At 34.9% G+C, this 57671-nt stretch carries 54 protein-coding genes and 4 pseudogenes (2 of these 58 cut by a window edge); 27 read left to right on the top strand and 31 right to left on the bottom strand.

Annotation, left to right across the window (positions count from 1 at the left end):
* The 7 genes from AAGD74_RS05255 to AAGD74_RS05225 all read left to right on the top strand — a co-directional run.
* Positions 1–149 carry the final stretch of an MFS transporter gene (locus tag AAGD74_RS05255; protein ID WP_341810590.1) on the top strand. The gene continues 1039 nt to the left of window position 1, outside the view, so the window shows 149 of its 1188 coding nt (coding positions 1040–1188); the start codon falls outside the window, past its left edge; it ends in the stop codon at positions 147–149.
* Positions 150–209: 60 nt separating this feature from the next.
* Positions 210–515, top strand: a complete 306-nt coding sequence (locus tag AAGD74_RS05250) for an integration host factor subunit alpha (RefSeq protein ID WP_006279881.1) — start codon at positions 210–212, stop codon at positions 513–515.
* A complete protein-coding gene (locus AAGD74_RS05245) occupies positions 515–841 on the top strand; it encodes a MerR family transcriptional regulator (protein WP_006279880.1) in 327 nt (108 codons plus the stop codon). The genes AAGD74_RS05250 and AAGD74_RS05245 overlap by 1 nt, the downstream gene beginning before the upstream one ends.
* A gap of 45 nt (positions 842–886) precedes the next feature.
* Positions 887–1483: a murein hydrolase activator EnvC family protein gene (locus AAGD74_RS05240; RefSeq protein WP_006279879.1), complete on the top strand. Its 597-nt coding sequence runs from the start codon at positions 887–889 to the stop codon at positions 1481–1483.
* A gap of 12 nt (positions 1484–1495) precedes the next feature.
* Positions 1496–4012: a leucine--tRNA ligase gene (leuS, locus tag AAGD74_RS05235; protein WP_077188483.1), complete on the top strand. Its 2517-nt coding sequence runs from the start codon at positions 1496–1498 to the stop codon at positions 4010–4012.
* 128 nt (positions 4013–4140) lie between these two features.
* Positions 4141–4776: a hypothetical protein gene (locus AAGD74_RS05230; protein WP_338482699.1), complete on the top strand. Its 636-nt coding sequence runs from the start codon at positions 4141–4143 to the stop codon at positions 4774–4776.
* Positions 4777–5388: 612 nt separating this feature from the next.
* A complete protein-coding gene (locus AAGD74_RS05225) occupies positions 5389–6357 on the top strand; it encodes an IS481 family transposase (RefSeq protein WP_341810589.1) in 969 nt (322 codons plus the stop codon).
* 368 nt (positions 6358–6725) lie between these two features.
* Here AAGD74_RS05225 and AAGD74_RS05220 read toward each other — a convergent pair whose 3' ends face one another.
* The 3 genes from AAGD74_RS05220 to AAGD74_RS05210 form a co-directional block, all read right to left on the bottom strand.
* Positions 6726–7304, bottom strand: a complete 579-nt coding sequence (locus AAGD74_RS05220) for an RlmE family RNA methyltransferase (RefSeq protein WP_338482718.1) — start codon at positions 7302–7304, stop codon at positions 6726–6728.
* A 76-nt stretch (positions 7305–7380) separates the two neighbouring features.
* A complete protein-coding gene (locus AAGD74_RS05215; protein ID WP_010082598.1) occupies positions 7381–7956 on the bottom strand; it encodes a PopZ family protein in 576 nt (191 codons plus the stop codon).
* Between the two features lie 19 nt (positions 7957–7975).
* Complete coding sequence (locus AAGD74_RS05210) at positions 7976–9199, bottom strand: TolC family protein (RefSeq protein WP_341810588.1); 1224 nt, start codon at positions 9197–9199, stop codon at positions 7976–7978.
* 129 nt (positions 9200–9328) lie between these two features.
* Between AAGD74_RS05210 and rplM the strand changes: the two genes are divergently transcribed.
* The 3 genes from rplM to AAGD74_RS05195 all read left to right on the top strand — a co-directional run bounded on the left by rplM (position 9329) and on the right by AAGD74_RS05195 (position 10713).
* A complete protein-coding gene (gene rplM, locus AAGD74_RS05205; protein WP_010082596.1) occupies positions 9329–9787 on the top strand; it encodes a 50S ribosomal protein L13 in 459 nt (152 codons plus the stop codon).
* 10 nt (positions 9788–9797) lie between these two features.
* The gene (rpsI, locus tag AAGD74_RS05200; protein WP_006279875.1) at positions 9798–10253 is read left to right on the top strand and encodes a 30S ribosomal protein S9; all 456 of its coding nucleotides are present in this window, start codon (positions 9798–9800) and stop codon (positions 10251–10253) included.
* A 148-nt stretch (positions 10254–10401) separates the two neighbouring features.
* On the top strand, positions 10402–10713 hold the full coding sequence (locus tag AAGD74_RS05195; RefSeq protein ID WP_006279876.1) for an HU family DNA-binding protein: 312 nt from the start codon (positions 10402–10404) through the stop codon (positions 10711–10713).
* On the opposite strand, the gene AAGD74_RS05190 is transcribed toward AAGD74_RS05195, so the two are convergent.
* Positions 10706–11413 carry a pyridoxine 5'-phosphate synthase gene (locus tag AAGD74_RS05190; protein WP_006279877.1) on the bottom strand — a complete coding sequence of 236 codons (708 nt, stop codon included), beginning with the start codon at positions 11411–11413 and terminating at the stop codon, positions 10706–10708. The genes AAGD74_RS05195 and AAGD74_RS05190 overlap by 8 nt on opposite strands.
* 136 nt (positions 11414–11549) lie before the next feature.
* Here AAGD74_RS05190 and AAGD74_RS05185 point away from each other — a divergent pair, with 136 nt between their 5' ends.
* The 4 genes from AAGD74_RS05185 to AAGD74_RS05170 are packed head-to-tail and all read left to right on the top strand — an operon-like array spanning position 11550 to position 12609.
* Positions 11550–11813 carry a transposase gene (locus AAGD74_RS05185; protein ID WP_338482282.1) on the top strand — a complete coding sequence of 88 codons (264 nt, stop codon included), beginning with the start codon at positions 11550–11552 and terminating at the stop codon, positions 11811–11813.
* A 51-nt stretch (positions 11814–11864) separates the two neighbouring features.
* Positions 11865–12287 (top strand): IS3 family transposase, encoded by a 423-nt coding sequence (locus tag AAGD74_RS07320; protein WP_182282499.1) that lies wholly within the window; start codon positions 11865–11867, stop codon positions 12285–12287.
* Between the two features lie 3 nt (positions 12288–12290).
* On the top strand, positions 12291–12452 hold the full coding sequence (locus tag AAGD74_RS05175; protein WP_010082071.1) for a DDE-type integrase/transposase/recombinase: 162 nt from the start codon (positions 12291–12293) through the stop codon (positions 12450–12452).
* Positions 12445–12609 (top strand): IS3 family transposase, encoded by a 165-nt coding sequence (locus AAGD74_RS05170; protein ID WP_010082072.1) that lies wholly within the window; start codon positions 12445–12447, stop codon positions 12607–12609. Before AAGD74_RS05175 ends, AAGD74_RS05170 begins: the two co-directional genes overlap by 8 nt.
* A 403-nt stretch (positions 12610–13012) precedes the next feature.
* Here AAGD74_RS05170 and AAGD74_RS05165 read toward each other — a convergent pair whose 3' ends face one another.
* The 3 genes from AAGD74_RS05165 to AAGD74_RS05155 form a co-directional block, all read right to left on the bottom strand.
* Complete coding sequence (locus AAGD74_RS05165) at positions 13013–13798, bottom strand: hypothetical protein (RefSeq protein WP_338482724.1); 786 nt, start codon at positions 13796–13798, stop codon at positions 13013–13015.
* Between the two features lie 65 nt (positions 13799–13863).
* Positions 13864–14253, bottom strand: a complete 390-nt coding sequence (locus AAGD74_RS05160; RefSeq protein ID WP_006279869.1) for a phage tail tube protein — start codon at positions 14251–14253, stop codon at positions 13864–13866.
* Positions 14228–14638, bottom strand: coding sequence for a DUF3168 domain-containing protein (locus AAGD74_RS05155; RefSeq protein ID WP_006279870.1), 411 nt, complete (start codon positions 14636–14638; stop codon positions 14228–14230). The genes AAGD74_RS05160 and AAGD74_RS05155 overlap by 26 nt, the downstream gene beginning before the upstream one ends.
* A gap of 37 nt (positions 14639–14675) precedes the next feature.
* Here AAGD74_RS05155 and AAGD74_RS05150 point away from each other — a divergent pair, with 37 nt between their 5' ends.
* Positions 14676–14822 (top strand): hypothetical protein, encoded by a 147-nt coding sequence (locus tag AAGD74_RS05150; RefSeq protein WP_341810587.1) that lies wholly within the window; start codon positions 14676–14678, stop codon positions 14820–14822.
* Here the strand turns inward: AAGD74_RS05150 and AAGD74_RS05145 are convergent.
* The 6 genes from AAGD74_RS05145 to AAGD74_RS05120 form a co-directional block, all read right to left on the bottom strand.
* The gene (locus tag AAGD74_RS05145; protein WP_341810585.1) at positions 14795–16765 is read right to left on the bottom strand and encodes an ankyrin repeat domain-containing protein; all 1971 of its coding nucleotides are present in this window, start codon (positions 16763–16765) and stop codon (positions 14795–14797) included. The two genes, AAGD74_RS05150 and AAGD74_RS05145, sit on opposite strands and share 28 nt — an antisense overlap.
* A gap of 303 nt (positions 16766–17068) precedes the next feature.
* Positions 17069–18019, bottom strand: a complete 951-nt coding sequence (locus tag AAGD74_RS05140; protein WP_338482200.1) for an IS481 family transposase — start codon at positions 18017–18019, stop codon at positions 17069–17071.
* Positions 17941–19764, bottom strand: a complete 1824-nt coding sequence (locus AAGD74_RS05135; protein WP_341810584.1) for an NB-ARC domain-containing protein — start codon at positions 19762–19764, stop codon at positions 17941–17943. Before AAGD74_RS05135 ends, AAGD74_RS05140 begins: the two co-directional genes overlap by 79 nt.
* Before the next feature lies 1 nt (position 19765).
* Entirely contained in the window at positions 19766–21187 is a 1422-nt protein-coding gene (gene gatB / locus AAGD74_RS05130) for an Asp-tRNA(Asn)/Glu-tRNA(Gln) amidotransferase subunit GatB (RefSeq protein WP_077188500.1), read from the bottom strand.
* Positions 21188–21911: 724 nt separating this feature from the next.
* The gene (locus tag AAGD74_RS05125; protein ID WP_338482200.1) at positions 21912–22862 is read right to left on the bottom strand and encodes an IS481 family transposase; all 951 of its coding nucleotides are present in this window, start codon (positions 22860–22862) and stop codon (positions 21912–21914) included.
* A complete protein-coding gene (locus AAGD74_RS05120) occupies positions 22784–25693 on the bottom strand; it encodes a J domain-containing protein (RefSeq protein WP_341810583.1) in 2910 nt (969 codons plus the stop codon). The genes AAGD74_RS05125 and AAGD74_RS05120 overlap by 79 nt, the downstream gene beginning before the upstream one ends.
* A 321-nt stretch (positions 25694–26014) precedes the next feature.
* Between AAGD74_RS05120 and AAGD74_RS05115 the strand changes: the two genes are divergently transcribed.
* Complete coding sequence (locus tag AAGD74_RS05115; protein ID WP_341810582.1) at positions 26015–26590, top strand: hypothetical protein; 576 nt, start codon at positions 26015–26017, stop codon at positions 26588–26590.
* Positions 26591–27310: 720 nt separating this feature from the next.
* Positions 27311–28882, top strand: a complete 1572-nt coding sequence (locus tag AAGD74_RS05110) for a hypothetical protein (RefSeq protein ID WP_341810581.1) — start codon at positions 27311–27313, stop codon at positions 28880–28882.
* A 64-nt stretch (positions 28883–28946) separates the two neighbouring features.
* Here the strand turns inward: AAGD74_RS05110 and AAGD74_RS05105 are convergent, their stop codons facing one another.
* The 3 genes and pseudogenes from AAGD74_RS05105 to AAGD74_RS05095 all read right to left on the bottom strand — a co-directional run bounded on the left by AAGD74_RS05105 (position 28947) and on the right by AAGD74_RS05095 (position 31170).
* A complete protein-coding gene (locus tag AAGD74_RS05105; protein WP_338482377.1) occupies positions 28947–29993 on the bottom strand; it encodes a hypothetical protein in 1047 nt (348 codons plus the stop codon).
* A gap of 65 nt (positions 29994–30058) precedes the next feature.
* Positions 30059–30229, bottom strand: a pseudogene (locus AAGD74_RS05100) (recombinase family protein); the annotation flags it as partial.
* A complete protein-coding gene (locus tag AAGD74_RS05095) occupies positions 30220–31170 on the bottom strand; it encodes an IS481 family transposase (RefSeq protein WP_338482200.1) in 951 nt (316 codons plus the stop codon). The gene AAGD74_RS05095 and the pseudogene AAGD74_RS05100, both read right to left, overlap by 10 nt.
* A 56-nt stretch (positions 31171–31226) precedes the next feature.
* On the opposite strand from AAGD74_RS05095, the pseudogene AAGD74_RS05090 reads away from it, so the two are divergent.
* From AAGD74_RS05090 to AAGD74_RS05080, 3 genes and pseudogenes are all read left to right on the top strand, one after another.
* A pseudogene (locus AAGD74_RS05090) lies at positions 31227–31475 on the top strand (ankyrin repeat domain-containing protein); the annotation flags it as partial.
* A 4-nt stretch (positions 31476–31479) separates the two neighbouring features.
* Positions 31480–31911 (top strand): DUF2924 domain-containing protein, encoded by a 432-nt coding sequence (locus AAGD74_RS05085; RefSeq protein ID WP_338482363.1) that lies wholly within the window; start codon positions 31480–31482, stop codon positions 31909–31911.
* A 2-nt stretch (positions 31912–31913) separates the two neighbouring features.
* Positions 31914–33398 (top strand): recombinase family protein, encoded by a 1485-nt coding sequence (locus AAGD74_RS05080; RefSeq protein ID WP_341810580.1) that lies wholly within the window; start codon positions 31914–31916, stop codon positions 33396–33398.
* Positions 33399–33679: 281 nt separating this feature from the next.
* Here AAGD74_RS05080 and AAGD74_RS05075 read toward each other — a convergent pair whose 3' ends face one another.
* Complete coding sequence (locus AAGD74_RS05075; protein WP_341810579.1) at positions 33680–34981, bottom strand: hypothetical protein; 1302 nt, start codon at positions 34979–34981, stop codon at positions 33680–33682.
* A 378-nt stretch (positions 34982–35359) separates the two neighbouring features.
* The gene (locus tag AAGD74_RS05070) at positions 35360–35593 is read right to left on the bottom strand and encodes a hypothetical protein (protein WP_338482359.1); all 234 of its coding nucleotides are present in this window, start codon (positions 35591–35593) and stop codon (positions 35360–35362) included.
* Positions 35594–35680: 87 nt separating this feature from the next.
* On the opposite strand from AAGD74_RS05070, the gene AAGD74_RS05065 reads away from it, so the two are divergent.
* Complete coding sequence (locus AAGD74_RS05065; RefSeq protein ID WP_341810562.1) at positions 35681–36682, top strand: IS481 family transposase; 1002 nt, start codon at positions 35681–35683, stop codon at positions 36680–36682.
* 324 nt (positions 36683–37006) lie between these two features.
* Here AAGD74_RS05065 and bioB read toward each other — a convergent pair whose 3' ends face one another.
* Complete coding sequence (gene bioB, locus AAGD74_RS05060; RefSeq protein WP_353285964.1) at positions 37007–37957, bottom strand: biotin synthase BioB; 951 nt, start codon at positions 37955–37957, stop codon at positions 37007–37009.
* A 12-nt stretch (positions 37958–37969) separates the two neighbouring features.
* Here bioB and AAGD74_RS05055 point away from each other — a divergent pair, with 12 nt between their 5' ends.
* Genes AAGD74_RS05055 through bioA form a run of 5 tightly spaced genes read left to right on the top strand, consistent with a single transcriptional unit; the run spans position 37970 to position 42368 of the window.
* Positions 37970–39112, top strand: a complete 1143-nt coding sequence (locus AAGD74_RS05055; protein WP_341810563.1) for an 8-amino-7-oxononanoate synthase — start codon at positions 37970–37972, stop codon at positions 39110–39112.
* Positions 39109–39765 (top strand): hypothetical protein, encoded by a 657-nt coding sequence (locus AAGD74_RS05050; RefSeq protein WP_338482355.1) that lies wholly within the window; start codon positions 39109–39111, stop codon positions 39763–39765. The genes AAGD74_RS05055 and AAGD74_RS05050 overlap by 4 nt, the downstream gene beginning before the upstream one ends.
* A complete protein-coding gene (locus tag AAGD74_RS05045; RefSeq protein WP_338482354.1) occupies positions 39734–40492 on the top strand; it encodes a methyltransferase domain-containing protein in 759 nt (252 codons plus the stop codon). Before AAGD74_RS05050 ends, AAGD74_RS05045 begins: the two co-directional genes overlap by 32 nt.
* On the top strand, positions 40477–41088 hold the full coding sequence (bioD, locus tag AAGD74_RS05040) for a dethiobiotin synthase (RefSeq protein ID WP_338482353.1): 612 nt from the start codon (positions 40477–40479) through the stop codon (positions 41086–41088). Before AAGD74_RS05045 ends, bioD begins: the two co-directional genes overlap by 16 nt.
* Positions 41085–42368 carry an adenosylmethionine--8-amino-7-oxononanoate transaminase gene (gene bioA / locus AAGD74_RS05035; protein WP_341810564.1) on the top strand — a complete coding sequence of 428 codons (1284 nt, stop codon included), beginning with the start codon at positions 41085–41087 and terminating at the stop codon, positions 42366–42368. Before bioD ends, bioA begins: the two co-directional genes overlap by 4 nt.
* A 348-nt stretch (positions 42369–42716) precedes the next feature.
* Here bioA and AAGD74_RS05030 read toward each other — a convergent pair.
* The 9 genes and pseudogenes from AAGD74_RS05030 to AAGD74_RS04990 all read right to left on the bottom strand — a co-directional run bounded on the left by AAGD74_RS05030 (position 42717) and on the right by AAGD74_RS04990 (position 54118).
* Positions 42717–43549, bottom strand: a pseudogene (locus AAGD74_RS05030) (IS5 family transposase).
* A 341-nt stretch (positions 43550–43890) separates the two neighbouring features.
* On the bottom strand, positions 43891–44109 hold the full coding sequence (locus AAGD74_RS05025) for a hypothetical protein (protein ID WP_338482374.1): 219 nt from the start codon (positions 44107–44109) through the stop codon (positions 43891–43893).
* Positions 44110–44244: 135 nt separating this feature from the next.
* Complete coding sequence (locus AAGD74_RS05020; protein WP_341810578.1) at positions 44245–46161, bottom strand: hypothetical protein; 1917 nt, start codon at positions 46159–46161, stop codon at positions 44245–44247.
* 567 nt (positions 46162–46728) lie between these two features.
* Positions 46729–48873 carry a hypothetical protein gene (locus AAGD74_RS05015; protein ID WP_341810577.1) on the bottom strand — a complete coding sequence of 715 codons (2145 nt, stop codon included), beginning with the start codon at positions 48871–48873 and terminating at the stop codon, positions 46729–46731.
* Positions 48873–50843, bottom strand: a complete 1971-nt coding sequence (locus tag AAGD74_RS05010; protein WP_341810576.1) for a hypothetical protein — start codon at positions 50841–50843, stop codon at positions 48873–48875. The genes AAGD74_RS05015 and AAGD74_RS05010 overlap by 1 nt, the downstream gene beginning before the upstream one ends.
* A 141-nt stretch (positions 50844–50984) precedes the next feature.
* Positions 50985–52469: a recombinase family protein gene (locus AAGD74_RS05005; protein WP_338976678.1), complete on the bottom strand. Its 1485-nt coding sequence runs from the start codon at positions 52467–52469 to the stop codon at positions 50985–50987.
* A 2-nt stretch (positions 52470–52471) separates the two neighbouring features.
* Complete coding sequence (locus tag AAGD74_RS05000; protein ID WP_338482363.1) at positions 52472–52903, bottom strand: DUF2924 domain-containing protein; 432 nt, start codon at positions 52901–52903, stop codon at positions 52472–52474.
* Positions 52904–52907: 4 nt separating this feature from the next.
* Complete coding sequence (locus AAGD74_RS04995) at positions 52908–53369, bottom strand: ankyrin repeat domain-containing protein (RefSeq protein ID WP_341810575.1); 462 nt, start codon at positions 53367–53369, stop codon at positions 52908–52910.
* A 38-nt stretch (positions 53370–53407) separates the two neighbouring features.
* Positions 53408–54118 (bottom strand): ankyrin repeat domain-containing protein, encoded by a 711-nt coding sequence (locus tag AAGD74_RS04990; protein ID WP_236515047.1) that lies wholly within the window; start codon positions 54116–54118, stop codon positions 53408–53410.
* A 142-nt stretch (positions 54119–54260) separates the two neighbouring features.
* Here AAGD74_RS04990 and AAGD74_RS04985 point away from each other — a divergent pair.
* Positions 54261–55093 (top strand): IS5-like element ISWpi1 family transposase gene (locus AAGD74_RS04985; protein WP_338482219.1). Its coding sequence is split into 2 segments (ribosomal slippage): positions 54261–54630 and positions 54630–55093, totalling 834 coding nucleotides; the frame shifts between segments, so codons are not numbered across the junction.
* A gap of 112 nt (positions 55094–55205) precedes the next feature.
* On the opposite strand, the gene AAGD74_RS04980 is transcribed toward AAGD74_RS04985, so the two are convergent.
* From AAGD74_RS04980 to AAGD74_RS04970, 3 genes and pseudogenes are all read right to left on the bottom strand, one after another.
* A complete protein-coding gene (locus AAGD74_RS04980) occupies positions 55206–56366 on the bottom strand; it encodes a phage tail protein (protein ID WP_338482366.1) in 1161 nt (386 codons plus the stop codon).
* Positions 56366–56626: pseudogene (locus AAGD74_RS04975) on the bottom strand (baseplate assembly protein J); the annotation flags it as partial. The gene AAGD74_RS04980 and the pseudogene AAGD74_RS04975, both read right to left, overlap by 1 nt.
* Positions 56627–56647: 21 nt before the next feature.
* On the bottom strand, positions 56648–57671 hold the 3' portion of the coding sequence (locus AAGD74_RS04970; protein ID WP_341810574.1) for an IS66-like element ISWen3 family transposase. It continues 359 nt past the right edge of the window; the window shows 1024 of its 1383 coding nt (coding positions 360–1383); its start codon lies beyond the right edge, outside the window; the stop codon is at positions 56648–56650.

Here is a 57671-nt window from a genome sequence, read left to right as displayed (position 1 = left end):
ATGGATTTATGTTTATTGGCAGTGGAGTTATAGTGTCAATGTTAGCACTTTTTACAGATCATAAAATGGCACTTTTTGCAATATTTGCGATATTGATAGTTGCCGGTATTTTAAATTATGCAACAAAAGAGACATACTCTAAAAAATAAAGTAGCTGAATCTCGAGTCGATTGCTATATTATATTTACGTATTGTAATATTTATCAATAATGGATCACGTTACAACAAAAGACACAACAGTAACTAAGGCAACGATAGCTGGAGATATAAACCAAGAAATAGGATTATCAAAGGAAGACTCTGTTTCGATAATAGATGATATATTGGACGAAATAAAGACAAGCTTGGTAAAGGATGGAATAGTAAAAATATCGTCATTTGGAACATTCTTGGTTAAGAAAAAGAAGGAAAGACCAGGAAATATACCAAATACATCGGAGAAAGTGATGATTCAGGCAAGAAATTCAGTTTCTTTTAGGCCTTCAAAAATTATAAAAAAATCAATCAATAATTAATGAACAAGGAAAAATTATTTTATACGATTGGGGAAGTAGCTGAAGAGCTACATTTGGAACAGCATGTTTTGAGATTTTGGGAAGGTCAATTTCATCAAATTAAGCCTACAAAGCGTAAAGGAAGAAGGCTATATGATCGCAAGTGTATAGAGGCCATAAAGAAAGTAAAATACATGCTATATGATAAAGGATATACAATAAAAGGAGTGCAAAAAGAATTTGGTAATGATATAAAAGTCACAAAGAATTTGTTGCAAGAACTCACCGATTTGAGGGACTATTTAACTAGTAAAATAAATAACGAGGAAAGTAACAAGCAGGCGTGAAACACTACGTCTCGCTAAAATTTTGGAGTTTTGTGAGAGTTTAAAATGTGGCATATAGCCTCATTTCTTATGTTATTAGCAATATTAATAGGCTGTGGCCTGCAAAAACCTGCACCTGTGCTGCTTAAAGGCGAAGAATTTTACGGAAAAAGAGATCTGGAATATACAAGAGAGTACCATTTAATTAGGGAGCCTTCAGTGCAAAAAGAAAGTAGAAAAGCCATCATAAATAGGATATACAAAGATAACAATAATACACAAAATGTGGGGGTAAATTGTAAATTTGTAATGCCAGTTAAAGGTTCAGCTACCTCTTCTGATGAAATGTGTAAGGATGGCATAAAAATTGCTGCTCAAAATGGAACGAACGTAGTTTCCTCTGCACCAGGCAAAGTGATATATGTAGGCAAAGGGCTGAGATGGTATGGGAATTTAATTATAGTGGAACACAAAGATAATTACATGACTGTGTACTCCTATTTAAAAAACATACATGTTGAAATTGGCGATAAAGTAAAGCAAGGTCAAGTAATTGGATCTGCAGGTAAATCAAGCACACAAGATAAAGATCCACAGATGTGTTTCACAATACGACATAATGGCCAAGCGGTTGATCCTTTGATGCATATGAACTGTAATTGAATTTGGATTTATATGAAATATGATTTTAAAAGTGTTGAAAAATTTTATCAAGATAAATGGGATTTTTCTGTAAGCAAGAGTGGTAAACAAGAAAAGTGTTACGTGTTGGAAATGTTTCCATATCCATCTGGTAAAATTCATATGGGACACTTACGTAACTATGCAATAGGGGATGTGATAGCGCGTTACAAGAGAGCTAATGGATTTGAGGTTTTGCATCCAATTGGCTGGGATGCGTTTGGATTACCAGCTGAGAATGCAGCAAGGGATAACAATATTAGCCCCGAAACATGGACAAAAGAGAATATAGATAATATGCGTACACAGTTGAAATCTATAGGTCTTTCTTATAATTGGGAGCGTGAACTCTCCACATGTGAGCCTGATTATTACAAACACGAACAAAAATTTTTCCTGGATTTTTTAAAGCATGGGCTTGCCTATCGAAAAGAATCATGGGTTAACTGGGATCCAGTGGACCAAACAGTGCTTGCAAATGAACAGGTGGTTGATGGAAAAGGATGGCGATCAGGTGCAGTTGTTGAAAAACGTAAGTTGTCCCAATGGTTTTTAAAGATTACTGATTTCGCTGAAGATTTACTCAAGTGCCTGCAAAGTTTGAAAAATTGGCCAGAAAAAGTCAAAACAATGCAGGAGCGTTGGATAGGAAAATCTGAAGGAGCAACTATAGAGTTTGAAGTAGTTGGCCTGAATAAGAAATTAAAAGTTTTTACAACTTATCCTCATACTTTGTTTGGGGCTTCTTTTTGTGCAGTGGCAGCAGAGCATCCTATTGTGCAGGATTTAAAGAATGGTTCTTCTGTTGTCATCCCAGTGCTTGACACTGGGATCCAGGAAATAAAATCGAAAAGAGAGAACGATGAAAAAATAGGAGTTTACACCGGATTAAACGTCAAACATCCATTTCTTGATAAGGAATTGCCGCTTTACATAGCGAATTTTGTGTTGATGGAATATGGGGAAGGCGCGATTTTTGGTTGCCCTGCACATGATCAGCGTGACTTTGAATTTGCACAGAAATATAATTTGCCGATAATTCCCGTTATTTCTTCAGCCCACTTAGGTGTCATTCCAGCGCGTGACCAGAATTCTTACAATGGATCCCAGTGTCAAGCTACTCAGATGACAAAGGAGGCGTATACTGGAGACGGGACAATGTTTAACTCCGAATTCTTAAACGGATTAATGGTTAGTGAAGCAAAGGAAGCCATAGTTAAAAAATTTGAAGAAAAAAAAATAGGCAAAAAAACAATAAACTATCGTTTGCACGATTGGGGAGTTTCAAGGCAGCGTTATTGGGGATGCCCTATACCTATCATATATTGCAAAGATTGCGGAACTGTTCCAGTGCCAGAAAAAGACCTTCCTGTAGTTCTACCAATAGATGTAGAATTTACAAGTGGTGGCAATCCGCTGGATAAGCACCCAACTTGGAAATTTGTTGATTGTCCAAAGTGCGGAAAGCAAGCAGAGCGTGAAACTGATACATTCGACACCTTTTTTGAATCTTCCTGGTATTTTGCTGCATTCTGTAGTGAAGATAAATCAATAGACAAAGATGCATGTAATCGTTTTATGCCTGTTGATTATTATATAGGTGGGATAGAACATGCAATTCTGCATTTGCTTTATTCAAGATTTTTCTGCCGTGCTTTAACCAAATGTGGCTATTTTGATATTAAAGAGCCTTTCTCTACTTTAATCACTCAAGGAATGGTCTGCCATGCAACTTATAAAGACGAAAATGGTAAGTGGCTATTTCCCGCAGAAGCAAAAGAGTTGATTGCACAAGGAGCTAAGGTTCAAGTTGGAAAAGTCGAGAAAATGAGCAAATCGAAAAAGAACACAGTTGATCCAAATTTTATCATAGAAAAGTATGGTGCTGATACTGCCCGCTTGTTTGTGTTGTCCGACACTCCTCCGGAGAAAGATATGGAATGGTCCGATGATGGCGTGGAAGGTTGTTCTCGTTATGTAAATAAATTGTGGCGTATGGTCATGCAGCTAAGACCTGTAAATATACACTATGATAATGAAAATGTTACGGGTGGACTTCTAGAGTACAGAAAAAAAATTCATAAACTCTTACACGGACTTACAGATGACTTGGAAAACTGCAGATTAAACTGTGTAGTGGCAAAATTTCGTGAGATGACGAATTTAATAGCTGAAATAGACGTAAAAACTGGAAAATCTCTTATTGATGAAGGTATATGTATATTAATCAGAGTAATCGAACCATTCATACCACATCTAGCTGAAAGCCTATGGCAAGAAATAGGAGGTCAACCTTGGCCAAAAGCTGATGAATCATTATTAGTTGACGATACGGTAACTATAGCAGTGCAAATCAATGGAAAATTACGTACAACAATCAAGGTGGCAATTAACTTACCTCAAGAAGAATTGAAGAAAATAGCGATAGACTCTGTGTCCAGTAAGATCGATCAAAGCAAAGTTCGCACTGTATATGCTGTACCAAATAAGATAGTAAATATAGTTATATAAAAGACCTGAGTAGTACGTTTTATATAATCTGATTTTATGGCTATACTTTTTTTGACATGTAGTTATATCTTTTTTAATATAAAGGATATATACTTATGCATTATATATTTTTTTGTATGAGGAGTTATATGAAAATAAAGAGATTGTGCGTTTTGGCTGTGTTGCTTACTTCATCTCTAGCAGGTGCAGCTAGTAATAGTGCAAGTAAGTCAGAAGATAAGTACTATGCAGGTTTAAACTTTGGTGCTGGTTGGGGTGGTGGCTTTAAAATGAAACCTGGTGTTGTTCTTGGTTACCATTATGACCAAAACTCTAAATTTGAACTTGAGGTTCTCAGTAATATTAAGTCATTAAAGAGCATAGGAGCTAGCTTATTGGCAAACTACCGCTTCTATCCTGACCTTGATATTGATCCCGTTAAACTATATGTCAGCGGAGGTTTAGGAGGATATCTCCAAATAACACCTTTTGGCTTTGGTGTTAGTGATACAGTTGATGGTGGTGACAATAGTTCACAAGAAGAAAAAGAAAAGGAAGAAGAAACACAAGGTGCTCCAGAATCAGGTGGTGAAGCTGCTGGTTCATCTGTAGTAGATAAAATACTGAGTTCTATTTCCTATAAACTAAAGTTAGGTGTTGATTATGAAATTACTCCGCAGATAATTGGTGCAGTTGGTATGAACGTGGGTGGGCAACTAAGTGGTATAAAAGCAAAACAAATACCAGATGCAACTCTAGAGATAGGGGTACGTTATAATTTTTAATGCTGCTACTTAGTTCATAAAGGTAGAGACGATGTTGAGGATGAAATAAACAGCATTAAAAAAAATCCGAAAACGTATTTTCGAATATGGTTTTGAACGCTAGCTATAGATTAGAAAAATAACAAGAAAAAGGGTAAACATACTGTAATTGCTGTTGAATGATGGAGTCCATTATTTTAGCACGAAGTAACGAATTCAGTAGAATAAGTTCTTCAAAAATAATTTAAACTTTTATTAGTAGGAGCAGTCTCATGGAATATTATAGCGATCTCACTAAAAGAAACTTTTATAAGTATCGTTGATGAGAAAGGAAAAATTGTTAAGGAAGAAGTTGTTGCAAGAGAAAGTAAGGCAATAGCTGAATTTTTTCTTGGTCAAGGCAAAAAATATGAATCCATGGGAATAGAAAGTGGACAGTTATCAATTGACCTTACCCAGAAAAAGTGGAGAGAAAGTTTGGAATGTTTTTTACAAAAAGAATGGTGCATCAAATTGTTCTGGAATGCAATAGTTAGAGGTTGTCCACAAACCAGTAAATCAAGCATATTCCCTACTTAGATGTATGGTCCCAGAGAGTGATGGTATACTATCATCATCATTTAAGGAGTCATTATGGGACAGATATTACATGGGTGCGCCAAAACAACACAGACGATTCGTAGAGCAATACAAAATAGAAAAGAGAGCATAGCAAAACTCTCCAAGCATTATAACCTTAATCCAAAAACTATTATTAAGTGGAGAAAACGTTCATTTACGAAAGATGCTGATATGGGTCCAAAGCATCCAAGATCAACTGTTTTAACGCTAGAAGAGGAAGCTATAATAGTTACATTTCGCAAGTATACACTACTGCCACTAGATGATTGCCTTTACGCTCTGCAGTCTACAATTCCGCATTTGACTCGCTCTAGCTTGCATCGTTGTTTACAAAGACACAACATTAGCAGATTACCAACTGTTGATGGAGAAGTTAAGTCAAAAAAGAAATTCAAACAATATCCTATCGGTTACTTTCATATTGATATTGCTGAAGTTAGAACTGAGGAGGGCAAATTACATTTGTTTGTTGCTATTGATAGGACATCCAAATTTACCTATGTTGAGTTGTGTAACAGTGCTACAAAACCCATAGCTGCTGAGTTCTTACGTAATTTGATTAGAATTTTACCGTATAAAATCCATACTATTTTGACAGATAACGGTATACAATTTACAAACCAGAAGCGTCATAAGTATGCTTTCCAACATATATTTGATAGAGTTTGCGAAGAGAATGTTATTGAACATCGTTTGACAAAAGTTAGCCATCCTTGGACGAATGGGCAAGTCGAGCGTATGAATAAAACTTTAAAGGATGCTACAGTTAAGAAGTATTACTATCAATCGCACCAGCAACTTAAAGAACACCTTTATAACTTTGTTATGGCTTATAATTATGCAAAGAGACTCAAAACTCTTAAGGGTCTTACTCCTTATGAATTTATATGTTATCAGTGGACACAGTCTCCAGAATTATTTATACTAAATCCACACCATCACACTCTGGGACCATACAGTTTTTTTATTCTAAACGCTTAATAACCGCGATTTAGTTGCTTTTAAGCCGCAACTAATCTAAATTATAAACATTAAGAAATTTACTAAACAGAAAAAAAGGCAAAAGAAACCCTAGGGTAGCTAGTTATTCACTATCCATTTTTTAAATCGGCGTTTTTTGATGTTTTAAATAGCGCATTTCAGCTTATATTAGGTAAAAACCTAGAAATTTTATAAAGACATAAGGTGCACATAGTGCAAAAAATTAAACATGGGACGCCAGATACGTGAGTTTTTTTGTCATTTAATCTGTACAGAGAAGATAAATAAATAGCTTCAGTTTCATGATAAGGGGGCTGGCGGAGTTTGTCAAGTAAGTTTTTTGTTTCTGCGGGCTACCTGGATTAATATTATATAGAAGGTTTGCTGCCAATAAAGCCTAAACTTACCAAATACATTTCTGTAGATTCAGATCTACTTGACTTTGGTTTAAAGTATTTTACTGTTTTAAACATTTTTTTTAGCTCGTTACAAAAATCTTTATCAGATTCTCCTTGGAAAATTTTTACTACAAACGTGCCACCATGACTCAAGAAATGCTTTGCAAAATTGAGCGCTGCTTCGCATAAAAGCATAATTCTGATATGATCCAACGATTTTAAACCACAAGATTCGGGGGCCATATCAGATAAAATTACATCAAATTTTTGATCCTTGAATTTTTCTCTTAAAATTTCAAGCTCATTGATAATATCGCATTGTATAAACTCTACTCCATTAATTGCATTCATTGGTTTTACGTCAAGAGCAACTACATTTGCATCTTTCTGAGATGCAACTTGTGACCATCCACCAGGAGAAGCACCAAGATCAATAATTTTTTCCCCTTCTTGGAATAATTTAAATTTGTTATCCATTTCTACCAGCTTATATGCTGAGCGTGACCTATAACCATCCTTGCTAGTTTTTTGCACATACTGATCATTCAAATGACGATGTAGCCACCTTGTTGAAGATAGTTTTCTGCCTCTAGCCGTCTTTACTCTAGTTTTTATTGCTAATACCCTACTTATTATTGATTATATCTTTAAGCTCTTTTTCAACTACTTCTTTTACCAGTGCATGTAGATATTTATTCAGCCATTCTGAGAGCTGAGGTTTTAAAAGAGATGTAACTAATTCTTCAACAGTAAGGTTCGCTTTTTTTTGTTGTTTATGCTGTAATTCGTTTTGCATTTTTCCAAGCAACGCTTTGATCTCTTCCATATTCTCTTTTAAAATTAGATGATCGTTATTTTGCGCTTGTAAGCCGCTATTACTCGCTTTGTTATTACTCATTTGGATATTATCGTACAAATAAATATCTTTTTTTTCTTCTGAATTGTAGCTATGGCCATTAAATTGGTTATTGTTGCAAGCCATTTCCTCACTTTGGTCATCATTATCAATGTCCTCTTTTTCATTATTTTCTTTTTTGCCATCTTCTTCTATTTCTTCTGGATACTCTTCCTCAAGGTATAGCACATCATCATTTTCATCCTTTATTTCTGCTTTATCGTTACTCGCGTTTTTACCCGATATAGCTTTTTTTATATCTTCTAGGATATCTTTTACAGATTGATTGCCTTGTTCATCATGCATAGTGCTAATACCATTAAATTTAGAGGTCTATACTATTTATCATAAAAAGCAAGTTGTAAACACTAATCACATAATTGCTTTTTGCTTCAACTAAGTCTGAACGTGCTTTAAATAATGCATCTTCAGTGTCCAAAAGGTCAGATGTACTCTTTAAATTTAAGTTTACTTCTTGCTCAACTCCTTCCAATGCTAGAGCTGCTGCTTTTTCCGCTTCTTGACTTGCTTTGATAATGGCCTTTGCTGTCAACACATTATTCCAAGCATTTACAACTGCTTGTTCTATATTTTTTACCGTTTCATAATAATCGTAGGTAGATTTTTTTGCATCCATTTTAGCTTTACTGACACCAAAAGCATTAACTCCTCTCTTAAAGATCGGAACATCAAGAGTAAAAACTACATGAACATTTTCTAATAGTTTGTCTACCTTCATACCATCCTCCCCAAAATTTTTGCTTGCACTTAGATTTAAAGAAGGAAGCCACTTGGAGCTTTCAGCAATCACTTCCATTCCGGCTGCTCTTTTTTGATAAACTGCTGCTTTTAGAGATAAATTATTGGTTTTTGCTAACTGTAAACATTCATTTAGCTCTGGAACAGAAGGTAGTTTATCATTAGCTTCAGAAAGGTCATCAGCATCTTCGCCAATCAAATGATAATAAGCAATATTTACCAACTTTAATTTACCTTCAGCATCAACTCTTTCGGATATAGAAGACGAAAATTTTGCTTTTGCTAACAAAACTTCAGCATTGGTTACCTCTCCAAGGGAAAAGCGTTTTTTCATAGCTGACAAATGTTCCAAAGAAACGCGTTCTTTATGTTCTCTGAGCTTTAATATTTCTGTCTTTTGTAAAACATTAACATATGCTTTCACAGCATTAAGTGCAAGCTCTTGTTTTAATTGCTGAAATCGCATCTTTTCTGCTTTGAGAAGATGGCTTGATCGACTGAATGTGGCAAAGGTACCACCGCCATCGATTAATTTCTGGCGCAATGTAAGTTTTTTTTCAGATGTATCAAGATTAAAGTTACTATCGAAATTGTATTGCAAATTAATGTCAGGTAAAAATCCAGCTAACCCAGAAGATTTATGGTGTTTTTCTGCGCTTTTATATTGGTAAAATTGAGACTTTATTTTTGAGCTATTTTTGATGGCTTTGCTTATCACTTCTCCCACATCGGTTGCATAGCAACTTATAGTATTAAAAATGATCGCAAGTGTGATAATCAATCGAAACATTCTAATTCCTATGCATATTGGTTGCGCAGCTCAATTACTAACATAAATTACTTTAATAATCAATAACTAATATTGTTGACACTATTGAGAAATTAAGTATATCATAGCTTACTATTGTTGGATCAAATAATGAAGACTTTTTTCTTAAAGGAGAAACAAATCAATAAAAAGTGGTTTGTCATAGATGCAGAAGGATTAGTGGTAGGGAGGCTTGCAGCATTTGTAGCGACACTATTACGTGGAAAGCATAAACCTGAGTATACACCTCATATGGATTGTGGCGATAATGTAATTATTATCAACGCAGAAAAGGTGCATTTCACCGGAAAGAAGCTTAAAGATAAAATTTACTATAAGCATACAGGTTATTCTGGTGGTTTGAAGAAAACTACTCCAGATAATATTTTAAATGGCAAATTTCCTGAGCGTGTAATAGAAATGGCAGTGAAAAGGATGCTTGATGATGGGCCTATGGCACGTAGACGCTTTGAAAATTTGTATGTTTATTCTGGTTCAGAGCATAAGCATCAAGGACAGCAACCTGAAAAGATAGATTTTGCCTCTTTGAATCGTAAAAATAAAAAGTAATGGAGTAAAAATGAAGAGTTCTACAATAAATAACAATGATTGGTCAGAAAAGACAATTAAATCAGCAGTTGATTCGCTTGGTCGTTTATATGCTACAGGCCGAAGAAAAGAATCTGTGGCAAGAGTATGGATAAAGCCGGGGAGTGGAAAATTTAGTGTTAACAAAAAAGGCGATCTAATTTCTTATTTTAAAAGAGAGTCAGTGTGCCAAATAGTAAAAATGCCATTTGTTGCAACTTCCACATTGGATAAATACGATGTATTTGCAACTGTAAAAGGTGGAGGGCTATCTGGTCAAGCAGGTGCTCTAGCTCATGGAATAAGCAGAGCTTTAAGTAGTGTAAGCCAAGATTTGCATTCTATACTACGTAATGGTGAGTTCTTAACTAGAGATTCACGTGTTGTTGAACGTAAGAAATATGGTCAACATAAAGCTCGGAAAAAGTGTCAATTTTCTAAGAGATAGTTATTTTATAGGGGTGTTTTTTTTTGTAAGTATTATACAAATATTTGCAAAAATGTATGATATCCTCTATTTTTGTGATGAATTTAGTTGACTATCGGTGTCAACATAATATGCTATTTATGTGATTTTTTCAATATTAAGGTAATTTATGAGTAAAGAAGATATAATAAAACAATTAAAGGAAGATTGTTCTAGTCAGAATATAGATATAACAAAATCTGATTTGAGCAAGATTCATGATGCGTTTATTAAAATAATAAAGAATGAGCTGCATGGGAAAGGTGAAATACGTTTGCATGGAATAGGAACATTTTCTACTGCTATCAGTCAGGAAAAACAATGTCGTAACCCCCAAAGTGGTGAGATCATGACTGTTCCTAAAAAGACAAGGGTAAAATTTAAAGCAAGCCAAACTCTTTTAAGTATTTTAAATGAGAAGGAAAAAGCAGCAGTTAGTTAGACATTGTCATTTTCATTGTTTTTACTACGCTGTGTAAGCCGTAAAATACAGCTTCGCTAATTAAATAGTGGCCTATGTTAAGAGCTGAGATGTGAGGTATTCTTGTCATCTTCTTAGCGTGTTTATAAGTTATGCCATGTCCTGCGTGGCATTCTATTCCTAATTTATTGACGTACTCTGCAGCATTAGTAATTAACTGTAACTTTTTTTCTGATGGATTATCACAGTAATCCCCTGTGTGAATTTCTATTATGTCAGGTTTTGTCCCTAGCTTTTCAAGATATTTTAGTTGATCAATATTTGGATCGATAAACAGTGAGACTTTTATGCTAGAGCTATGCATTTCCTCTATTATACTAGAAAGTTTACTGTGCATATTCACGATATCCAGGCCACCTTCGGTTGTTAATTCTTCTCTTTTTTCTGGTACTATACTAATCGAATAGGGTTTTACCTTTTTTGCTATTTCAAGCATTTCTTCCGTGGCTGCAATTTCAAGATTTAGCTCAGTGCTAATGCTTTTTTTTAGGTTAAATACGTCTTCATCTCTAATATGCCTTCTATCTTCTCGTAAGTGTACAGTAATAAAGTCTGCTCCAGCGTCAATGGCTATTTCTGCTGCTTTCAATGGATCTGGATAAGAAGTTCCGCGTGCGTTGCGGAGGGTTGCAACGTGATCGATATTAACACCTAGTTTCACAATCTACCTCAGAAATTATTTATAGATTATACATGTTATTAGGTTTTTTGCATAGTCATTGTTTGACCTTATCCAGAAAAAGTGGAGAGAAAGAAAAGAGTTTTTTTGGGTAAAATAAAATTTTGGAGGATTAGAAATGGTAAGAGAATATACGGCAGAATTCAAATTGGAAGCTGTTAAGCTGGCAAATGAACAAAGAAAGGTAGGTCAACCAGTTGCAAAAGTAGCAAGAGATCTAGGAATAAGAGATAGTGTATTAGGAAAATGGATGAAGAAATATAACGAAAAAAAGTCAGCGGCAAATGCATTTCCAGGTAGAGGTAACATGGCTCCTTACAACAAAGAGAGGTTTGATTTACAAAGAGAGTTAGCAAGAGTAACAAGGGAAAGAGACATTTAAAAAAAAGCCCTGGCCAGTCAAAAAGAGTAAAATATTTTTTTATAAAAGAGCATAGTAACTGCTATAAAGTACAGGAATTATGTAGGATTTTCTGCTAGTGGCTACTATAAGTGGACCACAAGAAAAATAAGCAGTAGAGAATCAGCAAATAAAGAGCTACTCGAAGCTATTCAAAAAATATATCAAGTTTCTAAATGTAGATATGGAGCTCCTAAAATTCATGCTGAATTGAAGGCTTTGGGTAAAAGTTGCAATTTGAAAACGGTGCAAAGTATTATGCAGAAAAATGACATCAGGGCTATACTGAGAAGAAAGTTTAAAATTAAAAAACAACAAACAGATAATAGAGCTGTAGCTCCCAATATACTAGATCAAAACTTTATTGTTGATCAACCAAATAAAGTATGGGATTACTTACATCAAAACCAAGGAGGGATGGCTATATTTGGCAGCAATAATTCTCACGTATGGTAGTTAATGAGTAGTGCAATAAATAAACAATTGGTTATGAACTCTTTATTAATGGCCATTAATAGGCGTAAACCTGTTAAAAATCTACTGCTGCACAGTGACCAAGGTTCACAATATACTGCGCAAGGGTATCAATATCTCTTAGCTGTAAAGAATATAGATGAGTAATAAAGGCTGTTGTTACGACAATTCTGTTGCAGAAAGCTTCTTTAGCTCATTGAAAAGAGAAATACTTATTGATACTTCACAACACTCTGCTCAACAAACTAGAACTGCAATATTTGAATACATAGAAATTTTTTATAACAAACAACGTCACTATTAACTATTGCATTCCAGAACAATTTGATGCATCATTCTTTTTGTAAAAAACATTCCACACTTTCTCTCCACTTTTTCTGGGTAAGGTCAGTTGGATTTTCACCAATTGTATTCTAAACGCTTACTTGGCGCACCCATAACAAAAATGCCTGAAAAACGTTAATAATTATATACTATTATTAATAATTATTCAACCATATTTTAAGCTTACAATTTTGAGCTTAACTGACGCTTATGGATAGGGGCAACTCTATCACCCTGTGTTATGTTTATTTTCTAACGGACGCTGATTTTTGTATCGTAATTTCTTGCTATAAATTGGTTATATAAGAGCTGGCTTCTAAAATTTTATAACCCTAATTTGAATTAACAGACAGTAGAATCGAAAGATTATTACAAGGAGAAATCTACACAGATCGACCCTTTTGTGAATCTGCGTTTCTGCTTTCTTCAACTTGTTTTGCAAAAGATGTTTCCGGTTTCTGAAGTGGCTTAGCAATTTCACGCACAACGGCAATAACTGCTGTTAAAAACGTTTTTAACAATGCACCTAAAGCTCCACCAACTGCTTCCCTGCCATATATATGAGCTTGCTTTTCGTTACCGTCAGCAGTTTCCCCTGCCCTCCTTCTTGGATCCATCCTATGAGCAATCACCGAAAACAACACTCCCCTGATTGAAGACTTCACTTTTTCCTTTGCTTCGTGGACATCCCCATCTTTTGCTGTTTCATGTCCATGACTTAAGTGTTTAGCGTTCATTAGCTCCTTTTGTTGCTGGGCAAACATGCTACTTAATACTTCTTCTATCACTGGCTTTCTTCTCTTCTCTCTAACTCTTTTCATAGATTCTGATTTATCGCGAGTGTGTTTGGTAGTTTCAAATTCTGCATCAATATCTTCGGACGCAGCCTGACTATATAAAGTCTCTATGAGCCTGTCTATGCTTCGCTTTATTTGCATAGTCCTTTCGTAACTATCTAAATTATCAATTCCTTCGTCGATCTGATTTAGAATATCCTCAAAAACTTTCAAATAGTCTTGAATATATTGTATTATGTATTGCTTATCTTCCTCTTTGTGTTGTTCTTCTTGATTTTGCTGATTTTCATTTTCTAAACTTTTCTCTCTTTTATCATCGTTATTTTCTTCAATATCATCACCGTCTTCCTCGAAAAGGTCTTTGTCGTTCATGATTTTTTTTAATTTAGTTAAAATTCTCACCAGTTACTATTGTATATGAAAAAATTAAATTAACATTAATGAAAAGCGTTTACAACTTCAGCACTGACTAAAACGACAGTAAAGCTGTCAAAAGTAACAGGATCATAACACCTCTCATACAATTCAACTGAACACCTAAGCCTTATCTTTTCCTTAGCATTAAAACTAATTTCATAATCATTATTAGAGTTTAGCATAGCAGAATTACGTAATAATTCATCAGCTAATACAGAGTCTAAAATTCCATTAATTTTTATCGTAATGTGTCTGCTTCCAGCAGAATCCAATACTTTTCTCCAGCCAAAAGAAGAAATATCTTTCACCTCTTCTCTGTTATTACGCAAAGTAAACCTTAGGTTTCGTATATTATTTAACACAATAAAATTATTGTCATGATCTTTAATTTTTAGCTGTAATTTGCTCATTATCACCTCCTTTTATTAAAATATCAAAATTAATTGTTGAATGTAAAATTTCATCGTGTTGATCCATAGCACAATTACTTTCTAAAATGGCCTCATTATTAAAACCTTCAATGCTCTTAAGTATCAAGTTAATATGCCTTATAATGGCAAACATACTGCCTATATGATGGGTATATATGTCGCATGAAAATCTTGCCTTTGTAGCAAAATTGGACAGCATATGCAGGTTATTATAATTCACTACGCGCAATCTTAGGTAAGGAATGGTGACCTGTTTAGGTAAGTAGTCATAAATGTTAGTAACATATTTTCTTAAATCAGAATTTGCCTTTAGTGCTGCATAAATGCTATTGTACAACTCATTTATAGCTTGAATTTTTTCCATAATTAACCCTCACAGACACGGCTATTGCAATTTGCAGGTGGCAGATGGTGTCATTCCAGTGCTTGACACTGGAATGACATCATCCTTTTTTGGGATTCCAGTGCAGCTACTTGCATCTGCAAATTGCAATGTTCGTACAACTGTGGGTGCTAAGTTTTACAAACACCGTTGTGCTGAACCTTGAATATCCACTTCTTTCAATTCAGTGTCAGGAGCGATGGGTTTTGATATTGTGTATGTAATGCCACCAGCTATCAATGCAGATACCACAGAAGCTGCAACTATTAATAGAGCAGACAATCCGGAAGCAATACTAAGAGCAGCACCTACTGCTAACATAGCTGCAAGGCTCGCGTAGGCAACTTTTGGGGAAAATTGTCTTTTTCCTACTTTTTCTAGTGACACTTCATTTGTTTTAGTTTTGCCCAGTTCACCCTCAAGTGGTGTGTTTTCATTCTCCAGACTTCTTATTTTTTGTGTTAGTGATTCATTCTCTTTATTGAATTGTTTCAACTTAGTCTCATGTCTAGCTATACAACTTTTTGATTCTGCTAGTTCCTTTTGCGCTTTTTCTAACAACACTTTTGTTTTAGAATGCTTATTTTCGTTTTCTTCTAATTCGCTATTAAGCGTTGTATTTTTACTTTCTAGATCTTGTATTTTTTGTTCTAGTGATTCATTCTCTTCATTGAGTTTCTCCAGTACTTCCAATTTAGTCTCATGTTCAGTGACACAATTTCTCAATTCTGTTAGTTCCTTTTGCGCTTTTCCTAGTCCACCCTCAAGTGTTGTGTTTTTACTTTCTAGATCTTGTATTTTTTGTTTTAGCAATTCATTCTTTTTCTGCTCATCCTTTAGCTGAGTACGTAATTCTTTTAACTTAGCTTTACGTTTTTCAACCTTTTCTGCTTTTTCTGGAGTTTCCGTTGCGTTGTGTGTTTTGGAATGAGAAAAGGTACTAGGTACAACCTCAGATGGCTGATCACACATACTGTTTAGTCTATCCATTAGGTCTTCATCCTTTATCAATGAGCGATCTGCTCCATATTTTATCAAAAGTTTTGCTAATTCTTTATTGTCATTTGCAACAGCAAAATATAAAGGGGTATGTCCATCTTTATCTTGTGCATTAATGTCTTCTCCATCTTCTAATATAGATTGGTCTAAAGCTTCAGATTCATCTGCATCAAAATATATTCCACTATCGCCACTATTACTTTTATTTAAAAAGATCTGTTCCCCATTATATGTAGTATACTGCTCTGGATGTTGACTGTGCAAGTCATTATGTTCTATGCGCTTCTGATTATTGGCAAGTCTTTGTTCTGCCTCTTGCAACTTTTGCGCCATAGCATCTCTTTCTCTTATAGCCTGTTCTTTTTCTAATGTATCATCTACTTTGTCTGTATTGTTTTCATTAACGATTGAGTTTGAAGAAGTCTGTTCATCCTCATCTTGTACATAGATTTTTCTGTTGTTTGGTGTAGTTCCGTTGTTCTCTTCCTGATCTCTTGCATTACATGCTTGCACTGCAGCAGTTGCGTTATTTCCGTTCACAGCTAAATTTCCTGGAGTTTTATTATTAGGCTGCGGTAAAGTGCCTTGTCTATTTTGTCTTCTCGTAGCTCCTGCCTCAGCATAACGTTGTTCTCCTTCCTCTAACATTTCTATTATAGCCTTTTTACCTTTTACATCACCGACAATATCCCTTGGAGTTCGGCCTTGACTATCTTTTAGTAAAGGATTTGCGTCATTATTCAATAAAAGCTGAACTATCTCTTGATGACCATGCAAAGCAGCAATGTGCAAAGCAGTTAGCTTAGACTTAGCTTCATCAAGTTCATATATTGGTTCATTAACTTTTGCTTCCTTTGCTAGTAGGAGTTTTACTATTGGTACACTGTTACATTCCACAGCAAGATGTACCAACATATAATTTACAATTTTGTCTGAATCTAATATACTGAACATCTTATCTATCTTCAAATTGTTATAAGTGCTATATACTATTGAGTCTGCATCTTTTAGCTCACTTCCTATTCTTTCAAGTAAATTATTCTCATTTAAACCTTCACTCTTGCTTACCTCATTTATTATTTCAAAAAACTTTTCCTTTTTTATTGCCATAACCTTTCCTCTCAATTTATTTATTATTGCTGAACAGTCTCACAAAAAAGTTAAGTTTGTCGAAATTCCATGTTTGATCTAAAAATTAGTCATAAACATTTTCTTGTCTGTCATCCAAGTAGCTGACACTGGTTCACTCTATAATGGTGTCACAGCAGTCCTACATCATGCCACCGCGAACCGTCATACCGCGATTCATTCGCGGTATCTCAGCCGCTAACTGTTCTCCCTCATCATACCGTCACGGTATCTCCAGATCCCGCTAACACGTAGCGGGATGACGAGTTACTTAACCGTCATACCTTAGATGTATGGTCCCAGAGTGTGATGGTGTGGATTTAGTATAAATAATTCTGGAGACTGTGTCCACTGATAACATATAAATTCATAAGGAGTAAGACCCTTAAGAGTTTTGAGTCTCTTTGCATAATTATAAGCCATAACAAAGTTATAAAGGTGTTCTTTAAGTTGCTGGTGCGATTGATAGTAATACTTCTTAACTGTAGCATCCTTTAAAGTTTTATTCATACGCTCGACTTGCCCATTCGTCCAAGGATGGCTAACTTTTGTCAAACGATGTTCAATAACATTCTCTTCGCAAACTCTATCAAATATATGTTGGAAAGCATACTTATGACGCTTCTGGTTTGTAAATTGTATACCGTTATCTGTCAAAATAGTATGGATTTTATACGGTAAAATTCTAATCAAATTACGTAAGAACTCAGCAGCTATGGGTTTTGTAGCACTGTTACACAACTCAACATAGGTAAATTTGGATGTCCTATCAATAGCAACAAACAAATGTAATTTGCCCTCCTCAGTTCTAACTTCAGCAATATCAATATGAAAGTAACCGATAGGATATTGTTTGAATTTCTTTTTTGACTTAACTTCTCCATCAACAGTTGGTAATCTGCTAATGTTGTGTCTTTGTAAACAACGATGCAAGCTAGAGCGAGTCAAATGCGGAATTGTAGACTGCAGAGCGTAAAGGCAATCATCTAGTGGCAGTAGTGTATACTTGCGAAATGTAACTATTATAGCTTCCTCTTCTAGCGTTAAAACAGTTGATCTTGGATGCTTTGGACCCATATCAGCATCTTTCGTAAATGAACGTTTTCTCCACTTAATAATAGTTTTTGGATTAAGGTTATAATGCTTGGAGAGTTTTGCTATGCTCTCTTTTCTATTTTGTATTGCTCTACGAATCGTCTGTGTTGTTTTGGCGCACCCATGTAATATCTGTCCCATAATGACTCCTTAAATGATGATGATAGTATACCATCACTCTCTGGGACCATACATCTAACACTAATTTTTTTCTTACTTCTACGACTTAGTACAATATTGCTTTCGTTTATATATTTTACTGCTTGCCCCAAAGCTAATGGAAAATACTGCAATTCTTTTGTTAGTTTTTTTATTTCTTCATCTTGTAAATTATTTCTTATATTCAAAGCCTTCTTCACAAACCTCAAAGCTTCTGTTTCAGTAAACTCATCTAATTGTATTACTTGTATCTTACCTTCCTCTTCTCCTACTTTCCAATCTTTACTACGAGAAGTAATTAATACGCAAGGCTTGTTATAGTCCTGGCCTAAAGAGAATGGCAAAAACTTACTAATATCCTCATATCCCTCAGCATTATCAAAAATGAACAGGCTTTTCCTTCCCCTTCTTGCAAAGAAAGCATATATTTCTTTAACAATAGTTTCTATCGTCTTGTCATTTCCGTACTTATCCTGGGGGGGAATACCTAGTTTATCATCCTCAGCTAACTTCAGAAAAGAATTCTTCATAATTCCAAAGTTTTCAGCGTTTACCCATACAACATTGCCATCATAATCTTTTCTATATTCATAAGCGTATTTCCTAGCTAACTCACTTTTTCCTATTCCTCCAAGACCACCGATAACAACCATTTGTGATATTGCCGTTAGTTTGCCAGTACTTTCATGCAATTTACCATATATTTCTTGCAATTCGCTGTCCCTCCCAACAAACATCTCAACTGGATATACCATATTAAACTGAATAGGCTTCTCTATCTGCTTGTTATTCTGTGTTGTTGCAACTGCATGTATTTTATGCAGTGTTTTACTATCCTTACGCTGTTGTTTTGCTATTTTACCTATTTCTTTATTCCCTTTCTCTACTTCTTGTCTTATCTCACTTAAAGTACTAGCACACATCTCTACTTTTCGGAAAAGCTCTTCGCCTTCTTTATGTGAAAGGAAACGTCCTTCTCTATCCTTCATCCAACTCCACATTTTCATAAAAAGCGCGTTGTAAGCAGTTTCGTCATTACCAAAGTAGTTGAACTTTTCGATCAATTTGTTACTTATCTCATTTTTGATTAATCCTTCCAGTTCAGCATGGTTAGGTAAATTAACTGCAAGCACCAATTTATCTGGAAATTCCTCTATTTTCTTATTTATTTCTCCATCGCTAACTTGTCCACCTACCTCACCCTTTATAAAATCCATATTCTCTTGCAAGTGTGAGATAATACTATTATCAAATTTATATCTTACACTACTGCCTATATTCAGAAACTCATCTTCTGTGTTCATTCTTGTAAATGAAATTCCCTTATCTGCTAGACTTTCAAAGTCAAAACCGACATTTGTGGCAATAAAAAAATCCTTTATTTCACCCTCAAACTCTCCACTACTTTTGATCTTTAAATAAGCAATGAGATATTTTATTAAGCCAAACGCACCATTCTTTCCCGGTGTTAATAAGTCACCTATGCTGATCTTTTTGTGCCTACCCTGCCTGTGCTTGACTTGTATGAATCTATGTACTATTTTCCCATCTTGTTCATACCGAAGAACAATATCATCAAAATCCTTAGCTGATTTTTTCTCTGTGAATAGGCGGAAAGAATACTCTCTATCTACTGCATGTTTAGGAAACAGCATTAGCCATCTCGCTTGATACATAATACCATGAAAGGTGCGCTTAACTTCCGAGCAGGATAATCTTACAGGCACCTCACTCTAATCTCTCACTCAAAATTGAATTCACCACATCAGGGCTGGCTTTTCCTTTGGTAAGTTTCATAACTTCGCCGACAAAGAATCCGTATAACTTTGTTTTACCGCTTTTGTATTCTTGAACTTTATCTTGGTTGTTATTGACGATTGTGTCGATAACTCCTGATATTTGACCTCTATCGGTTATTTGTTTTAGGTCTTGCTCTTCTATAATTAAAGATGCAGGTTTGCCAGTTTCAAACATACTATCGAATACCTGCTTGCCAAGTTTAGCAGAGATTGTTCCATCAACGATAAAATCTAAGAGTTCGGACAAAGCATTTGCTTTGATTGGGGAGCTCACAATATCAATACCTGCTTTATTTAAACGACCGAAAAGCTCTACAGTTAACCAGGTGACCGCGAGCTTTGAATCATGTTTTTTTATCAATTCCTCAAAGTAATCAGCAATCGCCTTATCGGAAGTAATGACGTTTGCATCGTATTCGTTGATACCCAATTCCTCAATGTATCGCAGCTTTTTTTGATCTGGCAACTCAGGCAAAGATGATTTAATAGAATCGATTTTATCCTGGCTTACCTCAACAGGTAATAAATCAGGCTCAGGGAAGTATCTATAGTCGCTTGCATCTTCTTTGTTTCGCATCACTTTTGTTTTTCCCGAAGCAACATCAAACAATAAGGTATCTTGACTTATTTCTTCCCCACTTTCTAAAATTTCAATTTGTCTTTGTATTTCATAGTCTATAGCTTGCACAATATAACGTATCGAGTTCAGATTTTTTATCTCACAACGAGTGCCAAGTGCGCTACTGCCTTTTAGGCGGACAGAAACATTTGCATCACAACGAAGTGATCCCTTTTCCATATCACCATCACACGAACCAATGTAACGCAAAATCTGCCTCAATTTTTTCATGCATTCTGCAGCTTCCGCAGATGAACGGAGATCTGGTTCTGAAACAATTTCCATTAAAGCAACCCCTGCACGATTTAAATCTACATAAGTTTTGCTTTCCTCATGAACGCTCTTTCCTGCATCTTGCTCTAAATGAATTCTCGCAATTCTTATTTCTTTTTCATTGTCGTTGATAAATACTCTACCGTTTTTAACTATTGGCTCAAAAAACTGAGTTATCTGGTAACCTTGCGGTAAATCAGGATAAAAATAATTTTTCCGATCAAAGTAAGAATACTTATTAATTTCTGCAGAAAGTGCAAGACCAGTGCGTATTGCTTGCTCTATGCAGTAATAATTTAGTATTGGCAGCGTACCTGGCATTGCCGCATCAACTAGAGAAACTTGAGTGTTATGCTCAGCACCAAATTCCGTTGATGAGCTAGAAAATAGCTTCGTATTAGAAGAAACTTGAGCGTGTACCTCAAGCCCAATTACCGCTTCCCAATCCTCTTTCGTCATGTATTTTATTTAAATGATAATCTTAATATTCTGCAAAATTAGCACAAAAAGTCAAAACAAAACTCATGTTAGCTAAGTGGTATGCAGATTGTTTTACCCATAGAAACGGGTTAAATGCAAAAGATTACTTGACAAGCTTCGCCAGCCCTCTTATCATAAAATTGAAGCTATTTATTTATCTTCTCTGTACAGATTAAATGACAAAAAAACTCACGTATCTGGCGTCTCATGTTTAATTTTTTGCACTATGTGCACCTTATGTCTTTATAAAACTTCTACCTACATAAGCTGAAACGCGCTTATAAAGCGTTTAAAACATAAAAAAACGCCAACTTAAAAAATGGATAGTGAATAACTAGCTACCCTAGGGTTTCTTTTGCCTTTTTTTCTGTTTAGTAAATTTCTTAACGTTTATAATTTAGATTAGTTGCGGTTTAAAAGCAACTGAATCGCGGTTATTAAGTGTTTAGAATAAAAAAACGCCATACTTGAAAGTATAATGTAAGTAATTAGCCAACCACGGGGCTTCTTTTGCCTTTTTTTTCGTTTGGTAAATTTCTTAATGTTTGTAGCTAAACGATAACCGTCATCCCGCTACTTGTTAGCGGCCGAGATACCGCGAATGAATCGCGGTATGACGTAGGATTGCTGTCATTCCAGTGTCAAGCACTGGAATGACATCATAGGGGCACTGCCCTTTTGGATGGAAACCAGTGTCAGCTACTTAGATGTATGGTCCCAGAGTGTGATGGTGTGGATTTAGTATAAATAATTCTGGAGACTGTGTCCACTGATAACATATAAATTCATAAGGAGTAAGACCCTTAAGAGTTTTGAGTCTCTTTGCATAATTATAAGCCATAACAAAGTTATAAAGGTGTTCTTTAAGTTGCTGGTGCGATTGATAGTAATACTTCTTAACTGTAGCATCCTTTAAAGTTTTATTCATACGCTCGACTTGCCCATTCGTCCAAGGATGGCTAACTTTTGTCAAACGATGTTCAATAACATTCTCTTCGCAAACTCTATCAAATATATGTTGGAAAGCATACTTATGACGCTTCTGGTTTGTAAATTGTATACCGTTATCTGTCAAAATAGTATGGATTTTATACGGTAAAATTCTAATCAAATTACGTAAGAACTCAGCAGCTATGGGTTTTGTAGCACTGTTACACAACTCAACATAGGTAAATTTGGATGTCCTATCAATAGCAACAAACAAATGTAATTTGCCCTCCTCAGTTCTAACTTCAGCAATATCAATATGAAAGTAACCGATAGGATATTGTTTGAATTTCTTTTTTGACTTAACTTCTCCATCAACAGTTGGTAATCTGCTAATGTTGTGTCTTTGTAAACAACGATGCAAGCTAGAGCGAGTCAAATGCGGAATTGTAGACTGCAGAGCGTAAAGGCAATCATCTAGTGGCAGTAGTGTATACTTGCGAAATGTAACTATTATAGCTTCCTCTTCTAGCGTTAAAACAGTTGATCTTGGATGCTTTGGACCCATATCAGCATCTTTCGTAAATGAACGTTTTCTCCACTTAATAATAGTTTTTGGATTAAGGTTATAATGCTTGGAGAGTTTTGCTATGCTCTCTTTTCTATTTTGTATTGCTCTACGAATCGTCTGTGTTGTTTTGGCGCACCCATGTAATATCTGTCCCATAATGACTCCTTAAATGATGATGATAGTATACCATCACTCTCTGGGACCATACATCTTAGATGTACTTCTTCTTGATTCGCTGCACGTTGTGCTGCCATAACATTTATTAAGGATGCAGCCTTACTTAACTCTCTAAGCCTCCCAAATTCAGGAAAATAAATAGCAAATTCATCGTAATACTTGGTAAACTCTTGTGCAAAGATAAATTCTGGTGAGTAACGATTCGGCATGCCGGTTTTTTCAGCAGCTTTTACAACAATTCGATAACGTAAAGACCCTGAGTCCATCGGTTTAACCTTCTCTTGACTATCACGTTGTAGCTTGCTGAGATGAATAAGATCCTGTCTATCTTCTTCTAAGGTAAAGCAATGTGTTACCTTTTGGTTTTCCCAAAAAATAAGCTCCCATGAATCTTTAATAATAATTAATGCTGAATCCTCAATAATCCTTTTTCCATTGTATAATTCTTGTTTTTGCTCTTGATTTAATATGTAACAATCCCAACCTTCATCCTCACCTTCCTTATCAACAAGGTTTCCTTCTGCATCACGTTTCATTTTGTGATGTTTTACAACCATGCGAATATTTCCTAAAGCAAATAAAACATTACCGTCCTTACTATCATCAATAGCTAGTTCTACCTCCTCTGATTCAATCCAAAAACGATGCAGTGACTCTTCATGATTACTGGCATGAAAATCATAAATGACTTTTTTGAGATGGTCAGGAAGCCTGGACGTGATTCTATCCAAAGACCTTAATTCGTATGGATCACGACGCTGCACTTCTTGGCCTACAGTTAGAAATTTCAATAAATAATCTGTAATAAACATCGTATGGAGCAGTTGCGAATGAAACAACGTTGAAGGTGCAAAACGCATTTGATTAAAGGGGTGGTAAGGCATGTCGGAGTCGACAGGATCTAAACTAAAAATAGCTGATGTTAAGCGACGTTGAAAAAGCTCACTTAAATCAAAGAGAGTTAATAGACGGTTATAGTCACTTTCACTATCCTCACAATAATCAAGAATAAAATCTATTTCCCCGGTTTTATAATTAAATTCGGCACCATGAATCGTTTTATAAGTCGGAGCATTTGCTTTTTTTGCTGACGATAATATTGATGATTTAGGACAAGTCCAACCTTGCTCATCTAAATCAGTAAGTGGCCAAGGTGCATTTAGGTTATAATCAAGGTCGTCTGTTGACCACTCTTTACTCACTAGCAACTCTTGCATTAATCGCTGACGAAATTTTTTCTCCCTTTCTGAATCGTGACTTTTTTGATACCAATTTTTTAAGCACGCTTCATATGCTTGATAAAAAACACGTACATAACTGTGATCAATTTCTGCTGGGTCTTTTTGACCATCGATCTTATCAATTAGTGCATGAAGCAATTGGCGCATTAGAACCAGGGTTTTATCTTCCTGTGCAATAAAATCAGCATTAGACTGTGGCGCTTGGAAAAAGGGAAATAAATCAGCTATCCAGAGTGCCCGGTGCTGTAATGCTTCCAAAGTCTTTTTAAATTTAGAATCGGTATAATGACAAGATAACAAGCATTTTACACTGTGCAGACATGCATAAAGTTGAACATCTGGCGTTGCATGATGACCAATACCTACTGCTACAACATAGATTTCAGCTGCAAGTTTTTCATCTGCCATGCGTAGTATAGGATTTGGTTCTTGCGCAGCAGCTCTTTGCAGTGTGGTTCCAATTTGTAATAAGGTATTGACACTAATTGCATGGTCAGCAAATCCCATGAGTGCAGGCAACCAATCAAGCAAATGGAAGGCTTTTTCTCGATAAAAGGCTGCACTGGTTATATCCGCACTTTTACTCAGATCTTTTTCTAAATTAAATAAGGAGCGTACATACCGAAGTAATTTAGCTACCTGATCATTTGATTTACTAGCACTTCGGTTCTCAGATAACTTTGATTTTAAGCTTTCGATTAAACTTTTAGTTGCTGCTTGCCCATTAAAAGCTTCTGTGTATGATTCATCTAATACACTCTCTTCAGAGAGCCAATAATAATGTAAAGCTTGTGAAAATAAGCCACGAAAATACTTGCTTTGCAATAAGGGAGCCATAAAGCTTATAGTTTGGTCGGTATTGTGTTTTGCGTACTCAGTAATTTTGTTTAATGAAAATAAGATCTTTGCAGTTGGTATTTTTTCTTTAGCTGCTACTAACAAAATTTCATAAATGCCACAATATAATTTAAATTCAGAACCAGCTTGTTGTCCTAAAGTTTCTAGTTGCTTAACTTTTTGATAAAATGCTTTGCTTAAATCTTTTAAATTATTTCCAAAATAATTACCTTGCAAAAAACTAATGAAATACTCAACTGCTTTTTCTGGCAAGAGAAGCCCTATGTTCAGTTTTGTTTCTAGGTCCCCTTTTGCTTTAATAAAAGAAAATAGATCATCACCATTGCAGGAGTAAAGATCAGAACGAAAAGCCTTTAAATATGATGAAGGTTGATTTTGATCAAGTGGCTCCTTGCAGCATTGTTTGACAAATTGTCCATGTTGCTGCCTAAAAGACTTTGAAAATGCAATACCTGCTGTAGGTAAACAACCAGATGGTGTTAAGGGCATTTCAGTATCATTAGATGCATTAAACACTTCCCATTCTTGATCAAAATTTTTTCTTTCAATTGGATCACTTAAGGTTTGATAGGCTTCCGTTAACAAAGCCATTCTTTGTGCATCACCACCTTTGTCAGGGTGTTCAAATAATGCTTTATCTCGATAAGCCTTTTTAATAGCATGAGTAGATGCGTCTTTATTTACCCCTAAGATTTGATATAAGTTATGCATTCCAATAACCCCCTTTTTAAGCTTTAAAATAAAACATTCTACATTATATTAACTCTTAATTTTATGGAATGATCAAGCTTTGTAAAACATTTTTAGTATATATTATTTTTACTATTATCCTACGCTTTGACTATCTTGCTTTCTTCTAATATTATCTTTTCATAAATATTTACTAACATGAGTGAAAGAGCAAAAAAATTGATATTTGAAACTGCTGCTAATGGTTGCTGGGAGGCTTGCTGTGGAAAGAGATGGCTATTTAAGGAAAGATAATACCTTATGCTGCAGTAGCAGAACTATTTAATAGAAAAAGGAACAGGAATGTGTAAGAACACTGAAAGTAGTGCATGGCGTAAAGTACCTTGGACAAAAACTGACAGTCTTGTTAAGAATGATTTTGCACAGTTCGTCGGATTCTTTACAGCTCATATGATTTGGCAATTAGAGGGTGGCGAGAATGTTGTACCATTAATTGCTAGACAAAGTGCAGACGAACGTCGGTTTAAGCGAGTTGGTGGTGATGATCTTCCATACGAACATGCTGTAGCTATAGCTCGAGAAGGACTACAGTCTATACTTTCTTCTTCACGTGGTGATTACGCGCTACTTGCCTATGACGGTTTTTTTACACAGAACAATAAGCGTGATGAATCGCTCTTTATTGAGGCATATGATATCAGAGATCCAGAAGGAATAACTCTTGTTTTTGCAATACCTTACCGTTCAGCACAAAGTAAAGAAGGTCTAGCCATTTACCGACCTATAGTAATAGAAACAGCAAACTTATCTGATATCAATACCTTTTTAAATCATGCTTATGAGGGGGGCCAAAGTCATACTAAGGGCTTTGAGTTTTGGGAGGCACATGTAGATATCAGCTGCAAAGAAGAACTGTGACCTTGACCAAAAAAGTCTAAAGAAAGTTAAGAATATTTTTTATAGAAAGCAATAAAAAGACTTCATCATATTTAGAGTATAGAATTATTATAAATTTCCTGTCACTTTCAAATGAATTACTATTAATTTAGTATTGCTTTCTATTAGGAACTTAAACAATATAAACACCTTCAGCAACCAAAATCAGCAAGCGTGAGAACTGTTCGTTTTGGAATGCGTTGGTCTACCACACGTACCGTTCGAACTTTTTTATATGGTGATTTCATTATATGCTAAAACTAGACATATTAGCCCACTTCATCCACATCTACATATGAACTGTTTTACCTAACTTTGTTGAAATAACCTTACGTTTTTATTTTTACAACACTACTTTTATTTAAACTGTTCTCACAAATATATGTACCTTTTTTATGTTTTTGAGGAAAGTAAATAACAAAAATTTTTGCGGCGCTGAAGAAGGGTATGTTTTCTTGAAAGTTTGATTTTAAAAATCTACTACATTTCCGATAGCTAAGTTATATTCAATTCTCTATCTTAAAACTATTTTGAGAATTCAATTTTTTATTGCTTTTTACAGGTTAGGTTGTACAATTGATTCCGTAGAGGTTTAACTACTTTATTAGGTAGTTGTCTAAGAAGGGCATTGGGTATAGGTTAGGTTTTCGTGCTTGGTGGCCTGAGTGGTTGTGTCTAGTTAGTTATTTTGATGGGGTATGTATGAAATCCGCTAGTAGATATCGTGTTGTTAAGTCTTCTCCTTCCCAGCTTGGTAAGCAGAGAGGACTTGACTCATTTAAAAATGAAATCAAAAAAGAAGTAGGGAAGAAGGGTGATCTGCTGTGTAAAGGTCGTACTTTACAGTATGGTAAATGTTGTACAATTGCTAAAGGTTTAGCGACGTATTTGACATTTGATTTACTTAGCAATAATTTCACAATACAAACACTTCAAACAAAATTCAAAGGATCCGCACAAGCTTTGATAAGTGATGTTCGATTTGGTACATACTATGAAGATCTGGAAAAAGGTTTAAAAAAATACGTCGAGTCTCCAGATGCAGATCTTTCTGCTATTTACTCTAAAGTTGAAAATAGTCCGGCTGGTTTGGATGATGTCAAGAGTGCAATCTACTATTTTTATTGTTACCTTACCAAAATGTTAAAATTGCAGAAGGGGGACAAAAAAACGGAATTGGAGGATAGCAAGAAAAACACGCAAATTTTTCAAAGAAAAGTCACCGATGAACAAGCTTCTTCGGAAGAAAAGAAAGTTAGCTTATTAAAGAAAGAGAACGACTACACAAGTGTAACTAAAGGATTTTCGTCTTACGGAAATAGTCAGAAAGATTCGTGTTATGGCTCAGAAAGCGAGCTTGAAGAAGGGTGTGGTAAAGAGATAAGTAGCGTAGATACATTTCCTTTAAAAAAAAGTATAAGTTCTGCAGATAACTTTGTTCAGCAAGAGTTAAATCAATTGAAAGATGATAATGCTCAATTAAATCGTGATGTGAATGAGATGTGGAAATATCAAAAAGAACTTGTGGCTGATAATAAACTCAAGGGTTGCTCAATTCAGAAGCGAGAAAAAGAACAAGAGGAGCTCAAACGCGAAGTTAAAGAATTACGAGAGAGGGAAGCTCAGCTTGTAGAAAAGAATAAAAAGTTAGAAGAAGAAAGATCAAATTGGCAAACACAACAACTTAGCTTGGCTAACGAGGTTGATAAAGTAGTTGAGCCTATCAAGGGATCTGAGGAAATTGATGGATTAAAAAAGAAAATTGACAAATTACAAGAGGAGAATTCATTTTTAAAACATGACCTTAACCAATTGGATAATTTGCTACAAGAAACTAAAAAAGAAAAACGAAAATTACAAAATGATGTTGACATTTCCAATAAAGTAACTCAGCCTACTGAAGAAAATTCTCAGCTTAAAAGTAAAAATGGAGAGCTAAAGAGTACACTAGCTAAGATTACAACGTTACAGCAAGAATTGGATAAAAAAATTAGTGAAGATAAAAATAAAAAACCCTCAGCAGTGGAATTTCAGAGTAGAAAACAAAGCAACTGTGCCTCTGTTTCTTTTATATTATCTGGAGTATCTTCCGTTGGTGCAGGTTTAATAATGTCTCATTTAGCAATATGTATTTCGCTTACCGTGGCTGCGTTAACTTTTCTTGCGGTAGGATGTTATTGTTTGTATAAGGCAAGTACGGCGCTTAGTAATATTGAAGTTGATCAAATCAGAAATGGTGTTAATCCTACGGCTTCAGAAGCTCAGATATCCTAAGTTGGAAAGGGTTAAGTTTTGGGTCAATGGAGAGCTTCTTCTAAACCACTGGTGTTTGTGTTTTTTAGTAATGTTCCCTTGCGTTGGATTGGAAAAACTCTTCTACCTTTTCTAGCTTTGTACTCGGTTCTAGGGTACTATACAACGCAAAACTTATGCATGCCAATCCAGCAATCATTCCAACTACTGCTATAGTATGCATTTTCATAATATGTGATACAATACCACTTACCAGTAGCGCTACCCCAACGACACCAGCCAGAATAGCTCTCTGTTGCATCTTTTTTGTTGATGATTCTTCATCTGCAATTTTGCAAGATTTATCGTTAACACAAGGGTTAGAAGAAAAGATTCTGAAAGCATTTAGCTCTTTTACCACCGTTCTTTCTGAGTTAGCGAAATTCCCTTGATTTTCTTCATTCCTTTCATAATCTTCACCATTATTAATCTTCTTGCATGGCTGAATGCCAGTTTCTGTGGTTTCTTCTTGTTGTTCTGCATAAAAATTTTCTTTATCCTTATCCGAAACTTCTTCAATATCTTCTGAAACATTACAAGTCACTGATCCTTCCATAATAGTTTCTATTAATGAGTTTTTTCCTTCTTTGTCACTTTTCAATGATGTGATATTACTTGGTATATCTAGTGTAGCAGTTGTTACACTTGGGTTCATCACTTTCTTATTACTCCAATCCTTAAAATCTGTTACCCTTACTACACCATCTTCAACAGCACTATATGTATGTATTAGTTTTCCATGACTCCCTAAGCAGTGTGAGACTATTTTCTCATTATTAACCTCCTCAGAAAGCTCATGTTTTTTAGCTTCTTCTAAAAGATCATTCTCAGCTTGCTTATTCTTGCAAAATTTAGCATAATGTAGTGGTGTAAATCTTTCAATTCTACCTCCATATGTATCAGTTACTGTTACTAGTAAGAACTTTCGTGTATTACAATCAGATTTACTAATTTCTTTACTGATACTTTTACCATTTCCTATTTTTTTTAACAACTCAAAAAGCTTTTCTTTATCTTTACCTGTTAACTTACCTTCTTCTCTTGCCAATTCATAGGTTATATTTGCTTTATTAGCTTTTTTTAGTATTCTCATATTACCTTTCTCTTTTACCTCTTGTGTAGCCAATTTGTATTAGCAAAGTATTAATTGTGTAATTTTTAAGATACCAACTCATAAAACTTCTCCAATTGCTCACTCCAAAGTATTGGTGTTTCTCTCAAATCAACTAATTTCAAATCTCTTGGCTGCCTCCCATTTACTATATCTTCTTTAATTTTTGGTGCTAAATAATTCAACCTTAAAATTTGTTGTATACGTCTTAGATGTATGGTCCCAGAGTGTGATGGTGTGGATTTAGTATAAATAATTCTGGAGACTGTGTCCACTGATAACATATAAATTCATAAGGAGTAAGACCCTTAAGAGTTTTGAGTCTCTTTGCATAATTATAAGCCATAACAAAGTTATAAAGGTGTTCTTTAAGTTGCTGGTGCGATTGATAGTAATACTTCTTAACTGTAGCATCCTTTAAAGTTTTATTCATACGCTCGACTTGCCCATTCGTCCAAGGATGGCTAACTTTTGTCAAACGATGTTCAATAACATTCTCTTCGCAAACTCTATCAAATATATGTTGGAAAGCATACTTATGACGCTTCTGGTTTGTAAATTGTATACCGTTATCTGTCAAAATAGTATGGATTTTATACGGTAAAATTCTAATCAAATTACGTAAGAACTCAGCAGCTATGGGTTTTGTAGCACTGTTACACAACTCAACATAGGTAAATTTGGATGTCCTATCAATAGCAACAAACAAATGTAATTTGCCCTCCTCAGTTCTAACTTCAGCAATATCAATATGAAAGTAACCGATAGGATATTGTTTGAATTTCTTTTTTGACTTAACTTCTCCATCAACAGTTGGTAATCTGCTAATGTTGTGTCTTTGTAAACAACGATGCAAGCTAGAGCGAGTCAAATGCGGAATTGTAGACTGCAGAGCGTAAAGGCAATCATCTAGTGGCAGTAGTGTATACTTGCGAAATGTAACTATTATAGCTTCCTCTTCTAGCGTTAAAACAGTTGATCTTGGATGCTTTGGACCCATATCAGCATCTTTCGTAAATGAACGTTTTCTCCACTTAATAATAGTTTTTGGATTAAGGTTATAATGCTTGGAGAGTTTTGCTATGCTCTCTTTTCTATTTTGTATTGCTCTACGAATCGTCTGTGTTGTTTTGGCGCACCCATGTAATATCTGTCCCATAATGACTCCTTAAATGATGATGATAGTATACCATCACTCTCTGGGACCATACATCTAGAGAATTGATAAAATCAGGAGGGAATGTAAATGCTGAGGAATATGGAAGTAAATGCACTCCATTGCACCTTGCATGTATGGTGGGGAAAGTGGAAATAGTAAAAGAGTTAGTGGAAGCAGAGGCTGAAATAGAGCAAGCAGATAAATTTGGAATGACAGCGATGGATTATGCTAAAAATAGCAAAAAGATAACCGAGGTATTAAAGAAAGAAACAGACAGAATTGAAAAGTTATTTATGAAAGGCTAAAAATATGGAGGAAGAAACAGAAAAGAAAGTAATGAATTTAGAGAGAAAACCTTTGGATGAGCTGAGAAAAATATGGAAGAAGGTATTTGTGGAAGAAGCACCTAGATACTCAAAGAAATATCTGATACCAAGATTAGCTTATAGAATGCAGGAAAAAGTATATGGAGAAATGTCAAGAAAGGGGACAAAAAGACTAGAGTATCTGGCAGATCGGCTAGAGAAGGGAAAAAGAATAAGTAGTGATAAATTACCAGTAGAAGGGACAGAATTAATACTAGAGAGAGGAGAAGAGACGCATGCAGTAATGGTAACAGACAAGGGTTTAATCTACAAAGAAGAGTTTTATACGTCATTGTCAGCAGTGGCAGGAAAAATAATGGGAATGAGCTACAACGGACCTTTATTATTTGGGATGCGTGATCAAAAGGGAAGTTGAAAATGCTAAAAGAAGTAAGATGTGTGATATATACGAGAAAATCAAATGAAGATGGTCTAGAACAAAAGTTTAACAGTCTTGATGCGCAGCGAGTAGCATGTGAGAAGTACATAAAGAGCAGAGAGGGCTGGGTAGCATTGGCTAAAAGGTACGATGATGGAGGCTATTCAGGAAAAAACTTAGAAAGACCAGCAATAAAGGAATTATTTGAAGATGTAAAAAAAGGAGAAGTAGATTGTGTAGTGGTATATACTCTGGATAGGCTATCAAGAGAAACAAAAGACAGCATTGAAGTAACATCATTTTTTAGAAGGCATCGAGTAAATTTTGTAGCAGTAACGCAGATATTTGACAATAATACGCCAATGGGAAAGTTCGTACAAACGGTGTTATCAGGAGCAGCACAATTAGAAAGAGAGATGATAGTAGAGAGAGTAAAAAATAAAATAGCAACATCAAAAGAGCAAGGATTATGGATGGGTGGAACTTTACCGCTTGGATATGATGTAAAGGATAAAGAATTAATAATAAATGAGAAAGAAGCAAAGTTGGTAAAACATATATTTGAGAGGTATATAGAGCTGAAGTCAATGGCAGAGTTGGCAAGGGAGCTAAATAGTCAAGGTTACAGAACGAAAGCAGATACATTTAAAAAGGCGACGGTGAGAAGAATAATAACAAATCCAATATATATGGGAAAAATACGGCATTATGAGAAAGAGTATGAGGGAAAGCATGAGGCAATAATAGAGGAAGAAAAATGGCAAAAAGCACAAGAATTGATAAAGAATCAGCCGTATAGAAAAGCAAAATATGAGGAAGCGTTGCTTAGGGGAGTCATTAAGTGCAAGAGCTGTGATGTAAATATGACGCTGACGTATGCAAAAAAAGAGAATAAAAGATATCGATATTATGTGTGCAATAACCATTTAAGGGGAAAGAATTGTGAATCAGTAAATCGAACAATAGTTGCTGGAGAAGTGGAAAAAGAAGTGATGAGGAAAGCGGAGCAGATATATGAAAAATGGGAAGAAAAAGCGGAAGAATGGAAAAATTTAAGTTTTGGAAAGCAGAAAGAAGTAGTGAAAAAGTTAATAAAAGGAGTAATGATAAGAGAAGATGGAATAGAGCTGAGTTCAGAGGATAAGGTGGAATTTATACCAATAAAAAAGAAAGGAAACAAATGCACGGTAGTAGAACCAGAAGGGAAAACAAATAATGCGTTACTCAAAGCAGTGGTGAGAGCTCATTTGTGGAAACGTCAATTGGAAGAGGGAAAATATAGAAGTGTGAAAGAGCTGAGTAAGAAAATAAACGTAGGTACAAGACGTATACAGCAAATTTTGAGGCTGAATTATTTAGCTCCGAAGATTAAAGAAGACATAGTAAATGGGAGGCAACCAAGTGGTTTGAGGTTAGTTGATTTAAGAGAAATACCGATGCTGTGGAGTCAACAGATGGAGAAATTATACGAACTGGTTTCTTAACTTATAAAAGCAACGGGAGATCGATGTACCAGAAAACCAATACTTTAAAACAAAGAATCTATAATATGCAAGTTGATGAAAAGAATTGAGGTAAACTAGCGTTACAGGAACTGATACTTAATTATGTAATAAAAAAAGTGATAATCTTAAACCTATATATGAAAAGATCTCAGAACTCCAAAGTTATTGCGTAAGAGCCAAATGTCCCTGACAGCCCTTCTACCGCTGAATCATGTCGAGCGTATGGTTTATACCTAAAAAAATCTTGCTTTGAAAATACATCAATATGAACGTACTACCGGAGCTTCCATCTTATGCAGCTGTCTTAAACTATCAATTGGCGTTATAAGAGTAGACGGAGTACTTGATTCTTTTACTACAAAATCTGATTGTTTAATAGTTTCAGCTAACTCTATAGGTATTCCGCTGTTTCTTTCAAAACCTTTATTTTTTATAGCTTGTAGAACATTTTTCCCTCCTAAAAGGCAACTTTCCCCTAAACTTGATTGATCTTTTAATTTGTCAAACTTCTCCTGGCTCTCTCCATCAAGCTTTACTTCTATTATATTACTATCTTCATTACTAGGACATAGATGAATACTAATCTTGCCCACTTCACTGGTAAAGTACATTTCAATGCCACTTCCTAAGACATTCGTATAATTTCTTTTTCTTCCTACGCTCTCAACTCTTATTATACTTTCCCCGATCTGTAAGATGCTACTTTCTATACTGAAATTTTCATTCACCTTACTATTCATAACCTTTGCAACTTCAACAATACTGTTTTGTGGCCACCTGAAAAGAACAAGATTGTTATCTACTTCTACTTTCAGATTATCATCTTGAACTTGTTCATTCTTATTCACTAAACCTTCATATGCAATACTTTTCAGTTTGTCCTTAATTTTTTCACATTCTGTAAAAATAGGCTCATCATTTCCCCACATAACTTCATCTATCATATTATCATTATAAAAATCGGGCTCTATTTTTGCACCTGATAACAGCAGCTTATTGACAATATTGAATAAAGGTTCTGAAGCCTCTTCCCACGGATCCATTGCCTCTTCCCCATTGTCTTTATATCGTGCTCTAGTAGTAGGCGTTATGCGCATAACACTGCTAGCATCAGCAATGTTAATTATTTTTTTTAATATAAAATTCGACACAGTACATTCATAGTGATCACAGCGTAAATTTAGCTTTATTTTCCTTTTCAAATATTCATCTATTAAATGTTCCATCTTTTCTAGAGTAACCTTTGCAGAATTTTCGTATCCATTTTCATGAAACCCTTTCATTATACTTTCCATCTTGTCATGAAATTCATCAATCGAAACTTTTTCGCCCTCAGTTAATAGATTTGCTAAATTCATTAAAATTGAGTTTTCTGGAATAAAAGAACTTGTAACAGCAGTATTGTTGTCTTCAATAACGGACTCATCCCAGTCATCAGTTTGTTCTTGACTTGACAACGATGCAATAGTTCCCGGAGTTTGCCAGCCAAAATGTTCTGTATGCTGTTTTTCAGTAGCTAACCCACAAAATGGCTTAGTCTCTAAAATACGTTCTAATGCCATACTTATCCCTCCAAACTAAAACATATGGTACATTATATGCAATATACAGCGTTAAGTCAACAACCATGATCTTTTTACTATTCATATTTTTGTTAAGTTTTTATGGTGAGTAATACTAGTGTGTAGATAGGTCAAAAATTTCTTACAAATGCAAGTTTGAACCAATTTTACTATAGATTAATATAATTGAGAACTGCCACTTATATTCAATACCACTATTATAAGAATGTCATGAAAGATAGATTATGCTTTGTTGCTTAAAACCTGTTTAAAACATCCACTACTAAAACACAAGCTATCTTATTCCCATAGTCGTTCTACCATGAATATTGTCAATCTCATCTTTAGACAATGAATCAAATTCAGTATCTGGAATAATTAGCTTTTTTGGCCTTTGAACTTCCAATCCATACTCTGTTTCTTGATCTTCTTATATGATGTTAAATACTCTGTAGCTTTATTAAGAGTAGATCTGGGAAAAATACTATCTAAAAAAGTAATTGGAGTATCAGTACGACTATAGTAACCACTATCATTCTTCCGGTCTTTTATATTTTCTAAATTTCTTAATTCTTTGGTCATATTAGATAACTCTGAATATTTTTCGGACAATTGAGCTCTCAATACTTGAGTTATAGCATTTAGATGTATGGTCCCAGAGAGTGATGGTATACTATCATCATCATTTAAGGAGTCATTATGGGACAGATATTACATGGGTGCGCCAAAACAACACAGACGATTCGTAGAGCAATACAAAATAGAAAAGAGAGCATAGCAAAACTCTCCAAGCATTATAACCTTAATCCAAAAACTATTATTAAGTGGAGAAAACGTTCATTTACGAAAGATGCTGATATGGGTCCAAAGCATCCAAGATCAACTGTTTTAACGCTAGAAGAGGAAGCTATAATAGTTACATTTCGCAAGTATACACTACTGCCACTAGATGATTGCCTTTACGCTCTGCAGTCTACAATTCCGCATTTGACTCGCTCTAGCTTGCATCGTTGTTTACAAAGACACAACATTAGCAGATTACCAACTGTTGATGGAGAAGTTAAGTCAAAAAAGAAATTCAAACAATATCCTATCGGTTACTTTCATATTGATATTGCTGAAGTTAGAACTGAGGAGGGCAAATTACATTTGTTTGTTGCTATTGATAGGACATCCAAATTTACCTATGTTGAGTTGTGTAACAGTGCTACAAAACCCATAGCTGCTGAGTTCTTACGTAATTTGATTAGAATTTTACCGTATAAAATCCATACTATTTTGACAGATAACGGTATACAATTTACAAACCAGAAGCGTCATAAGTATGCTTTCCAACATATATTTGATAGAGTTTGCGAAGAGAATGTTATTGAACATCGTTTGACAAAAGTTAGCCATCCTTGGACGAATGGGCAAGTCGAGCGTATGAATAAAACTTTAAAGGATGCTACAGTTAAGAAGTATTACTATCAATCGCACCAGCAACTTAAAGAACACCTTTATAACTTTGTTATGGCTTATAATTATGCAAAGAGACTCAAAACTCTTAAGGGTCTTACTCCTTATGAATTTATATGTTATCAGTGGACACAGTCTCCAGAATTATTTATACTAAATCCACACCATCACACTCTGGGACCATACACCTTCAAAAAAGGTCGTATATTTGTGAGAACAAGCAGCATAAAAATAAGGTTGTGAAAATAAAAGCTTGAAATTATCTGCAACAAAGTTAGGCGAGTTAGTTCGTATGTAAATTTAGCGAAAGCGAGCAAATCTAGCTAGTTTTAGCGTATAGTGAAATTATCATATAAAAAAGTTCGTATGGTACACTTAGTAGTCCAATCCATCCCAAGAAAAACAGTTCTCACGTCTCTTGATTTTGAGTGCTGGAAATGGTTATTTTACTTGAGATTTTAATATTATATAATGCTAAATTAACAGTAATCTATCCGAGGATGAAAAAAAATTAAGGCAAAATTGTAATAAGGAATAGATCTTTTTTCTGTCAATGCAGAAATTCCTTTAATTTCCTATATGAAGTTTTCGTAGCCCCAATCTTTGAAATAGGTGATTGTCTTGCTCAGGTACTGGATTTTGAGCTGTAAGTAGCTTTTCACCGTAAAAAATTGAATTAGCACCTGCAAGGAAACACAATGCTTGCAATTCATCTGACATTTTTTCTCGCCCAGCTGATAAACGTACATAAGATTTTGGCATCATAATTCTTGCTATTGCGATAGTACGAACAAAATCAAACGGATCAACGTCGGCCACATCCTCAAGTGGAGTTCCAGGAATTTTTATCAGCATATTAATTGGTACTGATTCTGGAGGATTACCCAAATTAGCAAGGAGAACTAGCATTTTTATTCGATCCTCATTAGTCTCACCCATACCAAGAATACCACCACAACAGACCTTAATCCCAGATGCACGTACGTGTTCTAACGTTTTTAAGCGATCTTGGAGAATACGTGTAGTTATGACTTTATGATAATATTCCTCAGATGTATCAATATTATGGTTATAAAAATCTAAGCCAGCTTCCTTTAGCATATTTGCTTGGTAATATTTTAACAACCCAAGAGTCACACACGTTTCAAGGCCCAATTTTTTCACCTCTTTGACCATTTCGCAAACAATTGTTAAATCTTGATCACGTGGACCACGCCAAGCTGCTCCCATACAGAAACGACTACTTCCAGCCTCTTTTGCACATTTTGCTGCTTCAATTACCTCGGCAATTTCTAACAAAGGCTTTTTCTGCAAACCAGTGTTATAGTGTGCTGACTGGGGACAGTAGGAACAATTTTCCGGGCAGCTACCTGTTTTAATACTCAAAAGCGTACTAATTTGCACTTCACTAGGATTAAACTGCTTTCTATGTTCTGTTTGTGCTATATAAATTAGCTCAGGAAACGGAAGATTAAAGGTTTGGTCTGCCTTGGCAAAAGTCCATTCTTCTGTCATGATCTAAGCTCCTTCTTGGTAAATAGATTGTTATATAATAAGTATTGTAATACACTACAAAGTAAAGGGAAATATCGACAGTTGCCGAAAGATATCTTGGGAAGCTTCATCGATTTTTCTACCAACGATTACCTTGGCCTAAGTCAGTCGGAAGTATTGTTTGATGCAGCAAAGCTCTCTGGAGCACAGTTTGGAGTAGGATCCACTGGTTCTCGTTTGCTCTCAGGTAATAAAAAAATATTTGAAGACTTTGAGAAGAGAATTGCCCAAGACAAAAGAACTGAGTCAGCTCTTATCTTCAATTCAGGTTTTCAGGCCAATGTAACGGTTCTTGCAAGCCTACTCGATCAATCAGTGCTTGGTGACAAACCTATTGTTTTTTTTGATAAGTTAAATCATGCAAGCTTATATCAAGCTGTATTTTTGAGCAACGCTGAACTTGTACGATATCAACACAACGATACAGATCACTTAAGCAATTTACTTACAAAATTCAAAAATGATTTAAGACCAAAGTTCATTGTTACTGAAACAATTTTTGGTATGGATGGAGACATCGCACCAATAGAGAAAATTTTTGCCCTGAGCAAAGAACATGAAGCTTTTCTATATTTAGATGAAGCACATGCAACAGGTATTATTGGTCACAATGGGTATGGATTATCTACCAGCATTAATCTTCAGGAAACTCCACATTTAATCTTAGGAACTTTTAGTAAAGCCCTAGGGTGCTTTGGTGCGTATGTTGCTTGTTCCAATATTATAAAGAATTACCTAATCAACAAATGTCCAGGGTTTATCTATTCAACCTCTCTTTCTCCAATGATAATTGGCGCAGCAGCTAAAAGTTGGGATTTAGTACAACATCTTACTGATCAACGTCAGGCTTTATTCTTTAAGGCTGCAAATTTGAGAAACAACCTGCAAAATCTTGGATTTAACACAGGTGATTCAGTTACACACGTTATACCAATAATTCTAGGTGATGAGGATACTGTAATGAGTACAAAAGAAAAGCTTTTGAAACAAGGGTTGGTTGTTTCTGCTATACGTCCACCTACTGTTCCTCCTGGAACATCAAGATTACGTATTGCACTCAATGTGAATCATACTGAAAGCAACCTAGACTGTTTAGTGCATGTTCTTCAGCAAATATGAACTATCACTTTGTATTTTGTCACGGTTGGGGGTTTGATTATAAGTTCTTTCAACCTCTTATAAATAAATATTTCTCTAAAATTCCTTACTATTGTTTAGATCTTGGTTATTTTGGAGAAGAAAACCTAAACTTACCAGAAGATGGTGTACTTATTGGTATTGGACATTCTCTTGGACTAATAAAACTAGCTTCCTTAAATGTAAAGTTTAATGGAATTATTGGTGTACAAGCTTTTGTCAATTTTTTAGGATTTGATTTACGATTACACAAAAAACGCAAGTTAGAGTTGAAAAGGATTATACAGCATTTTCAAATGGATCCAATAAATACCCTGATATCCTTTTATAAAAGTTGTGGTGTTAATTTGATAGACCACAACTCTTTTAATTATCTGAATAAAGCAAAATTAATGGAAGATTTAGAACTATTGACTATAGTACATCAGTTGCCGCATACACCACTATTAATATTAGGTGCAACGAATGATACGATTGTGCCACAAAAACTTATCTATGATAATTTCAAAAAAGGTACTAAAGTTAGTATGCACAATAAGGGGTACCACAGTCTAGGTCTATGTGAGCATCATTTTGTGCAGGAGCAAATTATAAGTTTTTGTGATGGAATTAGAAGAGAGATACATACAGGATAATTTTAGTAGAGCAAGCTCGTCTTATGATAATGTAGCTTTTGTTCAAAAAGAATGTGCTGCAAAACTAGTAAATCTATTAAAAAGTTGTTTTCCTGAATTTCATCCACAATCTATTTTAGATTTGGGTACAGGTACAGGCTACATTCCAGAAATTTTGTTTGGTTTTTTTCCAGAAAGCAAATTTACTTTAAACGATATATCGCCTGATATGCTAGAAAAAACAAGAGAAAAATTAGCAGGGTATAAGGAGATTGAATTCATCTTAGGTGATATGGAAATACTAGACTTCGGTTTTCAAGACCTTATCATTTCAAATCTAGCACTTCAATGGGTGAGAAATTTAAAAAAGATGATAAAGAAGTCATACAATAATTCAGATATTTTTGCTTTTTCATGTTTACTGGATGGTACGTTTAATGAATGGTCCAGTATTTTTACGAAATATTTACTACCTGTACCAACTTATTGTTACCCATCTAAGCAGGAATTGGAAAATTATCTACTTTACCTAAAACCAAAAAAATATTTTTTCAGTTCACAAGAATTTACACTGTGTTTTCCAAGTGCAAGTGAATTTATCAGGTATCTTGGAAATTTAGGGGCAAATCAAGGTAGCCAGAAAATTTTTCTACCTGATCTGAAGAGGATAGTTAAGAGCTATACAGACAAGATTAACATCACTTATGAAGTATTTTTTGGAATTTTAAGTCAATGCAGATCTTTATAACAGGAACAGATACCGACGTTGGTAAGACTACTATAAGTAGCTGGCTTTGTCTCCACACTGGATACTCGTATTTTAAGCCTATTCAGACTGGAAGTATTTTAGGTACAGATGGTCATCAAATAAGTAGTTTGACTAACACCAATGTTTGTAAAGAAAATTTTGTTTATAAAGAACCTTTATCTCCTCACTTGGCAGCATCGCTGGAGAATGGCAGTATTGATATTAATAAGATCGATTTACCTAAAGTGCATAACTTAATTATAGAAGGTGCTGGAGGAGTTTTGGTTCCAATTAATCAAACCACATTAATGGTTGATTTAATCAAAAAACTTGCCATTCCAACAATTTTAGTTGTTAGATCTACAGTTGGTACTATTAATCACACATTGCTAAGTCTAGAAGTACTGCGTGCCAGAAATATTCCTATTTTGGGAGTAATCTTAAACGGACTACCTAATCAAGATAATCTTGAAGCAATAGAATTTTATGGTAGGGTACAGGTCTTAGCATCAGTACCCAGACTGCAAAAAGTTGATAGAGAACATCTAATGCAAATACCACTCTCAAATCGATTAAAAGCTATCTTGGAACAATGAATTTAAGCGAACGTGACAGAAAAATCATATGGCATCCTTTTACGCAAGAGAAAGTAGCCAAACTTCCAATTGCAATTAAGAAAGCTCATGGGTCATATCTTTATGATGAGAGTAATAAACCATACCTCGATCTGATTTCCAGTTGGTGGGTAAATCTGCACGGTCACGCTCATCCTAAGATTGCTCAGGCTATATATGAGCAAAGCATGACTTTAGAACATGTAATTTTTGCAGGCTTTACTCATGAGCCTGCAGTAACGCTTTGCGAAAAGTTAAAAACTCTACTACCAGACAAATTATCCAGATTTTTCTTTTCAGACAATGGTTCAACTGCTGTTGAGGTATCACTAAAAATGGCCTATCAGTACTGGTGGAATCAGGGTAACCGTGAAAGAACTACTTTCCTGAGTTTTGAAGGAGGGTATCATGGAGATACATTTGGCGCGATGAGTGTAGGTGCTAAGTCCGGCTTTCATGATACATTTTCAAACCTATTATTTTCTATTTTAACAATACCTTTCCCGGAAATCCAGGATGAAGATGAAGAAATAGAAAACAAAGAAAAACATTCTCTAGAAGTGTTAGAAGGTTACTTATGTGTTGGTTCTTACAAAATTGCCGCATTAATTCTAGAGCCTTTAGTACAAGGAGCCAGTGGTATGAGGATGTGCCGTCCAGAGTTCATTAGAAAAGTTGTTAATTTAGTACGCCAGCATGGGATTTTGATAATCTGTGATGAAGTTATGACCGGTTTTGGACGTACTGGTACTTATTTTGCTTTTGAGCAAAGTCAAATTATACCAGATTTTTTATGTATCTCCAAAGGATTAACAGGAGGTTTTCTTCCACTTGCTCTCACAGTTGTTACCGAAGAAGTCTACTCAGTATTTTTAAGTGAACATTTTACTAAAGCGTTTGCTCATGGTCATTCCTATACTGCCAATCCTTTAGGTTGTGCGGCCGCAATTGCTTCTTTAGAATTATTAATTAAGCCTGATACCATGGAGTCAATTAAGAGGATTCATAGTATACATAAAAAGGAATTAGTAAATTTATCTGAAGCTTGTGAGAGTGTTAAGCATACACGCGTTACTGGTACAATAGCAGCTTTTGATGTTCACGGGGCACAAACATTAAAGATAAAATTTTTAGAGCAAGGACTTTTAATCAGACCAATTAACAATTCAGTTTATTTATTACCACCCTATTCAATAAGTACTTCAGAGCTTGAGGAAGCTTATAACAAGATCAGAAATGTTATTAGGATTTTTTCATATTGACTTTACCAGACCAATGTATTCAAAAACGAAAGATTCTCACAGTTGTTGGTTTTGAGCGCTGGAAATGGTCATATTACTTAAGTTTTTAGCAATAAATGTTGTAATTTAGTAATAATTTTTGAGACTAGAAGGAATTTAGAAAACTACTCATTATATTTATTTTTCAGGAAGTTTTTATCTAAAGTAAGACAATTTTTCTGGTGGGGTATATAACACTTGCTCAGACCATTGGTTTCTTATTATAGTTTGTTAATCTAATTTTATAAAGTTTATGTTCAGTCAGCAGTACTCAGAGTATGTTTATTCCCAAGATCTTAGTAGTCAGAGGTTGTCCGGAAACTAGTAAATTCAAGCATATTCCCTCTTTAACATAACCCTACTCATAGCTAGGTATATGAAATTCTCAGTGGATGTTGTGAGTAAATCATACTCCTTCGATAGCCTTCTATTCCTATTAACCCAAGCAAAAGTCCTTTCTACAACCCATCTTCTTGGCTGTACTTTAAACCCTTGTTCTCTTGTTGGTAGTAGCTCAGGTGGCGTATCTTTGTGCACCCAAAATCTACATGGAGGCCTTGTAACAATTTCAATATCTATGTCATATTCTTCCTTTATGTGATTCTTTAAATTTCTTCCTTGGTATCCCATGTCAGCCCACATTTTTTTAACTTTAGTATATTTTGTTCTCATATTGTTTAATGCTATTTTAATACCATCTCTATCATTTTCGTTAGCAGCGCCTACGTAACAACCTAGTATAAAACCCTGAGTGTCTGTAATTATATGCCTTTTTCTACCCTTTACTTTTTTACTTCCATCATAGCCTTTGATCCCCCCTTTTCTGTAGTCTTTACAGATTGACTATCTACTATACAGGCACTCGGCTGCTCATTCCTTCCTATTTTTCTTCTACTATATTTTGTAATTTCATAATTCATTTTCTCAAAAATTCCCTGCTTCTTCCATTGCCTGAACTGCTCATACACAGTCTTCCATAGCGGAAAATCATTTGGTAAATACCGCCATTGACACCCTGTACGCAATACATAGAAAATTGCTTCTAATATTTCTCTTTTGCTATACTTTGGCGGCCTTCCTCCTTTCTTGTATGATACTCTGAAGTGTTTTTCTATTCTTGCCCATTCCCTTTCGCTTAGATCTGTTGGATACTTTTTTCTCATCCTTACCCCGTACTAAAATTTCAGATATTATAGCCTTTTACTTGTTTCCGGACAACCTCTAAGTATAAGTAAAGAATGGATATGACACTGATTATCTGACACAGGAGGATCCAGTAGTTTAAAAATACGATCGCTATCACCTTGTTTCATAGCATCAAATATAAGTTGCTGACACATGTCTAAAACTTCGGAAAATTTCTTGACAACAACATTTCTGTCCGAACATGAAAAATGCATAATACCCCCCCTGGAGACTTTACAATGAAGACCACATTAGACTTTAGTTATTTGAAATTTTGAGTAACGGAATCAAAAATACGACCCCAGCTTCTACTTTGAAGCTACCAGGTGGTGCAATCTTTTGAACTTTTCAGCAACTCTTCAAGGTTATTCTTTTCTTCTAAAAATGCAAATGGACCCCTTAGTAACGGAGCCTGACTTTTACTGCTTAGACTCAAAACCCCTTTAGATGATCTACTTATTAACATACCAGCGACTACCTTAAACTTACCATCATGATAGCCTAAAAAATCAGCAAAGCAAGCATTTTTTTGTAACAAATAACACTATCTTGATCGGTATATATTTTCATACTTTTTATCATTAAATTAATAATATAGTCACTTTTACTTAATTAAAAATAACAAGCGCGAGAACTGTTCGTTTTGGAATCGGCCGGTCTAGCAAAAATTACATTACCAATTCCAAGAAAGCGGAGCATTTGGATCATCTGGAATTTCATAAAAAGGCAGCCTATCAATTAACAGACTTTCTTCATCTCTACTAAGATCTCTTTTTACAGTATTGCAAAAATCTCTATTGCTCCCAAAATTAGCTGTTACTGCAGTCCTTAAATCTTGATTTCCTGCCACAGCTTCCTGAAAGCTGCTGTTATTGGCAAGATGAGTTTCCAGCACAGGTTTTGCGTCATTACCAAATTTGTTTTTCACATTCAGAATAGCTTGTCCCAATTTATTTGTGTTGCTACTAATTAATTTTTCTGCCACTCCTTCCTGCAAAACACGACTACCTGCTAAGATCTCTCTATTTTCATTATCCTTCACAACCGCTTTCCCTATTTCATCTACCTTGGTATTCAAAAGGTGCTGAGTTACGTTATTGACTAACGTCTTCGACTCATCTATATTATCGCCTAAGCCACTTGCGTTAAACAAATATTCAGCTAATTTTTCAGGGCTAACCTTCCCTTCAGTAATTCTTTTTGCTTCACCTTTCTCTATGTTGCCAGCATTGAATAACAACTCAGCTAACCTAGAAGTGCTGGCATTTTTTATTATATCTTCAATAAAGCTCTTTTGATCCCACTGATGATTCTCTGCTAGTGCATTCTTAGCATCGTTAAATACTAGTTCAGAAATCTTATACGAGCTAACTTTATCTTCGGCAATCTTTTTGGCTGCAAGTTGATCTACGTTACTTTTATTAAAAAGCAACTCAGCGAGTTTTATTGGATCAGCTTTATTTATAAAATCCTGCGAATTAAGATTTATTTTATTAGCAACATGAGTAGCAAGATTTTGACCAGTGCTATCAGTTATATCAAGTACTGTTTTTCCCAATATATCTTTATTTTCATCAGTAAGTAGCTGTACAGCGACTTCCTCAATTGATGGGCTTTTTCCATCCCTACCTGCCGGACCTTGAGGACCATCTGCACCTTTTGATCCCTGCATCCCCTTGTCTCCTAAAAAAGCTTTTGCTATCTTACCATCATAAGCATTTTCGTTATCAGCAGTTTGATCAAGAAATCTGCCTAATTTTTCCACTAAAATTGATTTCTTTTTCCCATCTCCTATATCCTCTGTTGCATCAAGTATTTTTTTCGTGAATTCTAAAATTTTTATATTAGAGCCATCAGCTTTAGCAAAATTACCCTTCTCTGCCAAAAAATCTTTTGCTGTTTTATTATCACCATATATTTCATATTCTTCATTAAGAAGCTCCCCTAATGTATTAACTAAAATTGAAGTTGCATCGGGTTCATGTTTATAAAATAATTCACTTGCTAATCTATTGATTCCATCACTGTTACAAGAAATAAATCCTCTATCTGTATCTTCCTTAGTATATACATTTTCAACATCAACCTTTTTATTTAATCCTTCATCTACTTCTTCCTTAGTATATACATTTTCAACATCAACCTTTTTATTTAACCCTTCATCTACTTCTTCCTTAGTATATACATTTTCAACATTAGCCTTTTTATTTAAGTAAACATGCAGAATATCTCGCCTAGGAAATGCATTATCTAGTATCAAGTTAGAGATTCTATCACCCTTATCAAAATCTTTTGCATAAAATATCGCCTCCACTATGGACTTTTCTGCTAACTTCTCTTCAAGTACTGTATGTTCATCATTGTTAGTACTTTTCATATCAAGTAGACTTTTAAAAGCTGCCGCTAAACCTTCTACTTTATGGCTTATTTCATCTTGACCATTTTGTTTATATTTTAATTCCAGACTACCATTGCTTGCATCTAAAGTATACTTATTACCTTTCTCATCACTCAAGGTTATAATTTTAACATTTTCCAAATTTGATATTGATGTGCCGTGATTATCTTTAAACTCTACATTAGGTGTCATATCACTTCATATTAATTAAAACGAAAGGATACGCAAAAAAATATATTTTTTTATTAATACATGATGCAAAAAGAGCTTTATTCTATTTTAAATATAGAATTGCAATGAATTTTCCTTTTATTTCCAAATAAACTAATTTTCACTCTTTAACATTAATTACCACTAACTCAAATAACACAACCATTTCCAGCATTCAAAACCAAGGGTCGTGAGAAGAGTTTGTTTTGGGATGGATTGGACTACCACACGTACCGTTCGAACTTTTTTATATGGTGATTTCATTATACGCTAAAACTAGCTATATTGGCTCATTTCATCCATATCTACATACGAACTGTTTTGCCTAAGTTTATGGAAATAATTTTAATCTTCTATTTTTATAACCTTATTTTTACGCGGCTTGTTCTCACAAATATACGACCTTTTTTGCAATTTTAGAAAGAGTCAATAATTGAATTTTTTGTGATGCTAAATGAGAGAACTTTTTGAAAATATTCTACCAATAAAAAAGCTTGTATCTCCTACCTAGTGCTCTCCCTTGCATACTTGAAAAAACTCTCAAAAAACTTATACACTAGCCCCACTGCCTTTCCTAACTCCTGCGCTTGCACCTTGGCTGAGATTTACATTATCCAAAGCAGTACCTGGGTCGACTCCCATTCTTCTTAACATCTCTTCAAGTCTAGCTGCTCTTTGAGCCTCTTGTTCTGCCGTTTGCTCTGCCCTTTGTCTTGCTTGAGCCTCTTGTTCTGCCCTTTGCTCTAATGCTCTAATTCTAACTTCTATTTCTTCTATGCGCCTCCTTATATCGTTTGATTCCTCTATTGCTTTTTTTGTTCTTTTCTTTTCTTTTTCAAAAAAGGTTTCTTTTTTCTCAAACTTTCCTTCAAGCAAATCTGTTAACTGATTTAGCACAAAAACTGATATATTTCCTATTTCTCTCCTTTTTGGATTGCCGCTGTTGTAATACTGACCTACTACCTTTTGTAACCCTTTGCCATTTTCCTTATTATAATAATAATTTACCATCAGGTCTGCAAATTTGAATAATTCCTGACACGAGAGCTTTTTTATATACTCCTTACTTATTTCAGTAAATTCAGTTTCATCTGCTCCTAACACAAATTTCTGTTGCTCAAAAAAATTACCATTGAATCTACCACTCAAACGGAAACAACTCTCTATATTTTCGCACAACTTGATTATCAATTTGCAGTACGCATTTACTAAATCAGCATACTCCAATATTGGCTCTACAAATACTTCATCAGGTTGTACTTTATCTTTCTTGTGACTCTTCAATATTTTGTATTGTGCTTCACCCTCTTGTAATAACTTACCCACTTCTAACTTTATTATCTCCAACTCTTTAGAATCTTTACACTCCTTACTTAGCGATTTTAGATTTTCTACCCAAATCTCTTCATAGAATTTTTGATACTCTTCATTACGTCGTTCAAATTTCTTTCTTATCTCTTTTGTTGAGTCAAGAATATTTCTTGCTTCTCTTATAGACATTTCCTTATTAAGTATCTTTTTCACAAAACCTAAGTTATTTTTTAATGGCTGTATATAGTGTTCTCTTACTTCTTCCAAATATTGATTCCTTGATTCCATTAACCTTCCTTCTTCCCAATACGCTATATAATGCAACTTATTACATGCAGCTATATTGATTATCTTAAATAAATCTTGACCGCTATTAATTAGATTGACTGAAATTTCTCCAAATAATCTATATATGTAACCATACCCTTGCTTTTCTTTCATTACATAATCATGTACATTATTTAGTGCTTTCAGTACTGCATTAATTCTCTGTTGCATACTATTTGTATTTTGTATACCTGTTTGCACATCTGGATGATACTTTAACGACAGTCTCTTAACATCATTAATTCTATCCTTAGCATCTCTATTATGTTCTTCTTTACTCTTTTTACCCGCTTCTACATCTTTCAGGCTTATATCAAGATTCATCAGTAACCATTTTAATTCAAATGATTCCAGTGCTTCATTTAAAGTGGTATTAGAATCATTATAAATGTCATTACTTAAAATAACTGACCTAATCAGATTACTAAACTTATCTGTTATTGCTAGCGTTCCTACTTCTGCAGTATTTCTACCAGTAAGATAAGAAGAACCTGCAGCTATTATCCCTGCTATACCCATTGTTACTCCTGCCCCTAATGTCGTATTTTCTACTCCTAACGCTGTAGCTACCCCTCCTAATACTTTTTTTCCTACATTTAGCATACATCCCTCCTTTGTTAGCTGTTGATAATTATAAACATATCCATATTTAACAATATACCATTGATGTACTATCACATTTGTAAATACACTAAGCACTAATCTCTGCAAAAAAGAGTAGCTATCGTAATTTATCGCTCTTTCACACTGTTCTTTAGTTAGCTCAACATCTTTGATTTTTTTGCTCCATGGCCACCACCAATAAACTCTCATTTCACCAAATGCTTCAAGTAACATCAGGTATTCATTTTCTGATACCTCACCATTTTTATTCTTTTGTAGTAGCACCTTAGAATCAAAACCCTTTTGTTTGCACAGATACTCAAATAAACTAGGACCAAACTCCCATAAAAGTACCCGATATTTCCTATGCTCAGAAAATCGCCTAATTATATTGTTTTGCCACACAGATAAACTAACACTACCAAATGTATATTCAGGAAAAATTGGTTCCATTAATTTCTTCCAATTCCTGCACTTGCACCTTGGCTTACATTTACATCATCCAAAGCAGTATCTGGATCGACTCCCATTCTTCTTAACATCTCTTCAAGTTTTGCTACTCTTTGGGCATTTTGTTCTGCCCTTTGCTCTGATGCTCTCTCCCTAGCTCCTGATTCTGCTAGTCTTATACTCTCCTCATGTCTCTCTGCTTTTTCCACCTCTTCAAACTTGTTTTTTGACCATTCTCCTACATCTGTACGGTAATCAGGTCCTGTTAATATTCCCTCCCACGCTGGACTCCAGGTTATTGTACGGGAAATATATCTACATAACCTAGCAATATACATTGATTTAGGAAGGTCATTATAATCATATAAAAGCGTGAGAAAGTTCTTATACAACTTCTTCAGATATGGATTATTAGATTTTCTTGCTTCCTCTTCTATCTCACTTATATAATCCACTATTACTCTATCACATCCTGTTCTTATTGCTAAGTAACCAACCTCAATACACTCATAAAGTTTGGCATATGCCTCTTCACGATCTTTCTCAGATGGCTCAGCTTTACCTACAAAAAATTCTATAATTGAACCAAAAAATGAAGTATTACGAGTATTAATATTTTCTACGCAAGTTTTCAGTAGACTCATAAACTCTCTTTCACCCTGGCCACCTATCTCATTTAGTAATGGCACCTTCTCCCCACTTTTTACAAAAGACCCGTCCTCAGAAGGAGTTTCTGATACTAGCTTAAGTAAATCTACTTCTTCCTTTCCTATAATCGAAAAATCAAATAGCAATTTATGAACCTTTCTCATTACTGTAAAAATCGATTTATCTATTAGAGCTTTATATTCTCCCCCCAATCCTTGCAACCTCTCCTTTGTTGTAATTGATTGATTTGTGTTCGGATCTATAACACAACTTGCTAATAAAGATGCACCATTGACTATCAACACGCTTATGATATGCATACTAGGTTGATCTTTATCAGCAGCATATCCCATATACTCTTTCAAAAGTTCATGCCTATTGTTTTTCTTTACCTCTTCCTTTATTCTTTCTTTTATTATTCCAGTCTTTTGCGTCTTATCTCCTTCCATGTTGTTAAATTCTTGATATAAAGGATGATGTCCTTCTTCAATTGCAGCATTAAGTACGTTATCAATTAGTTTATCATAAACTTCCTCAATAAATTCACCATTACGTATTCCATTCACTACTTCTTTACTAATACTGGTTAATATCGACCTTAATTTATCATCACCATCCCTTAAACCATCAAGCTTTTTTACTAGTGATTCATTACCTTCATACAACAGACGAATTGCCTGACCATTTCTAATTCTCAACTGATATTCTTGAGTAATCTTTGCATACATATCACCATATACTTTATTATAATGATCGGATACATCTAACTTTAATACTGGCTGCAAAGCAAGATTGCTCTTAAACGCTTCAGTAATTTCCTTTAAACACTTATTTCCTTCTGTATAATCATCGCCATCATAAGAGTAAACAAATCTTCCTGCTGGATCAAACATGCCTTGTACGTTGAATACTTGATATTTATTTTCTACAGTTTCATGCTTAAAACCCTTATATCTTTCTAGTATTTCCCGCTCCACATTTTCTAATTCTTTATTTACTTTTTCTACATCATAATTACTTGCTCTTACATCTAAAAGTTCATCAGGCTGTGCAATGTTACTTCTGGTCGGTAACCTGCCATGTATAAGACGGCCGAAGTTTTTGTCTAAAACTTGTTTTTGTGCAGCAATTATATTAATAGGCAACTGATATTTTAAAGTTTGAGTTATTCCAATAACTTTATAAGAAAGTATGGAGTGAGTAAGCCAATCTTCCCATAATTGACAATATTTAGTGCTCAATAATATCTGCGGTAACTTAGGATCATTTCTATCTATCGCTGCTTTTACCTGTTCACTAAATTGCTTGTCAAAAAAATTAGGCATACTACCTCTCTAGCTATACAATAAGCATACCTTAACTATCATTAAACCACAAATCAACAACTTTTTTTTTGCATAAATTTTTAATAAACAGAAGTATTTTCTTTTTTTGATTGTCATTTCTTCTTGTTACTTTTATAAATGTTACGAAGCTAAACCGTAAAATTTCTCCAATTGTTCACTCCATAACATCGGTATTTCCCTTAAGTCAGATAGCTTCAAACCTCTCGGTTGTTTCCCATTTACTATGTCTTCTTTAATCTTCGGAGCTAAATAATTCAGCCTCAAAATTTGCTGTATACGTCTTGTACCTACGTTTATTTTCTTACTCAGCTCTTTCACACTTCTATATTTTCCCTCTTCCAATTGACGTTTCCACAAATGAGCTCTCACCACTGCTTTGAGTAACGCATTATTTGTTTTCCCTTCTGGTTCTACTACCGTGCATTTGTTTCCTTTCTTTTTTATTGGTATAAATTCCACCTTATCCTCTGAACTCAGCTCTATTCCATCTTCTCTTATCATTACTCCTTTTATTAACTTTTTCACTACTTCTTTCTGCTTTCCAAAACTTAAATTTTTCCATTCTTCCGCTTTTTCTTCCCATTTTTCATATATCTGCTCCGCTTTCCTCATCACTTCTTTTTCCACTTCTCCAGCAACTATTGTTCGATTTACTGATTCACAATTCTTTCCCCTTAAATGGTTATTGCACACATAATATCGATATCTTTTATTCTCTTTTTTTGCATACGTCAGCGTCATATTTACATCACAGCTCTTGCACTTAATGACTCCCCTAAGCAACGCTTCCTCATATTTTGCTTTTCTATACGGCTGATTCTTTATCAATTCTTGTGCTTTTTGCCATTTTTCTTCCTCTATTATTGCCTCATGCTTTCCCTCATACTCTTTCTCATAATGCCGTATTTTTCCCATATATATTGGATTTGTTATTATTCTTCTCACCGTCGCCTTTTTAAATGTATCTGCTTTCGTTCTGTAACCTTGACTATTTAGCTCCCTTGCCAACTCTGCCATTGACTTCAGCTCTATATACCTCTCAAATATATGTTTTACCAACTTTGCTTCTTTCTCATTTATTATTAATTCTTTATCCTTTACATCATATCCAAGCGGTAAAGTTCCACCCATCCATAATCCTTGCTCTTTTGATGTTGCTATTTTATTTTTTACTCTCTCTACTATCATCTCTCTTTCTAATTGTGCTGCTCCTGATAACACCGTTTGTACGAACTTTCCCATTGGCGTATTATTGTCAAATATCTGCGTTACTGCTACAAAATTTACTCGATGCCTTCTAAAAAATGATGTTACTTCAATGCTGTCTTTTGTTTCTCTTGATAGCCTATCCAGAGTATATACCACTACACAATCTACTTCTCCTTTTTTTACATCTTCAAATAATTCCTTTATTGCTGGTCTTTCTAAGTTTTTTCCTGAATAGCCTCCATCATCGTACCTTTTAGCCAATGCTACCCAGCCCTCTCTGCTCTTTATGTACTTCTCACATGCTACTCGCTGCGCATCAAGACTGTTAAACTTTTGTTCTAGACCATCTTCATTTGATTTTCTCGTATATATCACACATCTTACTTCTTTTAGCATTTTCAACTTCCCTTTTGATCACGCATCCCAAATAATAAAGGTCCGTTGTAGCTCATTCCCATTATTTTTCCTGCCACTGCTGACAATGACGTATAAAACTCTTCTTTGTAGATTAAACCCTTGTCTGTTACCATTACTGCATGCGTCTCTTCTCCTCTCTCTAGTATTAATTCTGTCCCTTCTACTGGTAATTTATCACTACTTATTCTTTTTCCCTTCTCTAGCCGATCTGCCAGATACTCTAGTCTTTTTGTCCCCTTTCTTGACATTTCTCCATATACTTTTTCCTGCATTCTATAAGCTAATCTTGGTATCAGATATTTCTTTGAGTATCTAGGTGCTTCTTCCACAAATACCTTCTTCCATATTTTTCTCAGCTCATCCAAAGGTTTTCTCTCTAAATTCATTACTTTCTTTTCTGTTTCTTCCTCCATATTTTTAGCCTTTCATAAATAACTTTTCAATTCTGTCTGTTTCTTTCTTTAATACCTCGGTTATCTTTTTGCTATTTTTAGCATAATCCATCGCTGTCATTCCAAATTTATCTGCTTGCTCTATTTCAGCCTCTGCTTCCACTAACTCTTTTACTATTTCCACTTTCCCCACCATACATGCAAGGTGCAATGGAGTGCATTTACTTCCATATTCCTCAGCATTTACATTCCCTCCTGATTTTATCAATTCTCTCACGGTTTCTAGATATTTCTCCGTTACCGCTAAGTGCAGTGCTGTGTATCCTTCTACATCTGCTGCATTCACATTCGCTCCTTTTTCGATTAATAACCTCACTGTTTTTGCGTCTACTGCATAATGTAGAACTGTTCTTCCATTCTCGTCTCTTTCATAAATATTTTTACTTGAGTTCTCTAATAGTGACTCCTCTTTTTCTTTTTTACTCATAATCTACCTCACCTTTTCTTTAAATTTTAACCCCTCTTTTAGGCCTTCTTTCTCACCACCTCATCTATCATTTCGTTCACTTGGCTCATTATCTTGCTTGCTAAATTTTGACATTCTTTCTTTATTAGCGATTTGTCTCTCTTCCTTATTTCTTCTATCTCTATTATTTTTAGCTCCGGCATATAGCTCCCATTTAGCATGTCTGCTATTTCTCCCACTATCCTCTCTATTCCATAGCAGGTCAGTTCTCTACTTTTTGTTACTCCACCTTTTTCTCTCAAAAATTTACTTGCCTTTTCACTTTCTTTACTATCACACAGAGAATACTTTTCACTTTCCCAGATGTAATACATTGGTGTTGCACCGTACTTATTCAGTTGATTAACTTCAGCTCCAGCCTTTACCAGCTCTTTTATTATTTCAACTCCTGCTCCTCCTATTTTGCACGCAGAGTGGAGTGGCGTACATCCAGTGACATATTGAGTGGCATTTACTTCTGCTCCCGACCTTAGCAGCACTTTTACATTTTCTAAACTCTTTGCGAATACTGCACAGTGTAGAGGTGTATAACCATTTTTATCTCTTGCATTTACCTCTGCTCCTTTTTTTATTAATAATCTCACTGTTTTGTAATCAGAGATTTCTACTGCTTGGTGTAATATCGTTTCTCCTTCTTCATTTCTTTTATTAATGTTTTTAAACCCGTTACTTGATACTTCTTTAAAAAACTTACTCTTGCTAAAACTCATTTCATACCTCACAAAATTAGCTTTTCTAGCGCTAGATAAATTTCTTATGTTTACCTGCTGCTATTCAAGTCATGTCCTTTTTAGAGGTTGTCCGGAAACAAGTAAAAGGCTATAATATCTGAAATTTTAGTACGGGGTAAAGATGAGAAAAAAGTATCCAACAGATCTAAGCGAAAGGGAATGGGCAAGAATAGAAAAACACTTCAGAGTATCATACAAGAAAGGAGGAAGGCCGCCAAAGTATAGCAAAAGAGAAATATTAGAAGCAATTTTCTATGTATTGCGTACAGGGTGTCAATGGCGGTATTTACCAAATGATTTTCCGCTATGGAAGACTGTGTATGAGCAGTTCAGGCAATGGAAGAAGCAGGGAATTTTTGAGAAAATGAATTATGAAATTACAAAATATAGTAGAAGAAAAATAGGAAGGAATGAGCAGCCGAGTGCCTGTATAGTAGATAGTCAATCTGTAAAGACTACAGAAAAGGGGGGATCAAAGGCTATGATGGAAGTAAAAAAGTAAAGGGTAGAAAAAGGCATATAATTACAGACACTCAGGGTTTTATACTAGGTTGTTACGTAGGCGCTGCTAACGAAAATGATAGAGATGGTATTAAAATAGCATTAAACAATATGAGAACAAAATATACTAAAGTTAAAAAAATGTGGGCTGACATGGGATACCAAGGAAGAAATTTAAAGAATCACACAAAGGAAGAATATGACATAGATATTGAAATTGTTACAAGGCCTCCATGTAGATTTTGGGTGCACAAAGATACGCCACCTGAGCTACTACCAACAAGAGAACAAGGGTTTAAAGTACAGCCAAGAAGATGGGTTGTAGAAAGGACTTTTGCTTGGGTTAATAGGAATAGAAGGCTATCGAAGGAGTATGATTTACTCACAACATCCACTGAGAATTTCATATACCTAGCTATGAGTAGGGTTATGTTAAAGAGGGAATATGCTTGAATTTACTAGTTTCCGGACAACCTCTTAGCATGAGAAAGCAAGTCTTTTTCTTTTTATTTCATACACTTTTACCTATTATTAATATAATATATGAGTATCTAAATATAAGTACTTAACTTATTAGAGATATTATTCGACTATCTTTCCAACTTCTGTGCAAATGTCGATGTTCATGCCACTTCAGTACTCCCGGATAAAATACTAAAATATGATTTTCTAATTCGTGTATTGAGTCTTTTTGCTCTGAATCTAAGTCGTTTTTATAGTAAATGTTGTGTTCTGCTAAAACATATTTTGTGATCTTTTGATCAGTATAATTTTCTACTTTATAATCATGGGTAACGCTAAACCTTTCTAAAATTGGTTTGTGTTTTAAATTCCAACGTTGCCCTGAAAGTTTATCGTTTCCCAATACAAATTTATTTCCTTCTTCTTCTATGCTACCAACCGGAAAGCACGCATTTGTTTCTCCTAAGTTCCAACTGTCCGATAATATAACTTGCGCTTTCGCAAACTTAATTGCCGGTAATAAGCTCTGTGGTAGCGGATATAGCGCTTTTAAGTTGTACCACAAATGATCTCTTTCATAGATGCCTTTATAATCCCTTGTGTGAGGCTCGGTTTCTCCAAGGATTGCTACATCTAGGCGATATATATCATTGCTTAAAGCTCGTTCATAATGATCGCGTAGATAGTTTTCTATAATCCTAATAACTGGACCACTAGACCTGAAAAAATTTACTCTTCCAAATGATAACACTGGTCCATCTTTTTCTATTTTTACCCCTGAATAATCAGAAAGAAGATCTCCAAATAAACTCTCATCCAATATAAATCTCTGCACATTATAATTATCGTTAAAAATCCTCATCAATCTGGATCTTACAGGCAGTGATAGTTTTGCCAGCTCTACTACTGCATCTACGAAGAAGTCATTTGGTACCTCTTTTATCCCTACTTGCAACTCAAAAAAGTGTTTACCGGGTGGTTCTTCGATGATTGTAATGTCTTCTATATTTGCCCACTTGAGTGCTATTTTAAGTGATTTAGGTGTTCCTCGCAGTCTTTGAAATTTTACTCCTTCTACTACTGCTTTTCTTCTATCTTTTACCCAGCGTAGTATTTCTTCTAAACCATATTCTTCTATTATCCACGGCAATGTTTCTTCTTCCAATCTAAATTTAAATCCTCTAATATAGCTTGGATCTACTTTATAATCTATCGCATCTACTAGCGCTTTCTCCTGGTTTGTTGCATTTGGTGGCAATAACATTACTCAACCTTTAACTTTCTTAATGCAGCGCACTCATTTCCTAGTACTACAACGTCCTCTTTTGGCTCTATTAATTCCACATTTTCTACACCATCTACAAATAGATTCGCTATTATCCATGATTTTGTAACATTCCATCCCAACCTTCTACTTGCCTCAAACTTCTCAATAAACTGCTTCTTGATTTCCTCCTTTGATATTATAGGACTTATACTCATTCTGCTGTGAATATCTATTTCCGTAATATTGCAACCTATCACGTATCCGTTCAGGAGAGTGGTTTAAGAAACAATAGATAGGAGATTTTGGAAAGGATTGAGACCCCTTTGTTTCCAAGTTAAGTATAATGAAATTATCCGCTCAAGGAATGTATTTCCCCGCTTTGATTGTGTAAAATATGAGTTTTTGCGATAAACGACATAATGCCGAATTTGCCGTTCAGCGTGGTTATTTGTCAGCGGAATATTTTCTGGGTCATCTAAAAATTTCCACATCATTCTTTCAGATCTCAGAACATTTTTTGCAACTCGAGAGGCTCCAATTGCTTCAGGTAAACGAGATATCTCCTTCAAGTAATACTTTGTACGTTTTCTTAATTTTCTGGCACGTCTGACAAACCTCAAAACATCTATCTCACTTTTTAGTAAAGCTTTTTTTAGTGCAAATAATTCAGTGGCCACGTTTCTCAAGTAACAACCCAGAACTTTAACTTCAATATTCCAACTATGTGCTAATCTTTCAAAATCTCTTGATAAATGTGCCCAACAGATTTGCCTGTTTTTATCGGCAAAATAATTGTATGCTGCATACCTGTCAGTTATTACCAAGCTATTGCGATTGCAGAATTTACTATTTTGTAAAACTTTCATTCCTCTTGACTCTGTAAATTTTACAAAACTTGCCGTATTGCTTGCAAACATCCAACACCAAGCGAGTTTACCTTTGTTATAATGGCTCGTTTCATCAATATGTAGAACTTTACTCCTACTTATCTCTTGTTCGATCTGCTCATACATTTTTTTGCATTTTGAAGCAACTCTATGTTCACTATTTGATATGCTACCGACGCTTATGTTCAAATTGAAGATATCATTTACGACACTCGCTATTTCGCGTTTTGAATTTTTGTAGAATCCGCTGAACGCTGCAATTATTGACTTAACCCTTGGACCAAATGTATCTGGCGTAACACCTTCTGGTAACTTGCTACTTCTTCTCTTTCCGCATCTCCGACAACGGCCATGTTCTAACTGATATTCCACTACATAAGGCTTGATTTCTGGAAGATCAACTTTCTGATGAATA

The sequence above is a fragment of the Wolbachia endosymbiont (group A) of Campoletis raptor genome (assembly GCF_964026755.1).
GTDB classification, from domain to species: Bacteria; Pseudomonadota; Alphaproteobacteria; order Rickettsiales; family Anaplasmataceae; genus Wolbachia; species Wolbachia pipientis.
Note: the sequence above shows the minus strand (reverse complement) of the source record. Positions and strands in the feature narration are given on the sequence as shown.

Excerpts from the sequence above, each read along its gene's own strand:
- AAGD74_RS05250 (WP_006279881.1), top strand. The coding sequence starts at position 210 with ATGGATCACGTTACAACAAAAGACACAACAGTAACTAAGGCAACGATA.
- AAGD74_RS05245 (WP_006279880.1), top strand. The coding sequence starts at position 515 with ATGAACAAGGAAAAATTATTTTATACGATTGGGGAAGTAGCTGAAGAG.
- AAGD74_RS05240 (WP_006279879.1), top strand. The coding sequence starts at position 887 with ATGTGGCATATAGCCTCATTTCTTATGTTATTAGCAATATTAATAGGC.
- leuS (WP_077188483.1), top strand. The coding sequence starts at position 1,496 with ATGAAATATGATTTTAAAAGTGTTGAAAAATTTTATCAAGATAAATGG.
- AAGD74_RS05230 (WP_338482699.1), top strand. The coding sequence starts at position 4,141 with ATGAAAATAAAGAGATTGTGCGTTTTGGCTGTGTTGCTTACTTCATCT.
- AAGD74_RS05225 (WP_341810589.1), top strand. The coding sequence starts at position 5,389 with ATGGGACAGATATTACATGGGTGCGCCAAAACAACACAGACGATTCGT.
- AAGD74_RS05215 (WP_010082598.1), bottom strand. The coding sequence starts at position 7,956 with ATGCATGATGAACAAGGCAATCAATCTGTAAAAGATATCCTAGAAGAT.
- AAGD74_RS05210 (WP_341810588.1), bottom strand. The coding sequence starts at position 9,199 with ATGTTTCGATTGATTATCACACTTGCGATCATTTTTAATACTATAAGT.
- rplM (WP_010082596.1), top strand. The coding sequence starts at position 9,329 with ATGAAGACTTTTTTCTTAAAGGAGAAACAAATCAATAAAAAGTGGTTT.
- rpsI (WP_006279875.1), top strand. The coding sequence starts at position 9,798 with ATGAAGAGTTCTACAATAAATAACAATGATTGGTCAGAAAAGACAATT.
- AAGD74_RS05195 (WP_006279876.1), top strand. The coding sequence starts at position 10,402 with ATGAGTAAAGAAGATATAATAAAACAATTAAAGGAAGATTGTTCTAGT.
- AAGD74_RS05185 (WP_338482282.1), top strand. The coding sequence starts at position 11,550 with ATGGTAAGAGAATATACGGCAGAATTCAAATTGGAAGCTGTTAAGCTG.
- AAGD74_RS05175 (WP_010082071.1), top strand. The coding sequence starts at position 12,291 with ATGAGTAGTGCAATAAATAAACAATTGGTTATGAACTCTTTATTAATG.
- AAGD74_RS05170 (WP_010082072.1), top strand. The coding sequence starts at position 12,445 with ATGAGTAATAAAGGCTGTTGTTACGACAATTCTGTTGCAGAAAGCTTC.
- AAGD74_RS05165 (WP_338482724.1), bottom strand. The coding sequence starts at position 13,798 with ATGAACGACAAAGACCTTTTCGAGGAAGACGGTGATGATATTGAAGAA.
- AAGD74_RS05160 (WP_006279869.1), bottom strand. The coding sequence starts at position 14,253 with ATGAGCAAATTACAGCTAAAAATTAAAGATCATGACAATAATTTTATT.
- AAGD74_RS05155 (WP_006279870.1), bottom strand. The coding sequence starts at position 14,638 with ATGGAAAAAATTCAAGCTATAAATGAGTTGTACAATAGCATTTATGCA.
- AAGD74_RS05145 (WP_341810585.1), bottom strand. The coding sequence starts at position 16,765 with ATGGCAATAAAAAAGGAAAAGTTTTTTGAAATAATAAATGAGGTAAGC.
- AAGD74_RS05140 (WP_338482200.1), bottom strand. The coding sequence starts at position 18,019 with ATGGGACAGATATTACATGGGTGCGCCAAAACAACACAGACGATTCGT.
- gatB (WP_077188500.1), bottom strand. The coding sequence starts at position 21,187 with ATGACGAAAGAGGATTGGGAAGCGGTAATTGGGCTTGAGGTACACGCT.
- AAGD74_RS05125 (WP_338482200.1), bottom strand. The coding sequence starts at position 22,862 with ATGGGACAGATATTACATGGGTGCGCCAAAACAACACAGACGATTCGT.
- AAGD74_RS05120 (WP_341810583.1), bottom strand. The coding sequence starts at position 25,693 with ATGCATAACTTATATCAAATCTTAGGGGTAAATAAAGACGCATCTACT.
- AAGD74_RS05115 (WP_341810582.1), top strand. The coding sequence starts at position 26,015 with ATGTGTAAGAACACTGAAAGTAGTGCATGGCGTAAAGTACCTTGGACA.
- AAGD74_RS05110 (WP_341810581.1), top strand. The coding sequence starts at position 27,311 with ATGAAATCCGCTAGTAGATATCGTGTTGTTAAGTCTTCTCCTTCCCAG.
- AAGD74_RS05105 (WP_338482377.1), bottom strand. The coding sequence starts at position 29,993 with ATGAGAATACTAAAAAAAGCTAATAAAGCAAATATAACCTATGAATTG.
- AAGD74_RS05095 (WP_338482200.1), bottom strand. The coding sequence starts at position 31,170 with ATGGGACAGATATTACATGGGTGCGCCAAAACAACACAGACGATTCGT.
- AAGD74_RS05085 (WP_338482363.1), top strand. The coding sequence starts at position 31,480 with ATGGAGGAAGAAACAGAAAAGAAAGTAATGAATTTAGAGAGAAAACCT.
- AAGD74_RS05080 (WP_341810580.1), top strand. The coding sequence starts at position 31,914 with ATGCTAAAAGAAGTAAGATGTGTGATATATACGAGAAAATCAAATGAA.
- AAGD74_RS05075 (WP_341810579.1), bottom strand. The coding sequence starts at position 34,981 with ATGGCATTAGAACGTATTTTAGAGACTAAGCCATTTTGTGGGTTAGCT.
- AAGD74_RS05065 (WP_341810562.1), top strand. The coding sequence starts at position 35,681 with ATGGGACAGATATTACATGGGTGCGCCAAAACAACACAGACGATTCGT.
- AAGD74_RS05050 (WP_338482355.1), top strand. The coding sequence starts at position 39,109 with ATGAACTATCACTTTGTATTTTGTCACGGTTGGGGGTTTGATTATAAG.
- AAGD74_RS05045 (WP_338482354.1), top strand. The coding sequence starts at position 39,734 with ATGGAATTAGAAGAGAGATACATACAGGATAATTTTAGTAGAGCAAGC.
- bioD (WP_338482353.1), top strand. The coding sequence starts at position 40,477 with ATGCAGATCTTTATAACAGGAACAGATACCGACGTTGGTAAGACTACT.
- bioA (WP_341810564.1), top strand. The coding sequence starts at position 41,085 with ATGAATTTAAGCGAACGTGACAGAAAAATCATATGGCATCCTTTTACG.
- AAGD74_RS05020 (WP_341810578.1), bottom strand. The coding sequence starts at position 46,161 with ATGACACCTAATGTAGAGTTTAAAGATAATCACGGCACATCAATATCA.
- AAGD74_RS05015 (WP_341810577.1), bottom strand. The coding sequence starts at position 48,873 with ATGGAACCAATTTTTCCTGAATATACATTTGGTAGTGTTAGTTTATCT.
- AAGD74_RS05010 (WP_341810576.1), bottom strand. The coding sequence starts at position 50,843 with ATGCCTAATTTTTTTGACAAGCAATTTAGTGAACAGGTAAAAGCAGCG.
- AAGD74_RS05005 (WP_338976678.1), bottom strand. The coding sequence starts at position 52,469 with ATGCTAAAAGAAGTAAGATGTGTGATATATACGAGAAAATCAAATGAA.
- AAGD74_RS05000 (WP_338482363.1), bottom strand. The coding sequence starts at position 52,903 with ATGGAGGAAGAAACAGAAAAGAAAGTAATGAATTTAGAGAGAAAACCT.
- AAGD74_RS04995 (WP_341810575.1), bottom strand. The coding sequence starts at position 53,369 with ATGAGTAAAAAAGAAAAAGAGGAGTCACTATTAGAGAACTCAAGTAAA.
- AAGD74_RS04990 (WP_236515047.1), bottom strand. The coding sequence starts at position 54,118 with ATGAGTTTTAGCAAGAGTAAGTTTTTTAAAGAAGTATCAAGTAACGGG.
- AAGD74_RS04980 (WP_338482366.1), bottom strand. The coding sequence starts at position 56,366 with ATGTTATTGCCACCAAATGCAACAAACCAGGAGAAAGCGCTAGTAGAT.